Below are 55,697 nucleotides of genomic sequence, written 5' to 3'. Positions count from 1 at the left end.
ATTCTGCAGGCTATGGGGCAAAGCCATGTGCGGTATCGTTGGAATCGTCGGCCACTCGCAGGTTGCGCCGCTCATCGTCGACGCGCTGAAGCGGCTCGAATATCGCGGTTATGACTCGGCCGGCGTGGCCACCATCGAGAAGGGTGAGCTTGGCCGCCGGCGCGCCGAGGGCAAGCTGATCAACCTCGAACGCCGGCTCAAGGACGAGCCGCTCGAGGGCACGATCGGCATCGGCCACACGCGCTGGGCGACCCATGGCGTGCCCAACGAGACCAATGCGCATCCGCATTTTTCCGACGGTGTCGCCATCGTCCACAACGGCATCATCGAGAATTTCGCCGAGCTGCGCGATGAGTTGATCCGCGACGGCTATTCCTTCTCCTCGCAGACCGACACCGAGGTCGTCGCCCATCTGGTGGCGCGCGAACTGGCCAAGGGGCGCAAGCCCGTCGAGGCGGCGCACCAGGCGCTGAAGCGGCTCGAAGGCGCCTTTGCGCTGGCCATCATGTTCAAGGGCGACGAAGACCTGATCGTCGGCGCCCGCAACGGCCCGCCACTGGCCGTCGGCCATGGCGACGGCGAGATGTTCCTGGGCTCCGACGCCATTGCGCTGGCGCCCTTCACCAATTCCATCACCTATCTCGAGGACGGCGACTGGGCGGTGGTGCGCCGCGACAGCGTCGCCATCTTCGACATTGACGGCAGACAAGTCGAGCGCAAGCGCCAGCAGTCGCTGTCGACCTCCTTCATGGTCGACAAGGGCAACCGGCGCCATTTCATGGAGAAGGAGATCCATGAGCAGCCCGAGGTGATCTCGCACACGCTGGCGCATTATGTCGATTTCGTCTCCGGCGTCTCCAAACCGCTCGACCTGCCGTTCGACTTCGCCAAGATCGGCCGGCTGGCGATCTCGGCCTGCGGCACCGCCTATCTCGCCGGCCTGATCGGCAAATACTGGTTCGAGCGCTATGCGCGGCTGCCGGTCGACATCGATGTCGCCTCGGAGTTCCGCTACCGCGAGATGCCGCTGTCGGCCAACGATGCCGCCTTCTTCATCTCGCAGTCGGGCGAGACCGCCGACACGCTGGCCTCGCTGCGCTACTGCCGCAAGGCCGGCATGAAGATCGGCGCCGTCGTCAATGTTCGGGAATCGACCATGGCGCGCGAATCCGATGTCGTGCTGCCGACACTTGCCGGACCGGAGATCGGCGTCGCCTCGACCAAGGCCTTCACCTGCCAGCTCTCGGTGCTGGCATCGCTTGCGGTGCGGGCCGGCGTGGCACGCGGCACGATTTCGAAGGATGAGGAGAAAACCCTGGTGCGGGCGCTTTCGGAAGCGCCGCGCTATGCCAACCAGGTGCTCAAGCTCGAAGAGCAGATCGATCGCATCGCGCGGGACCTGTCACGCTACTCCGATGTGCTCTATCTCGGCCGCGACACCAATTTCCCGCTGGCCATGGAAGGCGCGCTGAAGCTCAAGGAAATCTCCTACATCCATGCCGAAGGCTATGCGGCGGGCGAGCTGAAGCACGGGCCGATCGCGCTGATCGACGAGAACATGCCGGTCATCGTGATCGCGCCGCATGACCGCATCTTCGAGAAGACCGTGTCCAACATGCAGGAAGTGGCGGCGCGCGGCGGCAAGATCATCCTGATCACGGACAGCAAGGGGGCGGCACAGGCGAGCGTGAAGACGATGGAGACGATCATCCTGCCGGATGTGCCCGAAATCATCTCGCCGATCATCTATGCGCTGCCGATCCAGATGCTGGCCTATTTCACCGCCGTCTTCATGGGCACCGACGTCGACCAGCCCCGCAACCTGGCGAAATCGGTCACGGTGGAGTGACGGCGATGTCGCGCTTTCCAAGGCAGGCCGCACCATCCGGCAGTTGCTGACCGATCCAGCACAACGCCCTGATTTCCCATCCTGGTGGCGGAGGTGGATTTCGCGGAGGTTTCCACGGCAGCGGGAGGCTGCCTCGGCGGTGACGGCAATAGTGGGGTTGCTTCCGATCGACGACGTGCGTCGTGATGGCGGTTGCAACTCCCGCTGCTTTCTGTGTGGGCCCGACGGCTGTTACTGTTACGTACTCCTTCGATGCAGCCTCAGATGCAAGCTTGGCGGCGACGCCAATCAGATCCGGGGCTCCGATGACCGTCGCGAAGCAATCCCTGCTCATCTTGGCTCCTCTGATGATTTCGACCGTCCACGTCACCGCGCAGGAGGAGCGCTGGCGCCGCTTGGCGGTAAGCGTTACTCTGTCCGTCGTGGATCCGAACACGCGACGCGACCTTCCGGGCCAGACAACAATCTGGCTGAAAGGTTGGAGGCACCTCCGGTGGCGATTGACGAACGAAACCAGCTGTCGATGAACTGCTCGCTCAGTGATTGGGTTGTCTTCGAAAGGATTCCAACCAAAATGAGCACGTGAAGAGGATCACTTGATGGCCGATTTGGTGAAACTGGCATGGAAAGTGGCGGTGGTTGCCTCGGCGCTTGTGCTCGGCGGCATTCCCTCGCACGCTGCCGACCTGGTTATTGCAATGCCGAACTGGTCGTCGGGCCAGGCGACGGCCAACATCCTGAAGGTGAGTCTCAAGAAGGAGTTCGGGCTCGATGCGGATGTGGTGGAGATGGGCACCATGATCGCTTTCGCTGGTCTTGACTCCGGCCAGGTCGACATCCATCCGGAGGTCTGGCTGCCGAACCTCGATACCTTGGTCAAGAAGTATGTCACCCAGGCTGGAACGGTCGCGATCAGCCCGATCGGCGTTCCGGCCTGGCAGGGGATTTGCGCCAACAAGACAGCGGCCGACAAATACGGCTTCAAGGACATTTCCGACCTCGGTGATCCGAAGAAGACCGAGGCGCTCGACACGGACGGAGACGGCAAGGGCGAGATGTGGATTGGCGCCCAGACATGGTCGTCGACCACCATCGAGCGCATCCGCGCCAACAGCTACGGCTATGCCAAGAACCTGACGCTGCTCGAAATGCCGGAAGATGTCGGCATGGCGGCTGTCGATGCGGCGGAGGCCTCGGACCGGCCGATGGTCTTCGCTTGCTATGCGCCGCATGTGGTCTTCAAATTGCACGACATCGTGCGCCTGACGGAGCCACCATACGATGCCGCCAAATGGAAGATCGTCCTGCCGACGGAAGACCCGCAATGGCTTTCGAAATCGCACGCCGCCGTTGGCTGGGACACGGCCCACTACCACATCGCCTACGCGACCTCGTTGCGCAAGAAACATCCGGAGGTGGTTCGCTTCCTGGAGCGCGTCGACTTCAAGCCGGAGGAGGCGATCGAGATGAGCTACGCGCTTCAGGTCGAGCGGCAGGCGCCCTCTGCCTACGCCGAGCAATGGGTGGCCAGGAACGAGGCGCGCGTCGAAGGATGGGCCAAGCAATGACCAGACGCACAAAGACGAGGTTCGGCACCGACGAGCGGGCGACGGGAACTGGCGGCAAGCATGCGGCGGGCCTGGCGGTTGTGCTGGCGCTGGGGCTGGCGTTTTCCACCTTGGCAGCGCTTGCCGCGGGAACGCAGGTCTACGATCCCAAGACGCGGCAGTGGACGGATTACAATCGCACCAAGGCCTACCAGTACTACAAGCTTCACAAGCAGGTGCCGGAATCCTTTCGCCCGCAGGTGGTCAAGTTCCGCACCGCCGAGCAGCCCGGCACCATCATCATCGACGGCAACCAGCACTTCCTCTATCTCGTCCAGCCCGGCCAGCAGGCGATCCGCTACGGCATCGGCGTGGGCAGGGAGGGCTTCGGATGGGCCGGCATCGTCAAGGTCGGGCGCATGGCGGAGTGGCCGACCTGGACACCGCCGGCCGAAATGGTTGCCCGGGATCCCAAAGCCCGGCCCTGGGCCAATGGCATGCCCGGTGGGCCCGACAATCCGCTCGGCGCGCGAGCGCTCTACCTCTATGAAGACGGCCACGACACCATCTACCGCATCCACGGCACGCCCGAACCGTGGACCATTGGCCTGGACGTGTCTTCCGGATGCATCCGCATGAACAATGGCGACATCATCGATCTGCATTCCCGCATCAAGGTCGGGGCGAAAGTGATCGTGCTGATGCAGGGCGCGGCGCTCTACAAGGGTGTGTGATCAACGACGGACGTATAGTTCGATAAACACAGGGGACAAGACCATGGTGACCGGCAGGCAGATCAGGATGAGGCACTGGGCCGTTCGCGGATCGGCCTCGATCGTCATCGCAACGGTTCTGGCGGCATGCCAAAGCGCGCCGACGCCCGACCAGATGTCGAGGACGACGGTCGAAACAGCACCGGCCGATCTCCAGCTTCTTTGTGCCGGCGCGGCGGCGAAAGCGGGCGGCGTCGATAGCGGCAAGGCGTTGCCGACCAGCTCGCGCAGGCTCGATTCCAAGAGCTTCCAGGTCGAACTGAACGTCGCGGGAAAGCCAACCAGTTGCATCGTCGATACCGACGGCAAAGTGGCGTCCGTCCAACCGGCCTGACTGTCAAGGGACGAAATGCGTCGAGGGGGGCGTCGATGATCGGGACGGATTGGACGGGCATGGTCGGCCGGGCTTGGGCCTTGACCGCCACCGTGTTTGATGCAACTTGAGCTTCGAAGGGGAAAAAATATAACAAAAACAAAAGCTTGATGTGTTTATGGACTCTGTTCAAAGACAACATCGGCTAATATCCCCTACGCTGCCGGTCAGCGCAGGCCTCTCACCTTGTTCAGAATATCATCCGAAAGCGCTGAGACGAGCGCCCTGTCGGCGCCCTTGCTCGGGATGAGGACGAATTCCACATCCTCCAACTGTGGCAGGCGGCCGATCTCCTTGAGGCCTGAAGGCGACATGCTTTGCGGTTGCACCAGAACCCCCATCCCGGCGCGTGCGGCGGCCGTCAGTCCGCTCAGGCTTCCGCATGTGCAGACAATGCGCCACGGCATGCGATGCCGCTCGAGCGCTTCCAGCGCGATGCTGCGCGTGACGCTCGGCGGGGGGAAGGCGATCAACGGCAAGGCCGCGAGCGACAGGACGTGTTCCGGATCGCGGGCGAGCCAGACAAGCGGCTCACGATAGACGAGCCGGCCACGGCTGTCGCCCAGCCGGCGCTTCGCCAGGACGAGATCGAGTTCGCCATTGTCCTGCATCTCGTAGAGCACGCCACTGAGAGCAACGGTCAGTTCGAGATCGACGGATGGGTGAGACCGGACGAAATCCTCCAGCACCAGTGGCAGACGGCTGGCAACCAGGTCCTCGGATACGCCGAGCCTCAATGTGCCGCGCAGCCTCTGCGCGGTGAACAGCGCCTGCACCTGCCCCTCTATGGACAACAGGGTCCGCGCATGGCCGAGCAGGGCTTCGCCGTCAGGCGTCAGCACCACCTTGTGCGTATCCCGGGCCAGCAACCGCCTGCCAATCGCGGCTTCCAGCTTGCTGATGTGCTGGCTGACGGTGGATTGCCCCAGTCCCAGCCTCTCGGCCGCGAAGGTAAAGCTTCCCATCTGCTGGACGGTGACGAAGCTGCGAAGTTGGACCAGATCGAGCATTGAAATCTCAAATCACGATAACTGTTATTTCTTGTATCCTATTTCACAATGCGCAAAAAGACGGCGCTGAGCCTATTCTGGAGCGAACATGTCATGCGCCGCTTTCTGCCGGACTCCTTTCTGATCCTGCTGTTGTGCACCGTCGCGCTTGCGTCTGTCGCGCCAGCAACCGGGACGTTCGCGGGATGGTTCGCGGTTGCGACCAATTTTGCCGTGGCGCTTCTGTTTTTCCTGCATGGTGCGCGGCTATCGCGCGATGTCGTGGTTGCCGGCCTGATGCATTGGCGCCTGCACCTCGTCATCCTTCTGACGACCTTTGGCCTGTTCCCGCTGCTGGGTCTGGCGCTCGGCTATCTCCCTGCCTCGATCCTGCCCAAGCCGCTCTACCTCGGCATTCTTTTTCTGTGTGTCCTGCCCTCGACGGTCCAGTCCTCGATCGCGTTCACCTCGATGGCTGGTGGAAATGTCCCCGCGGCCATCTGCTCGGCTTCCGCCTCCAACATCTTCGGCATGTTCCTCACGCCCCTGCTCGTCGGATTGCTCTTCTCCATCGGCGGTCACGGCGGATTTTCATGGAATGCAGTGAGCCAGATCCTGGTGCAACTGCTCCTGCCCTTTGCGCTCGGACAACTGCTGGAACCGCGGATCGGCAACTGGATACGTTCTCGCAAGACGCTGCTGATGCCTGTCGATCGCGGTTCGATCCTAATGGTCGTCTATCTGGCCTTCAGCACGGCCGTCGCCGAGGGGCTATGGCATATGTTCTCGCTGCGCGATATCGCCGTGGTCGTTGTCGCCGACATGGTGCTGCTCGGCCTCGTGCTTCTGTTCACGGCCTATGGCAGCCGACTTCTCGGCTTCGACAAGGCCGACCAGATCACGATCACCTTCTGCGGCTCGAAGAAGAGCCTGGCGAGCGGCGTCCCGATGGCCAACGTCATCTTTGCCGGCCAGGGCGTCGGCGCGATCGTTCTGCCGCTGATGCTCTTCCACCAGATACAGCTCATGGTCTGCGCCATGATCGCCCAGAAATATGCCAGTGCGGCGCACCGGTCCGCCGTGCGGCAAGCCAAGCCGGCTGCTTCGGTGGCTTAGTTGGGTTTGCGTGTATAGCAGGAGGATCTCGCGCTGCGGAGGGCTTCATCCCGCGCGAATTTGTCGGCCGGCGCCCAGCCTTCTATCGCGACACGGCCCGGTGGATCGCGTCCGGCCAGGTTCGTTACAGGGAAGATATCGTGGATGGCCTGGAGAATGCGCCGCATTGGGCGGGCAGGCGAGCATGGCAATGCGGCCTCATATCCGCAATCGAAGGCCCCTGGATTAATCGGCTTGACGATCCGCGGCAGGACGACGTCCGTCGATCCACAAGGCGAGCAATGTGCAAGCCGCGCCCGACAGCAGATAGGCGCCCGCGGCGATGAGGCCGAAATTGCCGGCGAGCAGCAGGGCCGCGAGCGGCGCGAAGCCGGCGCCGAACATCCACGCCAGATCCGAGGTTATTGCCGAGCCGGTGTAGCGATGTTGCCGGGAAAAACTCGAGGCGACGACGCCGGACGATTGCCCGAAACTCAGCCCCAGGAGGATGAAGCCCAGCACCATGAACAGAGCTTCGCCGACTGCGCCGCCATCCAGAAGCTGCGGGGCAAAGCCGCTGAACGTCGCGATGGCGATCGCCGAACCGCCAAGCAGCGCACGGCGTCCAACGCGATCGGCCAGTGGCCCAGACGCGACGATGGCCGCAATGCCGAACAGTGCGCTCACCGCTTCGATCGCCAGGAAACGCGCCGGCCCTTCGTTGGTGAATAGGAACACCCAGGAGAGCGGAAACACCGTCACCATGTGGAACAGGGCGAAGCTTGCCAGTGGCACGAAGGCGCCGACGACGACGTTGCGGCCTTCGGCCCGGATCGTGTCCCTGATGCGCGTCGGCTGCAGGTCCCCGCTCTCGTACAGTTTCGAGAATTCAGGGGTGACGACAATGCGCAGCCGGGCGAACAAGGCGACCACATTGATGGCAAAGGCGACGAAGAAGGGATAGCGCCAGCCCCAGGTGAAGAAGTCGTCGGCCGACAGGTTGGCGACGAAGAAGGCGAAGAGGGAGCTTGCCACGATGAGGCCGATCGGGGCGCCCAACTGCGGGATCATGGCATAGAAGCCGCGCCGGTTCCGCGGCGCGTTCAGCGCCAGCAGGGAGGGCAGTCCGTCCCATGTTCCGCCTAGCGCCAGCCCCTGTCCGATGCGGGCAAGCGCCAAAAGCCACACCGCGACCGCACCGATGTCACCATAGGCAGGCAGAAACGCGATGGCCACGGTCGACGTGCCGAGCAGGAACAGCGCGATCGTCAGTTTCGCGCCGCGGCCATAGGCACGATCGATGGCCATGAACAGCATGGAGCCGAACGGGCGCGCGACGAAGGCCAGTGCGAAGATGCAAAAGGAATAGAGCGTTCCGACAAGCGGATCGTGCGTGGGAAACACCAGCTTGGGAAACACGATGACGGACGCAATCGCATAGACGAAGAAGTCGAAGAATTCCGACGTCCTGCCGACAATCACGCCAACCGCGATATCGCCCGCGCTGACCTGGCCATGATGCGAGCCGATCAGCTCGCTGTTCGTTTCGGCAGTCGAAGTCTGAGCCATCTTATCCGTCGCCACCGCGTGGAATGAAGTGTCCGGGACCCAATTCTGGGGATTCCCCAAAGGTTCCATTGTGCACTGCACACTGGGCCAAAGCCATGCCTTCTGGGCATTGGACAAATTGTCCAATGTCACCGCACCGCGGCGAGCAGTAGCCCTTGATTGATACCGCACTGCAACATGAACCGTTGCCGCGGTCCATCGAGGGCAGCGTTTGATGAAACGATTTGGAGCCTTGCTTCTGTTCCCCCTGGCCGGGTTGTTGAGCGGCTGCGATCTGGTCGTGCTCGCGCCCGCCGGCGATGTCGCGGTCCAGCAGCGCGACCTGCTCGTGGTCTCGACCCTGCTGATGCTGGTCATCATCGTGCCGGTCATGGCGCTGACCGTTTTTTTTGCCTGGCGCTACCGGCAATCCAACGCCTCGGCGACCTACGCGCCGGACTGGGACCATTCGACGAAACTGGAATTGGTGATCTGGGCTGCGCCCCTGCTGATCATCATATGTCTCGGGGCGCTGACCTGGCTCGGCACGCACCTGCTCGACCCATACCGCCGGATCGACCGGATCGAGCCCGGCCAGCCGGTCACGCAGAACCACAAGCCGCTCAAGGTTGAGGTCGTGGCGCTCGACTGGAAATGGCTGTTCATCTATCCAGACTACGGCATCGCCTCCGTCAACGAACTGGCGGCGCCGGTCAACCAGCCTATCGACTTCCGCATCACCTCGTCGGCGGTGATGAACTCCTTCTACATTCCGGCATTGGCCGGGCAGATCTATGCCATGCCCGGCATGGAAACGAAGCTGCACGCCGTCATCAACCGACCGGGCACCTATAGCGGCTTCTCGGCCAATTACAGCGGCGCCGGCTTTTCGGGGATGCGCTTTGCCTTCCACGGCCTGTCCGACGAGGCTTTCGACCAGTGGGTGGCGCAGAGCAAGACAGCCTCGGCGGCGCTCAACCGCGAGAACTATCTCGAACTCGAAAAGCCGAGCGAGAACGAGCCGGTCCGCCACTATGCCTCCGTCGATCCCGACCTTTACGGCGCCATCCTCAACCTGTGTGTCGAGCGCGGCAAGATGTGCATGAACGAGATGATGTCGATCGATGCCAAGGGTGGCCTTGGTCTTGCCGGTGTCCGCAACACGCTGCCGCTGCAATACGACAAGCTCGCCCGGCGCGGCGCGGTGTTCGGGAACGATCCGTCCTATGTCGCCAGCATCTGCACGGCGGAGGAAGCGGCTGCCGCGGCACGCGCCGCCAGCGACGCCACGCAGACGGATTGGCCGGCGAAGGATCTTTCCCCGCTGCGCGGGGCGGGACTGCTCAGGCCCGGGACCGAGAGCCGTCGCGCCGAGGCGGATACGCCGTCGCTTGGCCTGTTGCGGCGGGAATTGTGAGAGATAGCCGATGCCCGATACGCTGACCAAGTTCATCTTCGGCCGTCTCACCTGGGACTCGCTGCCGCTGCACGAGCCGATCGTCGTGGCCACCTTCATCGCGGTGGCGCTTGGCGGCATCGCCCTTTTTGGCGCGATCACCTATTTCAAGCTGTGGACCTATCTGTGGCGCGAGTGGTTCACCAGCGTCGACCACAAGAAGATCGGCATCATGTACATGGTGCTCGGCCTCGTCATGCTGCTGCGCGGCTTCTCCGACGCCATCATGATGCGCCTGCAGCAGGCCATCGCCTTCAACGGTTCCGAGGGCTACCTCAATTCGCATCACTACGACCAGATTTTCACGGCGCACGGCGTGATCATGATCTTCTTCGTGGCGATGCCCTTCGTCACCGGGCTGATGAACTTCGTCGTGCCGCTGCAGATCGGCGCGCGCGACGTCTCCTTCCCCTTCCTCAACAACTTCAGCTTCTGGATGACGGTCGGCGGCGCGATCCTGGTCATGGCATCGCTGTTTGTCGGCGAATTCGCCCGCACAGGCTGGCTCGCCTATCCGCCGCTCTCCGGCATCGGCTACAGTCCCGACGTCGGCGTCGATTATTACATCTGGGCGCTGCAGGTGGCGGGCGTCGGTACGACGCTGTCGGGCATCAACCTCATCTGCACGATCATCAAGATGCGCGCGCCCGGCATGACGATGATGCGCATGCCTGTCTTCACCTGGACGTCGCTGTGCACCAACGTGCTCATCGTGGCGTCCTTTCCGGTGTTGACGGCGGTGCTCGCGCTGCTGTCGCTCGACCGCTATGTCGGTACCAACTTCTTCACCAACGACTTCGGCGGCAACCCGATGATGTATGTGAACCTCATCTGGATATGGGGTCACCCGGAAGTCTACATCCTCATCCTGCCGCTGTTCGGCGTCTTTTCCGAGGTCACCTCGACCTTCTCCGGCAAGCGCCTGTTCGGCTATACCTCGATGGTATACGCCACGGTGGTCATCACCATCCTGTCGTACCTTGTCTGGCTGCACCACTTCTTCACCATGGGCTCCGGCGCCAGCGTCAATTCCTTCTTCGGCATCACCACGATGATCATCTCGATCCCGACCGGGGCGAAGATCTTCAACTGGCTGTTCACCATGTATCGCGGCCGCATCCGCTTCGAACTGCCGATGATGTGGACGGTGGCCTTCATGCTCACCTTCACCGTTGGCGGCATGACCGGCGTGCTGCTTGCCGTGCCGCCGGCGGACTTCGTGCTGCACAACAGCCTGTTCCTGATCGCGCATTTCCACAACGTCATCATCGGCGGCGTGCTGTTCGGCCTGTTCGCCGGCATTGCCTACTGGTGGCCCAAGGCCTTCGGGTTCAAGCTCGATCCGTTCTGGGGCAAGGTGTCGTTCTGGTGCTGGGTAGTCGGCTTCTGGTTTGCCTTCATGCCGCTCTACATACTCGGCCTGATGGGGGTGACGCGCCGCATGCGTGTCTTCGACGACCCTTCGCTGCAGATCTGGTTCGTCATCGCCGCCTTCGGCGCGGTGCTGATCGCCGTCGGCATTGCCGCCTTCCTGATCCAGATCTTCGTCTCCATCCGCAGGCGCGAGGCGCTCGCCGATCCGACTGGCGATCCCTGGGATGGCCGCACGCTCGAATGGTCGACGTCCTCGCCGCCTCCCGCCTACAATTTCGCCTTCACGCCTGTCGTGCGCGACAATGACGCCTGGTGGGACATGAAGAAGGCTGGCTACACCAGGCCGCTCTCAGGCTTCAGGCCGATCCACATGCCCAGCAATACCGGCACCGGCATCATCCTGGCAGCCTTCAGCGTCGCGCTCGGTTTCGGCATGATCTGGTACATCTGGTGGCTGGCGGCACTGAGCTTCGTCTGCCTCATAGCCACCGCGATCGGCCACACCTTCAACTATCACCGCGACTTCCACATTCCGGCTGCCGAGGTCACGCAGACGGAGGAGGCGAGGACGACGCTCCTCGCCGCTCAGGGCTAGGGTTCGAGCATGGCTTCGATGGCAACCGCGACCGGAACCGAACCGGTCTTTCACCTGGAAGAAGAGCATGCGCACGCCGAAGGCGGCAGCACCATGCTCGGCTTCTGGCTCTATTTGATGAGCGACTGCCTGATCTTCGCGATGCTTTTCGCGGCCTATGGCGTGCTCGGCGCCAACTACGCCGCGGGTCCGGCGCCCAAGGACCTGTTCGACCTCAATCTGGTGGCGGTCAACACCGCCATGCTGCTCTTCTCCTCGATCACCTATGGCTTTGCCATGCTGACCATGGACAAGGGCCGGATCGCGGCGACCCAAGCCTGGCTTGCGGTGACCGGCCTGTTCGGCCTGGCCTTCTTGTCCATCGAGCTCTACGAATTCGCCCACATGATCCATGAAGGCGCAACACCGCAGCGCAGTGCCTTCCTGTCGTCCTTCTTCACCCTGGTCGGCACGCACGGGCTGCATGTCACCTTCGGCATTGTCTGGCTGGTGACGCTGATGACGCAAGTCGCCCGGTTCGGCCTCATCGAAGCCAACCGCCGCCGGCTGATGTGCCTCTCGATGTTCTGGCACTTCCTCGACGTCGTCTGGATCGGCGTCTTCACCTTTGTCTATCTGATGGGGATGTTGCGATGAGCGCCCATGATCATGCCGCCGATCACGGCCACGCCCATGGCGGAGCCGCGCATGGATCGCTCAAGGGCTATCTGACCGGCTTCGTCCTGTCGGTGATCCTGACCGCCATCCCGTTCTGGCTGGTCATGACCGGCGCCCTCGACAACAAGCAGGCCACGGCGATCGTCATCATGGTCTTCGCCGCGGTGCAGATCGTGGTCCACATGGTCTTCTTCCTGCATATGAACACCGCCTCGGAGGGCGGATGGTCAATGCTGGCCTTGATCTTCACGCTGATCCTGGTCGTCATCGTGCTGACCGGCTCGCTTTGGGTGATGTACCATCTCAACGCCAACATGATGCCGGGGCTTCACGACATGCGCGAGATGCCATGAGCCCGGCGCCGGGCGCGAGGAGGACCACTATCGAGATAGGGATCGGGCAGGCTGGCATCGGCTTGTCCGCCGCGCCGCGCAGGGACGCCGGCAGGTCGCCCGCATCGCGATTTTTCCTTGTGTTGCTCGGCCTCCTCGGCGTGCTGGTGTTTGTTGGGCTCGGCATATGGCAACTGGAAAGGCGGGTCTGGAAGCTCGACCTGATCGCTCGCGTCGACCAACGTATCCATGCTCCGCTTGTCGATGCGCCTGGCCCAGGCAACTGGGACGGAATGACCGCAGCCAGCAGCGAATACAGCCATGTGCGACTGGCCGGGCGCTTTCTGGGCGGCGCCAACACGCTGGTGCAGGCGGTGACGGAGCTTGGCGGTGGCTATTGGGTGCTGACGCCCATGCGAACCGACAGCGGCTTTGTCGTGCTGGTCAATCGCGGCTTTATTCCCCAGGAGCACAAGGCCGAATTTGAACGGGAGAGCGGCGGTTTTCCGTCGCCGACCGTCGTTGACGGGTTGTTGCGCATGAGCGAGCCCGGCGGCGGCTTCCTGCGCAGCAACGATGCCGCGGCCAATCGCTGGTATTCGCGCGACGTCGCCGCCATCGCAACCGCGCGCGGGCTGACGGATGTCGCCCCGTATTTCGTCGATGCGGGAGCATCCGGTGACTGGCCGCGCGGCGGCCTGACCGTCGTGACTTTCCGCAACAGCCATCTGGTCTATGCTTTGACCTGGTTCACGCTCGCTGCGATGCTTGCCGCGGCCCTGGCCACGCCGATGATCGGTCGCCGCCGGCGGCAAGGACCGGCGAGATGAGCGTTCCGACCCAAATGCTCCGCAACGACAAATCCTTCGCGGCGGCATCCCTTGCTGGCAAGGGCGGCGCGGTCGCCAATCCCGACGCGGCGAACAGGAAGAACCTGCTCCTGCTCATCCAGCTGCGTTGGCTGGCGGTGGCGGGTCAGGTCCTCACCATTCTGGTGACGGAATACTGGTTCGATATCCCGCTTCCGTTGCCGGAGATGGCGGGCGTGGTGCTTTTCCTCGTCGGGCTGAACATCTTCAGCCTGCTCGCCCTGCGCGGTCAGCGTCCGATCAGCAACGCGCAACTGTTCGTCGCGCTCATTTTCGACATGGCGGCGCTGACGACCCAGCTTTACCTCAGCGGCGGCGCCTCGAACCCGTTCGTGTCGCTCTATCTGCTGCAGATCACGCTTGGCGCCGCGCTGCTGACACCTTGGTCCACCTGGAGCCTGGTGGCCGCCGCTTCCGCCTGCTTTGTCTTCCTCACCTTCCAGTTCCAGCCGATCGCGATCCCGCATCACGGCGGCAGCGACCTGCTTGTCCTGCATATCAGGGGCATGTTCATCTGCTTCGTGCTGGCGGCTGGCCTGATCGTGATCTTCATGACGCGCATCAATCGCAATCTGCGCGAACGTGATGCCTATCTCGCCGATCTGCGCCAGCGATCGGCCGAGGAGGACCACATTGTGCGCATGGGCCTGCTGGCGTCGGGCGCCGCGCATGAACTGGGCACGCCGCTGTCGACCATCTCCGTCATCCTCTCCGACTGGCGCCAGATGCGCAGCGTCACGCGCAACCGCGAACTTGCGGGGGACATGGCCGAAATGCAGGCGCAGATCGAGCGCTGCAAAAGCATCGTATCGGGCATCCTGATGTCTTCGGGGCAGGCGCGGGGCGAAGGCACGATCCGCACCAGCATCTGCCATTTCCTCGACGATCTTGTCCAGGAATGGCGTGTCAGCCGCCAGCCGCTCAACCTGCAATACAGCAACGATTTCGAACCCGACGAGCAGATCGTTTCCGACACGGCGCTGAAGCAGGTCATCTTCAACGTCTTCGACAACGCCCAGGAAGCATCGCAGGATTGGGTCGACGTCACCGCCGAGCGGCAGGGCGAGAAACTGGTGATTTCCGTGCGTGATCGCGGGCCGGGTTTTGACCAGGGTATACTGGCAGCGCTCGGCCAGCCCTATATGTCGAGCAAGGGACGACCGGGCGGTGGCCTTGGTCTTTTCTTGGTCGTCAACGTGGTTCGAAAGCTCGGCGGCGACTTTTCTGCGCGCAACATGGAGCAGGGCGCCTGTGTTACCCTATCGCTGCCGCTGGCGGCGCTGACCGATGGAGATGATCATGCGGCCTGATCGATCCCTGTTTATCGTCGAGGACGACGCCACCTTCGCGAAAACGCTGAAGCGCTCTTTCGAAAAGCGCGACTATGACGTCATGGTCTGCCACGGCAGGGAAGATTTGGCTCGCGCCCTCGAAACAGCCGTTCCCGCTTACGCCGTCGTTGATCTCAAGCTTGGCGCCGGGGGCTCGGGGCTGGAGTGCGTCAAGCTGCTCAGCGCTCGCGATGCTTCGATGAGGATTGTCGTGCTAACTGGCTTTGCCAGCATCGCCACGGCGGTCGAGGCGATCAAGCTCGGCGCATGCCATTATCTGGCCAAACCCGCCAACACCGACGATATCGAAGCCGCCTTCGGCCGTGCCGAGGGCGATGTTTCTGTTTCGCTGAGCAGCCGTCCCACCTCGATCAAGAATCTCGAATGGGAACGCATCCATGAAACGCTCGTCGAGACCGGCTTCAACATCTCCGAAACCGCGCGTCGGCTCGGCCTGCACCGGCGCACCTTGGCCCGCAAGCTCGAAAAACGCGTGGTGAGATAGCTCTACCATCGTTCTTCAGTGTCGTGGTCCGGCAGATCTATTCCGCAGCAAACCCAGCTAAGCCGCTGGCTTGATCCATAATTGTAGTGGGGCTGCAGCGAGGCCGGATCGTCGAACGTGCCGACATGCAGCGCTACTTCGTTGGGCGATGCGTCATAGGTCAGGCTGAGCGGCGATCCACAGGCTGAACAGAATCCCCTTTGGGCAATCGGCGATGACCTGCGGCAGTTCGGCTCCGCGCCGGTCCAGGTCAGGCTCTGAGATGGCACCCACGCCAGAACCGCGAACGCGCTGCCTGTTGCTCGCCGGCACATATCGCAATGGCAGTAGTGCACCCTTGGTTCGCTTCGAACATTGAAGCGAACCCTACCGCAGAGACATCCGCCGCTCAGCGTCATCTTGGCGGCAACCCTGAAACAGTGCGGCCCCGCGGCCCCTCCGATGGTCTCATCCGAATGCCTCCGTTCACGCAACGGAAACGTTGACCGGTTGCGTTGGTTGCTGCGGGCACCCAGGAACGAGTCCCGGCTTGTGACGTTCCAGTGTCCTGGACGGCAATGGGAGAAGTCCATGAGAAAGCGCCACCGGTCGGAGATGCCTTGATGTCGGTGCCGGGCTTGGCATATGGGCCGTTGGGTCGCGGATGCATGCACGTCTGCGTGGATATGCAGCGGCTGTTTGCCGAACCGTCGCCGTGGGCGACACCCTGGATCAGGCGTATCCTGCCGCAGATTGAGAGACTGGTCGAGACACGGGCAAAACAGACGGTCTTCACGCGCTTCCTGCCTGCGCAAAAGCCGGGGCGGGGTGTTGGTACATGGAAGCGCTACTATGAGCGCTGGGCCTCGATGGCGATCGACAATATCGGTCCGGAAATGGTCGAGCTGTTGCCGTCATTGGCTGCTTGCTGTCCGCCGGCGGCGGTCATCGACAAACATATCTATTCGCCCTGGTTTGAAGGCCGTCTTCGAGCCTTTCTGATGGAACACGAGATCGATACGCTGGTCGTCACCGGAGGTGAAACCGACGTGTGCGTCCTGGCCACGGTGCTCGGCGCCATCGATTTCGGCTATCGTGTTGTGCTCGTCACGGACGCGCTGTGCAGTTCTTCCGATGCAACGCATGAAGCCTTGCTCACCGTCTATCACCAACGTTTTGCGCAGCAGGTCGAAACGGTCGAGATGGAGACGGTTCTTTCGAACTGGACTTGATGGCACCAGGCGTCGAGGAGGCAGAAGCCTCAGGTGCTTCTTCGCGCGAACTCGGATACCTATCTGTCGAGACAGGACAGACAGCGGAACAGGCAACAGACTTGGCGCAACGATCGGGCAGTGCTGATCTTCCACTTCACGGCGGGCGCGTGCCGAAATGGCTGGGCGACCGCATGACGCGTCTCGGCGCCGTCATGTGCGAGGCGATCATTCATCACTATGGTCGCAATGAGCTGCTAAGGCGGCTTGCGCATCCTTTCTGGTTCCAGTCCTTCGGCGCCGTGATGGGCATGGACTGGCATTCCTCCGGCATCACGACCAGCGTCGTCGGCGCCTTGAAACGCGGTCTGACGCCGCTGTCGGGCGAACTCGGCATTCATGTCTGCGGCGGCCGTGGCGCGCATTCGCGCAAGACCCCGCATGAACTCGCCGTCATCGGCGAGCGGATCGGCTTCGACGGAGCACGCCTGGCAACCGTCAGCCGGCTGGTCGCCAAGGTGGATAGTGCCGCTGTTCAGGATGGCTTCGACCTCTACCTGCACGGCTTCATCGTCACCGATGACGGCGACTGGGTGGTGGTGCAGCAAGGCATGAATGGCGACAGCAAGGTGGCGCGCCGCTACCATTGGCTGTCCGAGGGTCTGAAGAGTTTTGTCGATCAGCCGCACGCCGCGATCGAGGGCGCCAACCAGGGCGACATCGTCAATCTGACCGACCATCGCGCCGAGGCCTCGCGTCAGGGACAGCTGGATCTGCTCCACGACCTTGGGCCCGACCGCATTCTGCGCGAGTTCGCTGCCTTGGACCCCGGCACCGCATCCGCTCCCGAGCAGCCTCTGCTGCCGCATCTGGTCATGCCGGCCCACCATGATGTCCGCGAAAGCGATGTCGTGATGCGTCGTCTTCATGGGAACATGGCGGCCGCCGCCGAACGCGGCCCGGAGGATTTTTCCGAGCTTTTGCTGGTTCCCGGCGTCGGCGCGCGCACGGTGAGCGCGCTGGCCCTCGTCGCCGAAGTGGTGCATGGCGCGCCGTGCCGTTTTTCCGATCCCGGCCGGTTCTCGCTGGCACATGGCGGCAAGGACAGGCACCCGTTCCCAGTTCCGCTCAAGGTCTATGACGAAACAATCGGCGTGCTGAAGTCGGCCGTGCAAAAGGCCAAGCTTGGTCGTGAGGAAGAAGTCGGCGCGCTGAGGCGGCTCGACGATCAGTCGCGGCAGGTCGAGCGATACGTCACCGGCCCCAGCCTGAAGGAAATCATCGCCGGCGAATTCGACCAGTCGCATCTGCTTGGCGGCCGCAGTGTCTTTGGTTGGGAACCGGCGCCGGACAAGGCGCCGGCGGAACACAACAAGACGGCATGAGGCCAGGCTGCCCTCTGCTGTCCGAACTCGAAAATCACTCGTTCAGATCGATCAACGCCACGCCCAATTCCGGACGTCTGCCGCGGCGCAGGTGGCCGGGAGCCTCCACCAGGGTCATTTCGAGCGTCGGTTGCACGATGGCCTCGAGCAGGTGCCCGCCGCGGGTCGTGCCGTCGCTCAATCCCAGCACCGTATGGATGTGGAGGCTGGGCTTGCCGTCGTCGCCCGGCGCCACATCGCCGATAGCGCTCAGCACTTCGCATTGTTCATCGATCGGGATTTTGCGGCAGGTCTTCGCATTGGGGTCGAACCAGCCCACGATCGCTCTTTCAAAGGCGCCGATCGCTGTCAGGGAAGCACTGCCGACCCCTTGGTCGATCGCGAAGGAGGTCACCGCGCCGAACGCTTCCTCGCCGGGGTCGAGCACCACGACGAAAGTTCGCTGTCCGCTGGTCTCGTTGACGAGTCGCTATTTCATGCCCGTGCTCTCATCGTGGCGGCCTTTCAAGACAAGCCAAACGGGTGGTCGTCGAGATCAATGGGCGTGATGCTCGGCATTCCGCTTGCGCGTTGCCGCGGCTTTCCTCGCCGATTCCGACCGGCTTGTGGCGGAGCGTGAGGCCGATGCCTTGCCGCCGCTCGTGCCGCCCTTGTGTGCGGCCGGGTGACCGGTGTGCTTGCCGCGCCCGGAGCCGCCTTCCTTCTTGCCGCCGCCGTCATCCTTGTTGACGGTGGCCCAGGCACGGCGTTCGGCCTCTTTCTCCGAGACGCCGCGGTTCTCGTAGCCTTCCGCAATATGGTCGGCTTTGCGTTCCTGCTTGTCGGTGTACTTCGATTTGTCGCCTCGTGGCATGGCCGTGTCTCCTGTTGAACAGGGTCTGAACGTGAAGCCGACGGGTGAGTTCCAAGCGATGCCTGAAAAGCGCATGAACAGGCAGGGCAGACGCGTCGCGCGCTAGTCTTCCGGTGCCGTGGCGGGAGCCGTGTAGCGGCGGCGCACTGCATCCAGCACACGCTTGCGGCTCTCCTCGGCCGAGAGCTTTTTATCGTTCTCAGCCTCGGAGGTTTCCCGCGCCAGATCCTTGTCCCTGATCTGATTGCGGAACCATTTGGAATAGTCGCCGGCACGCAGGTGGAACTCCCAGGTTTTGTCGTCGATGCCCTCGGCGATCTGAGCGAAAATCATCAGATTGTGGGCTCTGAGATTCATCGCATTGTCGGGGCCGTGGAAATAGAAACTGCCCGCCTCATCGAGTTGCCCTTCGGCATATTTGCGGCTGTGTCGCTTGAGCGATTGACGCGGTTCGATAACCTTGACCTTGGCAATCTTCTTGCGCTTCTGCGGTCGCCAGAACAGCACGCGCTCGCCCTTGGGCGAGGCCACGTCCTTTGGCGGGTCGATGCCAGTCTCGTGGCAGAAGGCCTTGACGACATCCTTCGCCTTCGGGCCTAGAGCGATGATGGCGGTCACTAGGCGCAGCGCGTCGGTCGAGATCGCTTCGGGATGCACTGTGATCAGAACCGTGCCCGGCAATTCCAGGGACAGGACCGCGCGTGTATCGTCGCGCCGCTTGGGCAGAAGATGGTGCGCTTCGTCGATGACGAGCCAGTGCGGCCTTGCCGTTCGACGCCGAAAACTGCCGAGCCCGGGCAGCAGGTCGGCGAAGAAGTCCGGCCGTTCATTGACGCGCAGCGCCAGCCCGTTGACGACGACATTGCTGTCGGCTTTCTCGATGAGGTCCAGCACTTGTGCCTTGGTCGGCGCGCTCGAGCCGTCGCCCAGACGCACGGCGCCTTCGAGCCCGTCATAATCGCCCTCGGGATCGAAGATGCAGAATTGAAACCCGCTCTCGACGAAGCGTTCCGTGAGCGCGGTGGCCAGGGTGGATTTGCCGATGCCGGAACTGCCGGCGATGAGGACCGTGTCGGTTGGCGACAGATAGATATCGTCGCCGCCGGCGGAGCCGAGCACGATGCCGTCATGCCGCCTTGGCAGGATGTCATGATCGCGCTTGATCAGTCGGTCGACCAGTTCCTCCACGCCTTTCCCGCGTGCGCCCCGCGTGACCAGGTCCGCAGTGGCCTTGACCGCGGGAATTGCATTGTCGACGGCGACGCTGCAGCCGCAGGCCTTCAGGAAAGCATGGTCATTCTCGGCGTCGCCGACACCGACCACATTGTGTGGCGACAGCCGGAGATCCTGCAGTGCCGCGGCCAGCCCGGTGGCCTTGTTGATGCCGCTCGGCAGGATCATCACCGCGCCCTTGTTGAAGATGATTTCCAGTCCGAGCCCCATCTTCTTGATGATTTCGAGCACCGTTGCCTGATGCGGCTCCCAGGTGGCGACGATCGACCGGCCAACCGAAAGCGGCTTGACGCCCTGCTTCTTCAATCTGGCGACGAATTTAGGATCGGGCGATGGCGAGATCACCCGCTCTTCCTCACTTGCCGGCGTGTAGATCAGCGCTCCATTCTCGGCGACCACCTTGTCGAACAGGCCGATCTCGGGAAAGACGCGCTTGAGGTCGGGCAGTTCGCGCCCCGTGACGAGCACCAGCTTGCGGCCGCTTTTCTTGAACCGCTCCAAGGAGGACAGCGTCTTCCTGGAGACGATCCCGTCATGCGCCAGCGTGCCGTCGTAATCCGTCGCCAATGCGATGAAATACATCGCACGGGACCTCAATAGCCGCCGATCACGGGCAATATCTCGCCCGTGATGTAGCTCGAGCAATGCGGCGAGGCGAGAAACACATAGGCCGGTGCGAGTTCTTCCGGCTGCGCCGGCCGCTTCATCGGTGTGTCCGCGCCGAACTTCGAAACGTCGTCGGCCTCCTTGTCCGAAGGATTGAGCGGGGTCCATACCGGACCCGGTGCAACCGCGTTCACCCGTATGCCCTTGCCGAGTAGATTGCCGGAAAGGGCTCGCGTGAAGGCATGGATGCCGCCCTTGGTCATGGAGTAGTCGACCAGTGCTTTCGACCCGTCTATGCCGGTGACCGAGCCGGTGTTGATGATGGCCGAGCCCGGCTTCATATGCGGCACCGCTTCCTGCGCCATATGGAAATAACCGTAGAGGTTCGTCTTCAGCGTCGTATCGAAATGCTCTTCGGTTAATTCGCCGAACTCTTTCGAATGGATCTGGAAAGCCGCGTTGTTGACGAGCACGTCGATGCGGCCGAATGCCTTGACCGTTTGCGCCACCGCATTGCGGCATTGGTCGCGTTCGCTGACATCGGCTTTCACCAGGATGCAGCGCCGCCCTTCTGATTCGACGGCGGATTTTGTCGCCTTGGCATCCTTGTCCTCGGCCAGATAGACGATGGCGATGTCCGCACCCTCGCGAGCGAACAGAACCGCCACCGAGCGGCCGATGCCGGAATCGCCACCCGTGATGAGAGCGACTTTGTCTTCGAGCTTTTTCGACCCGAGGTAAAAGGGCGCATCGTAGAGCGGCGCCGGTTCGAGCGCCCATTCACGCCCCGGTTTGGATTGGTGCTGCTCGGGGAAGGGCGGCTCCGGGTATTGTCGGGCGCCGGCCTGCATGGCGTGCTCAGCCTTGCCGTGCTCCTTCGATCTGTCCTTGGCATCGATGCCGCGCTGGATCTGACGTTGCTTGGCGGCTTCGCTGGCTGTCTTGTTCTGCATGGCTGTCTCCTCGGCTTCGAGGAAGAACAACGCATGTCAGGCAAAAAGGTTTGCGCAAAAGATCATCATGCCCCCGCGCATGATGCCACGCGGCGGTAGCTGTAGTGATCGCGGATGAATTCATTGAAGAAACGGCCTTTCGAGGAAGCCCTCCTGAAAGCGGCATAGGTTGCCGGGGCAACGTCCGCGTAATCATAGCGATGGCCGCTCGGCACGAACCAGACGGAGAGAGTTCTGGTCGCGGGATCGTATTGTGTGTTCCGGATCGCGGTCGACGGCATCTTGGCACCTGACTGCTCAGCCGGATAACCCGCCAGCCATGGGTCCGGTTCCCTGCCGTTGCCCATCGCATCGCCCGTCCGCACGCGAGCAAGGGCTCCGTATTGCCTTGCGGTCCAGCCTTCACCATCTAGGCGGGATGTCGTCGCTCAAATCGAAAGCCACCGGCCGCACTCCGGTGCTCCAGCATGATCTCTTTGGTGCCGCGGAGGATCTGCCCGAAGGTTTTGCCTACCAGCCCGGATTGATCACGCCGCGGGAAGAGACGGAGCTTGCCCGGGATCTTGAGGGACTGCCGTTCCAGGCGTTCGATTTCCATGGCCATCTGGCAAACCGTCGGGTCGTCGGTTTCGGTCTGCGCTATGATTATGACCGTCGCGAAGTCGTCGAGGCGCCGCCGATCCCCGACTTCCTGCTGCCTTTGCGTGAGCAGGTCGCGGCCCTTGCGCGCCGGCCTGCCGAGGCCTTCGCGCAGGTGCTGATCAATGAATACCGGCCTGGCGCCGGTATAGGCTGGCATCGCGACAAGCCGCATTTCGAGGATGTCGCCGGCGTTTCCCTGCTGGCGCCCTGCAGCTTTCGGCTGCGGCGAAAGCATGGTGACAAATGGGAGCGTCGGACCATCGTCGTCGAGCCACGGTCGGCCTATCTCATGACCGGGTCTTCACGCACGGAGTGGGAGCACAGCATCCCGCCGGTTGCCGAGCATCGCTACTCGATCACCTTGCGGACGCTGCGGTCTCAAAACCCCTGAGCATCGCGCCGGCGGTGAAGGCAAGGCCGATCGTCCTCGTTCTACTTCACACCAATGCCGGCGGTCAGGCCGCCATCGATCTTGTAGTCCGCGCCGGTGCAGAAGCCGGCCTTGGACGAGCACAGGAAGGCGATCAGCTCCGCCACCTCCTCTGGCTCGCCGATGCGGCCAAGCGGATGGGCCGCGCCGAAGCGCCTGTAGGCCTCTTCGACGTCGGCATCGCTGCCATGGTCGCCGCGCGCGGCCTTTTCGAGGATCGGCGTGCGGATCGAGCCCGGGCTGACCGAATTCACCCTTATGCCTGATGCAGCGTAGTCGAGCGCCAGCGAGCGGGTCAGCGTATGGATGGCTCCCTTGGTCGTGGCATAGGCGGCGACGTTCTGCTGGCAGGCGAAGCCTTGCACCGAAGCGACGTTGACGATGGCGCCGCCGCCGCGCTTGATCATTTCCGGAATGCCGAAATGGGCAGTGAGATAGATCGAGCCGACATTGACGGTCATCGCCCGGTTCCAGGTTTCCCAGTCGGTCGTCGTCGCGGTTCCATAGGGATGCACCGCGGCGGAATTGACGATGACGTCGATGCCGCCGAATTTCGCGACGCCTGTCGCGACCGCGTCGCGGACCTGATCGGAAACGGAGACGTCGACCGTTTGCACCAGCGCGTCGGTTCCGGCCTTGGCAAGGCTTTCCTGCATGGCTGCATTGGCGACCCGGTCGATGCCGCAGGCGATGATCGCCGCACCCCCCTGCGCCAGCCGTCTTGCGGTGGCGAGCGCGATGCCGGTCGTCCCCGTCACCAATGCCACCTTGCCGTCGAAATCCTTCATCGCGGAAGCTCCTTCATGCGCTATCAAAACCCGGTTCTGAGTTTGACACTCATCGGAGTCAAACAATAGGTTGCCGGTCTCTCGCAAAAAGGAAAGTTGCAATGGAACAGTGTTGGCGCTGGTATGGTCCGGATGATCCGGTGACGCTTGAGCATGTCAGGCAGGCTGGCGCTACCGGCGTGGTTTCGGCGCTTCACCACATCTATGATGGCAGGGCCTGGCCTGAAGCCGATGTGCTCGAGCGCAAGCGCATCATCGAAGCCGCCGGGCTGACATGGTCTGTCGTCGAGAGCATCCCGGTCCACAATTCCTTCAAGATCGGCGCGCCCGAACGCGAGCGCTACGTCGGCTACTACCGCGACAGCATCCGCACGCTTGCCAAGGCCGGCATCAAAACGATCTGCTATAATTTCATGCCGGTGGTGGACTGGACGCGCACCGACCTCATGTATCGCCTGCCGACAACCGGCTATGCCTTGCGTTTCGATGCCATCGATTTTGCCGCCTATGACCTTTTCGTTCTGCAGCGCAAGGACGGCGCGGCCAGCTATACGCCGGCGCGTATCGCCGAGGCCGAGAAGCGCCTGAAGGCGCTGACATCGGAGCAGGTCGACCAGATCGAGCGCAACCTCATCGCCGGCCTGCCGGCAACCGAGCGCAAGTATGATCGCGACAGTTTCCGCGCGGCCTTGGCCGAGTATGACGGGATCGGGCCGAAGGAGTTGCGCGATAACCTCGCCTGGTTCCTGCGCGAGATCATTCCGGTGGCGGAAGAGGAAGGAGTACGCATGTGCATCCATCCCGACGACCCGCCCTTCTCGCTCTACGGCTTGCCGCGCGTCGTCTCCACCGCGCAGGATGCGCGTTTCATCCTCGACGCCGTCGACAGCCCGGCCAATGGCCTGACCTTCTGCACCGGCTCCTATGGCACGCGCGCCGATAACGACATTGTCGCCATGATCAAGGAATTCGCCGGCCGCATCCATTTCGTCCATCTGCGCAACATCACCATCGAGGAAGACGGCTCGTTCTACGAAGCCGAGCATCTCGAGGGTGGCACCGACATGGCGCAGGTCATCCTCGCTCTGATGCAGGAGGAGGCACGCCGCCGCAAGGAAGGGCGCGCCGACTGGCGCATCCCGATGCGGCCGGACCATGGCCACCTGCTGGCCGACGATATCGGCAAGAAGAAGATCAATCCCGGCTACTCGCTGATCGGCCGGCTGAAAGGCCTCGCCGAACTGCGCGGCATCATGCGCGCCGTGGAGACGTTCGGGTTGGCTTGACGAGCACGAAGCCTAGTGCGGCTGCCTGTGCTTGTCGGATTGCGCACGACATGGATCGCCGAGATCTTTCCGTCCTCGATGTTGGCGCAGCCATCGATCCGCCAAGCGCGCAGTCTCGCCAGTTCGATGAGGCTGCGCTCGAGGCTGGCGGCGGCCCACCATCAGGCTCAAAGCCTGCATAAACTTGCGCGACATCTAATATGGGAGCAGAATTGAAGGCGTTTGAAGGAGAACGGCTCATAAGCAAATCGGGAGGAAACCATGAACAGCATGAGCCTCACCACGCTTGATCGCGGCAAGACGACAGTCGACGCCGCAGCCATCGAAGTGCTTTCCGCACAATTGCGCGGCACACTGCTTCAGCAGGGAGACGCCGCCTACGACGAAGCCCGCACCATCTGGAATGCCACGGTCGACCGACGGCCTGGGCTGATTGTGTGTTGTGTCGGCGCCTCCGACGTCATCCGTGCCGTGAATTTCGCCAGGGAAAACAGGCTTCTTGTCTCCGTGCGTGGCGGCGGCCATAACATTGCCGGCAGCGCCGTCTGCGACGGCGGTCTGATGATCGATCTGTCGCCGATGAAGTCGGTGCGGGTCGATCCCGCCGCACAGCGGGCATGGGTCGGACCTGGCGCTACGCTTGCCGATGTCGACCGCGAAACGCAGGCCTTTGGGCTGGTGGTGCCGACAGGTATCAATTCGACCACCGGCATATCAGGCCTGACCCTGGGCGGTGGCTTTGGCTGGATCACTCGCAAATTCGGCCTGACCATCGACAATCTTGTCTCCGCCGATGTGGTCACCGCCGACGGCAAGTTGCTGCGCGCCAGCGAGACGGAAAATCCGGACCTGTTCTGGGCGTTGCGTGGCGGCGGCGGCAATTTCGGCATTGTCACGGCATTCGAGTTTCAGCTTCACCAGATGGGTCCGCAGGTTCTGTCGGGACTTGTCGTCCATCCTTTCGCCGATGCCGAGAAGGTGCTGGAGGAGTACCGCGACGCGCTCGAAACGGCGCCCGACGAACTGACCTGCTGGGTGGTCATGCGGCAGGCGCCGCCGCTGCCCTTCCTGCCGACCGAGTGGCATGGCAAGGATGTTCTGGTGCTGGCCATGTGCTATTGCGGCGATCTCCAGGCAGGTGAAAAGGCGACGAAGAGGCTTCGCGCCATCGGCTCGCCGATTGCCGATGTCGTCGGCCCCAATCCGTTCACCGGCTGGCAGCAGGCATTCGACCCATTGCTCACCCCCGGCGCCCGCAACTATTGGAAGAGCCATGACTTCACCGAGCTTTCCGACAGGGCAGCCGAGATCGTCACCGAAGCTATACGTGAGCTTCCTGGCCCGGAATGCGAGATATTCATCGGTCATGTCGGCGGTGCGGCGGGCCGTGTGGCGCAGAACGCAACGGCGTTTCCGCAACGCAGTTCCCACTTCGTCATGAATGTCCATGCCCGCTGGCGCGAACCGGCGATGGACAGGGCCTGCATCGGTTGGGCGCGCAGCCTCTATGAGGCGGCCAAACCGTATGCTGCGGGCACGGCTTATGTGAACTTCATGCCTGAGGACGAGGTCGACCGGGTCGAAGCGGCCTATGGCGGCAATTACCAGCGGCTTCTGGAAATCAAGCAGCGCTATGACCCGCTGAACATGTTCCGCATGAACCAGAACTTGCGGCCGAAGCAAAGCCAGCGCGCCGCCTGAGCCCGCGTCGCGGTGACAAAAAGCCCGCGCCTCCGCCAGAGGCGCGGGCTTTCGCAGAGCCATAGGTCACCGCTCTTCCGTTCATGCTTCAAGAGACAGGACCGATCCGCCGGCGCAAATTGATGGAGCGCGCGTTTCTCCCTCACCACATCATGAAGGACGCGACATCCGCATCCGAGACCTTGCCGGCGTTCACGTCGGCGATCGCCTGGTCGACAATCGCCACACCCTCGGCCACTTCGTCCTCGGTCAATGTCAGGGGCGGCATGAATTCGAGCACATTGGCCTTCAGCCCGACATAGGTGAAGGCCGCGCCCAGCTCATAGCCGCGATAAATGATCTTGGCCGTGGTCGTGGCAGGTACCGGCTCGCGGGTCACGCGGTCCTTGACCAGGTCGACGCCGATGGCGAGGCCGCGGCCGCGCACATCACCGATGATCTCGTGCTTTGCACCAAGCGCCCCCAGCGCGTCGGAGAACAGCGTGCCGATCCGCGCCGAGCGTTCGACCAGGCCTTCGCTCTCGATCGTCTTCAGCACCGCATTGCCTGCCGATGTCGCCACCGGATTGCCGGCGGTGTTCTGCAAGGCGAAGGCCGGCGCATGGTCCATGATCTCCTTTGGCCCGACCACGGCCGAGAGCGGCAGCCCACCGCCGATGCCCTTTCCGAACACGACAAGGTCCGGCGTCAGTCCTTCGTGCTGGAAGCAGTGCATCATGCCGCTGCGGGCGAGCCCGACCTTGACCTCGTCGACAACGATCCTGATGCCGTGTTTGCGGCAGCGCTCCTGCAACGCCTTCAGGAACCCCGGTGGCGGCACGATCAGCCCGCCATCCGACATCAGAGGTTCGATGAACACGGCCGCGACCTGGTGCGGTGGGCAGGTGGTCTCGAACTGGTAGTCGAGCAGGGCAAGCACCTCCTCGCCGCTGAAGTTCGGCCGGAACGGATCGGGGTAGGGCAGCAGCACCACGCCCGGCCGTGGCAGCGTGTGTGTCATGGCGGTGTGGCCGCTGATGCCCATCGAGCCGGAGAGGTTGCCGTGATAGGAGCCGATGAAGGAGATGAAGCGCGAACGGCCGGTGGCCGCCTGCAGCACGCGCACCGCGCAGTCATTGGCGTCCGACCCGGAATGGCCGAACCAGACGCGCCGCTCTCCTTCTCCCGGTGTGATCGCGAGCAACCGCTCAGCCAGCGAGACGGCGGGCTCGTTCGGATAGAGCAGCAGGCTGGCGCCCGCCATGTTCCGGACCGAGGTCTCGACCGCTTCGACGACAGCCGGATGGCCATAGCCGAGCACCGCCGGGCCGGCCGATCCCGACAGGTCGAGCAGCGAGCGGCCGCCGTCCTCGATCAGCCTGTTACCCTGACCTCCGACGACGCTGAGCGGCGAGAAGCGCAGCTTGCCGATCTGCGCGATGGTCGCGGCGTCGCGTTCGCGCAGGCTGAGATTGCTCACGAAACCGTCTCCGTCTCGTGTGCCGGCAGTGCCGCCGCAAGGCGGTCCGCCCACTCCTCGATGCCGGCGCTGTTTGCCAGCAGATCCTGCCGGATTTCGATAAGGACGGCGGGGATGCCGCGATCGTCGCCGTGAATTGGCACGGCGTAATCGGCGTCACGGCTGATCACATAGGGCACATTGGCCGCGACATTGAGTGCCGCGTCGGTGCGCAGGCCCGAAAGGATCGCTTCGGCGAGCCCGGCGGCATGCTCATGCAGCACACCCGCATGCCATGGCCTGGCGACTCCCAGGAAGACCGGCGTGAAGGAGTGGATCGTCACGATCCGCGTCGGCCGCCCTTCGGCCACCCGTCGATCGAGATGCGCGGCCACCCGGTCATGGAACGGCGAAAACATGATCTTGGCACGTCGGTCCCGTTCCGCCGCATCGATGCCGACATTGCCGGGAATGCCGGTATCTTCCGACAGCACCGGGATGCTGCCCGGCGTGCCCAATGGCCGGTTGAGGTCGATCAGCAGCCGCGAATAGCCGCTGAGGAAGGCGGGCGCATCGAGCCGTGCCGACAAGAGGCGTGTCACCTCCGCGGCGCCGATATCCCAGGCGATGTGCCGCTGCAGATGGCTGGCATCGAGCCCGAGCTGCCGATACTCAGCTGGCATATGGTTGGATGCATGCTCGCACAGCAGGACAATATCCGAGTGGCCGTGCTCGTTGAGAACCTCGACGGCGTCGGGCCAATCTTTTTCAGTCTGCGCAGTCATCAATAAAGCGTCCGGTAGAGATCGCAGATGGCGGCCGGGTCGAGGCCGGCCAGACGCTCGGCCTCATGGCGCTTCAGTCCCACAAAGGTCTCTATGAAGACCGGCGCGAACCATCCCGTGACGGTCTTGTCGGCGAGAAGCGCGTCCAGCGCCGCCGGCAAGGTTTCCGGCAGCCGCACCAGGCCGAGCTTTGCCCGCTCCGCCTCGCTCATCAGCGTCGGGTCACCGGTGACCAGCGGCGGCGACGGCAGGTCCGCCTTCAGCCCCTCCAGCCCGGCGCGGATGATCGCCGCCAGCGACAAATAGGGGTTGCCGGTGGCGTCGGCCGCCCGGTATTCGACATTGTATTGCCGCGCGGGATCACGTCCGCCGATCGTCACCGTCGGACAGATGCGCAGCGACGCTTCGCGGTCGCGGTCGGCGAGCCAGGTGTAGGACGAACTCCAGCTATGCGGCTTCAACCGGTAGAAGGACGACACGCTCGACGCCGTCATGGCGGTGATCGCCGGGAGGTGACGCAGCACGCCGGCACAGAAGGCACCAGCCTTGGCGGACAGGCCGCCAGGTTGCGCCGCGTCGTAGGTCACCGGCTTGCCGGCCTCGTCGATGAAACTGAAGTGGATGTGCACACCGTTGCCGACGGCATTTGGCGCTGTCTTGGGCGCGAAGCTCGCGCGCCAGCCGGCATTGCGCGCCACTTCGCGCGTGACCTCGCGGATGGCGACAGCGCGGTCGGCCGCCGTCAGCGCATCGGCGGGCTCGTGCGTCACTTCGAACTGTTCGTCGCCGAATTCGGCGATGACCACCTCGGGGCCGACGCCCGCCTCCTCCAGTGCGGCCATCAGATTGGGGGCGAACGGATCGGTGCGGCGCAGCGCGGCGAAGGACATCGAATGCGCCGGTGCGAAGCTGCCGCCGGCAATGTGGAACTCATGCTCGAAGGCGGCGATGACGGAAAGGCCGGTCGCTGCCTTCAGCTCCGCCAGCGCATCCCTGAGCATGGTTCGCGTGCAGCCGAGCCACGGTCTGCCGTCGAGCTCTACGATGTCGCCGGCCACCATGTCGAAGGGCGTCGCCGATCCGGTCCGTTCGGTGCGGAAGCGCGCCTTGAGATCGGGGATCAGCCGCAGATCGCCGGACGACCCCCAGGGATTGGGATCGACGATGGAATTGAAAGGCGTCATCGACAGATTGGCCTGCAGCCAGCCGACACCGGTTGTTGCGGTCTTCTGCAGTCTGCTTTCGACAACGAAGCGGCCCCGCGTGACGGCGCAGAGATCCGTGGTGACGACGGCAACGAGGGGCTCGACGGTCGATGTCATGCCTTTTTTCCCAGGGCGTTGAAACGATCGACGACGGTGTCGGTGTCGGTGACCCAGCAATAGCCGCCGAAAGCCTTGAGCGCGATGTCGTGGCGCTCCTGGGTGATCGTGGCGCAGGCGTCCGACACGCAGGTGACGAGATAACCGCGGTCGGCGCCATCGCGCACGGTCATGTCGACGCATTGGTCGGTGAGCACGCCGACCACGACGAGGTAGCGGATGCCCAGGTTCTTCAGGAGATAGTCGACATTGGTCGAGTTGAAGATGCCTGACGAGGTCTTCGGCAGCATGATCTCGTCGCCGACCGGCGCCAGCGATGCAACCGGCAGGCCCTCAGGAAGGCTCGGCGCGACGTGGATCGGCGTCAGCTTGTGGTCGAGCGAGCGATCGCGGCCGTCTTCGGTCAGGCTCTGGATGATGGTGTGCAGCACTTCGACGCCATTGGCGCGCGCCGCCGCCAGCAGTCGCTCCTGGTTGGGGATCGTCTGCGAGGATGTCTTGCGGTAGAAATAATGGTCGGGGCCGCGCTCCGGATGCGAGGGATCGGCGCCCGGTTCCAGCCAGATGCGCTGCATGTCGACGAGCAGCAGCGCCGTCTCGCCGGCACGGAAGGCTTCGTCTCGCTTGGGTAGGGCTTGGGTCATGCTTTGTCGTCCTGCTTTGGTGATTTGGGTCCGGGTGTCTTGCGTGGTCCGGTTGCCTGGCGTGCGCCGTTCTCTTGCGGGTCGCTGTCGAGCGTCACCGCATTGGCGTGCCGCACTTTCTCGATCCTCTCGATGCGAGCCCGGGCGTCGTCGCCCAGCGTCGAAACGATGTGGGCGGTGAGCGCTTCCATCTGTGCGATTGCCGGCGCCAGCGTGTCGTAGGGCGAGGCGACTTCGAGCGGGCTGACGATCGTGACTTCGGCGAGATCCGATATCGGCGACAGCCATTGGTCGGTGAAAAGCAGGATGCGTACATCGAGCGCCGCTGCCTGGCTTGCATAGGCCATCACGTCGAGCTGGTAGCGGCGATAGTCGAAGACGACGAGCACGTCACGGCGGCCAAGGTCGGCCAGCGTGTCGAATGCCTGGGGGGAGAGCACCCCGAGATCGCGGACACCGGTGCGGAACTGCACGAGGTATCCGGCCAGCATGCCGGCGATGTGGCGGCTGAACCGGCCGCCGACCAGCACGATCTCACCCTTGGCCTCCATCAAAAGGCGGGCAGCCCGCTCATAGGTCTGCACCGGCGTCGCGGCGGTGGCCTTCTGCAGGGCCGCTGTGACGGAATCGAGATAGGCGAGCACGGCGCTGTCGCTGGAGCCGCTCTGCCGCTTTGCCTCCATCATCAACAGCGGTGAATGCAACCTGGCCTCGACTTCGGCCAGAAGCTTTGCCTGGAAGTCCGGAAAGCCTTCATAGCCGAGCTTGACCACCAGCCTGACCACGGTCGGGTCGCTGACGCCGGCACGTCGGGCGAGCGACGAGGCGGTGCCAAGGCCGGAGGTCGGATAGTCCGTCAACAGCAGCCGGACGATCTTCTCCTCCGATGGCGTTAGCGCCAGATCCCCGCGCATCAGAACATCGCGTATCGCCATTGGCCTCCCCGAAATAGGTGTTGGGCTCTTAGCCTCGTTATGTTGAGTTTATTACAGGGATTTTAATTCAGGTCAACAATGAAGAGATGTTGACATAGTCGGAAGAGTAGCCTTACCTTGTCGGAAAGCAGCCAAGAGACTGTGGGGAACAGCCATGCGAAACGGAAGCGACGTCATCGTCGTTGGTGCTGGAATTGTTGGATCGAGCACCGCCTATCATCTGGCCAAGGCCGGTGCGAATGTCGTGCTGGTCGAGCAGACCCATCCCGCCGGCGGTCCGTCAGGCAAGTCTTCGGCGCTGCTGCATGCCTTCTACCTGATGCCGGAATTGTCGCAGCTCTCCATCCGTGGCCGCGAGATCCTGGTGTCGCTGCCCGAGATCGCGGGCGAGGGGTCCTTCGTCACCGAGATCGGCATGATGTGGGTCTGCGGCAAGGACAATGCGGCGGGCTGGAAGGCGGCGGCCGAACGCATCCGCGGCGAGGGCGCGCGGATCGAGACTCTGTCGCCGCAGGCCTTTGCCGATGCAGCACCTGGTTTCGCGCTGGACAATGTCGCGCTGGCGCTGTGGGAACCCGAATATGGCTACGCCGATGCCTTCGGCGCCACCAACGCCATCGCCCGCGCCGCCCGTGCCAACGGCGCGAAGATCCTGCAGAACACGCTTGTCGAAAACCTTCGGCGGCAGGGAGACCGCATCACCGGCGTCACGTTGACCGATGGCACGGTGCTGGAGGCCGATACGGTCGTGCTGGCCGCCGGCCCATGGACGCGCCGCCTGCTGGCGACGGCGAGCCTCGATCTGCCGCTGCATGTCGAACGCCATCCGATGGCCGTGCTCGACGCCGCCGGCCAGGCCCGCAAGGTGATGCCGTTCGCCTGGTGCGATGACATTTCCTGCAACTACGCACGGCCCGACAATGACGGCGTCATCCTGGCCGGCACCTGGGCCGGCGGCGGCACCGGCCTGCGTCACGAGCACGCCGGCCGTCCGCGTTTCGTCGAGAATCCCGACACCTACATGGAAGGCGTCGAAGAGTCTGAATCGGTCGAGATCCTGGAGACCTTTGCTACCCGTGTGCCCGCAATGGCCGAGCTTGGCATCCGCCCCGGTTATGCCGGGCTCTACGATATGAGCCCCGACGACCTGCCGGTCATCGGCGCCATGCCCGGTGTCGAAGGTCTGGTCGTTTCGGCAGGGTCCTCCGGCCACGGTTTCAAGACCGGGCCAGCCGTCGGCGAGGCAATCGCCAAACTGGTCACCGAGGGCGCTCAGCCGATCCTGGCGCCGTTTTCGCCCAGCCGTTTCAAGGCCGCGTGATGGCGGCGGTGATGATGAGCGAGAGCAAGCCGCGCGGCTTCATGCCGACCGCGTTCCGCAACGCCACGGCCGATGCCTTGTGCATGGTGGCGGTGCTGCTCTTGGTAGCGCTTGCCGCCTTCATCTTCGGCGGCGCCGCCATGCAGCGCGTCGTCACCTATGCCGCGATCATGCTGACGGCCGTGCTTGGGCTGCAGATTTTCTCCGGCAATAGCGGCATCGTCTCTTTCGGTCAGGCCGCCTTTGTCGGCCTTGGCGCCTACGCCGCTGGCATTCTCACCATGCCGAGCGCGCTGCAGCGCACGGCGCTGCGCGATCTGCCGGAATTCCTTGCCGGGTACCAACTTTCCTTCTTCGCGGCGCTGGCCGTCGTCCTGGTTCTGGCTGTCGTCATCGGCCTGCTGACCGGCACGCCCTTGCTTCGATTGACCGGATCGAGTGCCTCGATCGCCACGCTCGCCATGCTGATCATCGTCTACACGCTGCTGGTCGCCGGGCGCGAGATCACCCGAGGCAGCCAGCCTTTCTACGGTGTGCCGCGAGAGGTCGGGCTGTGGACCGCCGCGGCGATCGCCTCGGTGGCGCTGATCGCGGCGAGGCTGTTTCGCGAGACCTCGTTCGGTCTTGCCGCCCGCGCCGCCGCCAATGACGAGCGCGGCGCCGCCGCTGTCGGCGTCGACCAGCGCACGGCGCGGCTCGCCGCCTGGGTGGTGGGCGTGGTCGCCGCCATGGCCGCGGGCGCCATGATGGCCCAATTCCTGGGCGCGTTTTCGCCACGCGACTTCTATTTCGACCTCGGCTTCACCATGCTCGCCATGCTGATCGTCGGCGGCATGACCTCCTCGCTCGGCGCCTTCGCCGGCGTCATCGTCACCATCGTGGTGATCGAGGTGGTGCGCCGCTTCGAGGGCGGCGGCGAGGTGCTCGGCCTGCATCTGCCTGTTCTCTTCGGCTTGACCCAGGGCGTGTTGGCCATCGCCATGATCCTGGTCATCTGGCGCCGGCCTACCGGCCTTTTCGGCGAGCGGGAGCTCAACCTTCTGCGCCGGTCTGGGCGCCAGGCGGACATGGCTTCGGCCGCGGTGCCACAACAGGTTGGTGCCGACCGGCTGGTGGCCGACCATCTGTCGCGCCGCTATGCCGGCGTCGTCGCTGTCGATGACGTCAGCTTGAGCTTCGAGACCGACAGCATCACCGCCATCATCGGACCCAACGGCGCTGGAAAGACGACGCTGCTCAACATGCTGGCCGGCGATGTGCAACCCAGTGCGGGAACTGTGTCCGTCGGTGGCGTGGTGCGGCAGGCCTCGGCGTTTCGGTTTGCCCGATCGGGCATCGCCCGCACCTTCCAAAACATCCGCGTCTTCCCGCACATGACCGTGCTGGAAAACGTCGTTGTCGCGGCCCGCCAGGTCGAACCTGATCTCGGCCGCGCCGAGACCGCCGCAATGCGCGAACTGTCCCGCATGGGCCTGGAGAAGTCAGCCGACCAGCCGGCGGCCCGGCTCGCCTATGGCCAGCGCCGTCGGCTGGAAGTGGCGCGCGCCCTGGCGCTGAAGCCGCGCTTCCTGCTGCTCGACGAACCTGCCGCCGGCATGAACGCCGTCGAGACCGCCGAACTCGTTTCCATTCTGTCGGCGGTTCGCGCCGAGCGCCGCATCGGCGTCGTGCTGATCGAGCACGACATGCGGCTGGTGATGAATCTGTGCGAGCGCATCGTCGTCATCGACCACGGTCGCGTCATCGCCGACGGCACGCCGGCCGATGTCCAGAACAACCCCGCCGTCATCGCCGCCTATCTCGGCAGCCGCACGGCGCGCGCCAACACCGCAACACCTGAAAACCAGCCCGCATAGACCGCAACGACGACAGCCAACGATAACAAATCCAGAAGGAGAACCGACATGCCAAGCCTCTATCGCCTCCACCGCGCTGCTTTGTGCGCGGCGGTGTCCGGCATCGCCGCCATTTCGACGGCGAGCGCCGAGGAGATCATCATCGGTGCGGCGACCGCGCAGACCGGCGGCCTTGCCCCCTACGACCAGCCGGCCCTTGCCGGCTTGCGCATGTCGCTTGACGAGCTCAACGCCAAGGGCGGGCTCGGCGGCAAATACACCGTCAAGCTGCTGATCAAGGACACGCGCTCCGACACCGCGCAGACCGCCACCGTCGCCCAGGAATTGATCGACGCCGGCGCCAAGATCATGATCACGCCCTGCGATGCCGATCCCTCGATCTCCGCCGGCCAGCTCACCCAGCCGCTCGGCATTCCGACCCTGACCTTGTGCGGCTCCGCCCCCGTGCTCACAGGTGCGGTCGGCGACGTCATGTTCGGCACCTACCCGGCCGACAATGTGCAGGCGACGGCGGTAGCCGATTTCGCCGTCTCCGAAGGCAAGAAGAAGGTGTTCCTGCTGACCTCGCCGGACTCCACCTATACCGCCAACCTGCCTGAATATTTCGGCAAGGTGTTCGAGAAGAAGGGCGGTGCCGTCGTCGGCCGCGGCACCTTTACAATGGGCCAGCCGGACTTCTCCGCCGAGATCACCAACATCAAAGGCCTGGCCGACAAGCCGGACCTGATCATGACGGCGGCCTATGAACCGGATTTCCCGGCCTTCATCCAGCAATTGCGTGGCGCCGGCGTCACCATCCCGGTCTATGGCGCCGATGCCATCGGTACGCCGACCATCAAGGCTCTGGGCAAACTGGTCGACGGCGTCGTCTATACCGCGGCCGGCTATGCCGAGCCGGGCAGCAAGCTCGAGGCCTTCAACGCCGCCTTCACCAAATATGCCGGCCACGCGCCGGAATCGACCTATGAGGTCAATGGTTACGAGATCGGGCTGATCCTCGACCAGGCGGTCAAGACCGCCGGCTCCGACGATCCCAAGGCCATCCGCGACGCCATCGCCAACCTCAAGGATTTCGAAGGCATCACCGGGAAGATCACCTATGCCGGCACCGACCGCATGCCGCTCAGGCCCGTGGCGCTGATGCGCTACGACGGCGGCGAGGGCAAGCATGTCGAAACCCTGATCCCCGCCGCCGCCGACGTTCCCGCGCCGTGATGCCATGCTGAGCGTCGAAGCCCTGAAAATCCGGTACGGCGAAGTCGAGGCGGTGCGCCGTGTCGACCTCACCGTCGACAGCGGCGAGATCATCGCGCTGGTCGGCGCCAATGGCGCCGGCAAGAGCTCGACGCTTGGTGCCGTCGCCGGGCTGGTGCCGGCTGCGTCCGGCAAGGTGGTGTTCGACGGGGCCGACATCACCGGCTTGGCTCCGGAGGCCATCGCCCGCAAGGGGGTCGCGCTGGTTCCCGAAGGCCGTCGCATCTTCGCCAGCCTGACGGTGGCCGACAATCTGCGTCTCGGCGGCGCGGTGCATCAGCCGGCGGCCGAGGCGCGGGTGCGCGAGGAGGAGATGCTGGAGCTGTTCCCGATCCTGCGTCGCTACCACCGCGTCAAGGGCGGCAACCTGTCCGGCGGCGAGCAGCAGATGCTGGCCATCGCCCGCGCCTTGATGGGCAAACCGCGCATGATCCTGCTCGACGAGCCGTCGCTCGGCCTTGCCCCGCAACTGATCGACACCGTCTTCGACCTGATCGCCGAACTGCGCCGCAAGGGCCTGACCATCCTTCTGGTCGAGCAGAATGTGGCGCTGGCGCTGGAAATCGCCGATCGTGCCGTCGTGCTTGCCAATGGCGAGGTGGTGTTGTCGGGCACGGCAAAAGAACTCGCCTCTTCGGACCTCGTCCGCCAAGCCTATCTGGGAGCTTAAGAAGCATGGTCGCGCAGCAGATCATCAATGCGGTCAGCCTTGGCGGCGTCTATGCGCTGCTGGCGCTCGGCCTGGCGATCGTGTTCTCCATCGTTGGCCTCATCAATTTCGCCCATGGCGAGCTGATGACGCTGTCGGGCTATGCGCTTCTGGCTTCGCTGGTGCTCGGCCTTCCCTTTCCGGTAGCCGTGCTTGTCGCCGTGTCCTGCGGTGCACTCGCCGCTGTCGCCATGGAGCGCATCGCCTTCAGGCCTATGCGTGGCGCCAGCGTCACCAGTCTTCTGCTGACCAGTTTCGCCGTGTCCAGCCTTTTGAAAGTTGTCTTCCAGAACGGTATTTCGGCCCGGCCGCAGGCTGTCGCCATGCCCGGCTGGATGACCGGCGCCTTCTCCTTTGGTGATTTCACCATCGGCGTCGGTCCAAGCATCTCGATCGTCGTCTCGGCGCTGGCGCTGATTGCGCTGGAGGTCTTCCTGCGCCGCTCGGTGACCGGCACGGCGATGCGCGCAGCGGCGGAGGATTTCGACGTCGTGCGCCTGATGGGCATTCCGGCCAGCCGCATCATCGCCACCGCCTTCCTGCTCTCCGGCTTGCTGGCGGGGTTGGCGGCCATGCTGTGGGTGGCGCAACGCGCCTCGGTCGATCCGCTGATGGGCTTCACGCCGGTGCTGAAAGCCTTCATCGCCGCCGTCGTCGGTGGCCTCGGCAGCCTGCCGGGTGCGGTCGCAGGCGGTTTCCTGCTCGGCATCATCGAGGTGCTGCTGCAGGCGACGCTGCCGGGGGCGATCGCGCCCTATCGCGACGCCATCGTGCTGTCGGGTGTCATCGCCGTGCTGCTGTTGCGGCCGCAAGGCCTCATCCCGGCGGTCCGGGTCCAGCGTAGCTGATCTCATGTACAGCAAGCCGGAATTCGCGCCGCTGTCGCGCGACGCCGTGTTCGGCCTGATCGAGGCGGCCGCTTTCGCAACGGTGGTGACATCAGGGCCGCAAGGGCTCGTCGTCTCGCATCTGCCGTTCGTGCTCGATCGCACGCGGGGCGCAAACGGAACGCTGGTCTCGCATCTCGCCAGGGCCAATCCGCACAGCGAGCTGATTGCGCAGGGCAGGGAGACGGTTGCCGTCTTCCAGGGGCCGCATGGCTACATCTCGTCCTCCTGGTATCCGTGCAACCCGGTCCGCGACAGCGCGCCGACCTGGAACTTTGCCGTGGTGCATTGCCATGGCAATCCGGTGCCGCTCGATAAGCGCGCCACTGCCCGGCATTTGCTGCAATTGGTCGATTTGCTGGAAAAGGATCGTGATGACCGCTGGCGCATGCGCGAACTCGGTCCGGGCGGCATGGAACGGCGCATACCTCACATCATCGGCTTCGACCTGCCGATCGAGCGGCTCGAAGCCAAGTTCAAGATGGGGCAGGATGAACGCCTCCATGATACCGGCGGAGCCATCAGCGCGCTGGAGGAGAAAGACCCGGCGCTTGCCGCGATGATGAAGACGCACAACGCGCATCGCAAGGACTGACCGGAACGCCGGCAAGGAAGCAAAATGATCCCCAATCTCAACATCGTGCCGTTCGTCAGCGTCGACCACATGATGAAGCTGGTGCTGAAGATCGGCGTTGAACGCTTCCTCGTCGAGCTTGCCGCCTATATCGAGGATGATTTCCGCCGCTGGGACCTCTTCGACAAGACGCCGCGTGTCGCCTCGCACAGCGCCGAGGGCGTCATCGAACTGATGCCGACCAGTGACGGCGAGGTCTATGGCTTCAAATACGTCAACGGCCATCCCAAGAACATGCGCGAGGGCCGCCAGACGGTCACCGCCTTCGGCATGCTGGCCGATGTCCACAACGGCTATCCGGTACTCTTGTCGGAAATGACCATCCTGACCGCGCTGCGCACGGCGGCGATGTCGGCTCTCGCGGCAAAGCATCTGGCGCCAGCCGGCTCCCGCAGCATGGCGCTGATCGGCAATGGCGCCCAGGCCGAATTCCAGGCGCTGGCCTTCAAGGCGCTGCTCGGCGTCGACAAGCTCCGCCTTTACGACATCGACCGTTCGGCGACGCAAAAATGTATCCGTAACCTCGACGGCCTCGGCTTTGACATGACCGCCTGCACGACCGCGCAGGAAGCGGTCGAGGGCGCCGACATCATCACCACGGTCACCGCCGACAAGCAGTATGCCACCATTCTCACCGACAACATGGTCGGCTCCGGCGTCCACATCAACGCGGTCGGCGGCGACTGCCCGGGCAAGACCGAACTGCACCGCGATATCCTGCTGCGCTCCGACATCTTCGTCGAATATCCCCCGCAGACCCGCATCGAAGGCGAGATCCAGCAACTCGCACCGGATCATGAGGTTACTGAACTTTGGCAGGTCATATCAGGCGCCGTGCAAGGGAGGCGCGATGCCAGCCAGATCACGTTGTTCGATTCCGTCGGCTTCGCCATCGAGGACTTTTCGGCGCTGCGCTATGTCAGGGACCAGTTGAAGTCGACCGGCCTCTACCAGGAACTCGACATGCTGGCCGACCCCGATGAGCCGCGCGACCTGTTCGGCATGCTGTTGAGGGCGGCCCAGCAGGGTTGAGGACGATTGGGCGCGCCCATCGCCTTTCTGTCATGGCATGATCGCGATCATCATCAGCTTGCCCGTCCGAATGGAAAAATTGTTCGTCGCGGCTGCGACGAAGGGCCGATCGTTTCTTTCCCGGCAATTCGAAGTCGATGAGACTTGCGCGCGTTGATGGCGGCTATGGTCGCGCAAAAGCGCCTGCATGTCCAATCGGCTGGGTTTTCCGAAGTGGTGAATTGAAACAACGGCCGGAAAGCGCCAGGAAAGGAGCCTGATATGCCCAGAATAGTGCCTGTGCTTGATTTGAGCCGTCGTGAGCAGGGCGCGTCGGAGCGCCGGACATTTCTGGCGGACTTGCGCTCCGCTTCGCGCGACATCGGCTTTTTCTACCTGGCCGGACATGGCATCTCCTGGGCGGAGATCAGCGAGGTCCTCACCGCATCGCGTCACTTCTTTGCCCTGCCGGAAGCCGACAAGCTGGCAATCGAGATGGTCAGATCCTCGCAGTTTCGCGGCTATACGCGCGCAGGCGGCGAACTGACCAAGGGCAAGGAGGACTGGCGCGAGCAACTCGACATTGGCGTCGAACGCCATGCAATCGCGCAAGGGCCGGGAATTCCAGCCTGGACGCGGCTGCAGGGACCGAACCAGTGGCCCGCGGCGCTGCCGGATCTCAAGCCGGCGCTGCTTGCCTGGCAGAGCAAGGTGACGGCCGTGGCGATCCGGTTGCTGAAAGCCTTCGCTCTGTCGCTCGATCAGCCCGAGGACGCCTTCGACCCGATCTATGGCGGGGAACCCAACCATCGCATGAAGATCGTGCGCTACCCCGGCCGTGATGCAACCGGCGGCGACCAGGGCGTGGGCGCGCACAAGGATGGCGGTTTCCTGACGCTGCTGCTCCAGGATGACAACAAGGGACTCCAAGTCGACTATGACGGCAGCTGGGTCGATGTCGATCCCATTCCCGGCACGCTCGTCGTCAACATTGGCGAATTACTCGAACTGGCCTCCAACGGCTATTTGCGAGCGACCGTGCATCGGGTCGTGACGCCCCCCGCCGGCGTCGAACGTATTTCGGTGCCGTTCTTCTTCAGCGCCAGGCTTGATGCGACGATACCGCTGCTTGGCCTTTCCGAGGAATTGGCGGCGCAGGCGCGCGGACCGGCCAGCGATCCGGACAATCCGCTGTTTCGCGATGTCGGAACCAATGTGCTGAAAAGCCGGCTGCGCTCGCATCCCGACGTCGCGCGGCGCCATTATGCGGATCTGCTCGAAGGGGAAAGCCGGGTTGGTTGAGCTTCCTGGCGAAGAAGGAACAGAATTTTCGCAATTCTGACCAATCTTTAGAAAATCATCCGTCGTATCTGTCCGAGAATCGGTTCAAAAGAGAAAAATCCGTTCGGTGTTTTCCTCCCATTTCACTGAGCGGTGTTCCCCTCTGAAGGTTATGACCTTCTTTTTGGCCGGGCCGTTTCGCGCCCGGCCATTTTTCTGGAGCAATTCCAGGTGCCTCGGCGTTGCCGCCGCCGCGCTGATCCGGCAAGCTTCAACACAGTTCATTCGCCAGCCATCGACCGCAATCCGTGCAAGGAAGGAGAGGTCTCATGACATCCAATGTCGCCGTCATCGCCGGTGCGGGCTCCGGCTTGAGCGCCTCGCTGGCGCGTCTCCTTGCCAAGGAAGGGTTCAGCGTCGTTCTGGCCGCTCGAAACATTGAGAAACTCGGTGCATTGCAGGCTGAGACAGGCGCGCAGGCCGTGGCAACGGATGTCTCCGATCCCGCTTCGGTGGAGCATCTGTTCGATGTCGCCGACAAGGCCGGCCCGCTCTCGCTGGTGGTTTTCAACGCCAGCGGACGCGCTCGCGGGCCGATAGTCGAGCTCGATCCCGAGGCGGTCCGGCAGGCTTTGCTGGTTGGGGCCTATGGCGGGTTCCTGGTCGGCCAGCTAGCGGCGCGCCGGCTCCTTGCTCAAGGGGCTGGCTCGATCTTCTTCACTGGTGCGACAGCAAGCGTGAAGGGCTTCGCCGGCTCCGCCGGTTTTGCGATGCCCAAATTCGGCTTGCGCGGGTTGGCCCAGTCCATGGCCCGTGAACTGGCGCCGAAGAACATCCACGTCGCCCATTTCATCATCGATGGCGCCATCGCCTCGGCTGCGTCCGGACAGGAGCCCGGACCGCCGGATCGCCGGCTGTCTCCGGACGCCATCGCCGAGGCCTATCTCTCCATCCATCGCCAGCACCGCAGCGCCTGGACCTGGGAAATGGAGTTGAGGCCCTGGGTCGAGACCTTCTGATGGCGCGCGGGAGTGCGACCTTGGTGCAGCCTGCGGGCACGATTGGGAGGAGTCGACATTGCAGGAGGATATCACTATATAGCGGCGGCTTCGTTGGCTCGCGCCTCGAGGCGCAACGTCAAAAAGGCGGCTTTAGCGACAGCCGTTGAGATACGAAACGGACTGAAAGCCGTAAAAGGTAGAAGCAATTGCTCGGCGCGGGTCATATCCCGCCAACGGTACAGTCCTTCAGAATCAGAAAATGTTCTTCACCCCTCGATTTCCTTCGGCTCTGTGGACCCTGGACGGCATTGACTTGCCGGCTGGCCGCGACTCGGCTGGAATGGGAACATGCATCCTTTGTGGGGTGCCGACGTTTATGATTACCAACCGGCTTTGCCGCAGGGAACAGCAGTATGAGTGAACACGCCATCGAGTTCTTGCGGGGATGGATCGGCGAAAAGGTCCATTGCCAGTCCCAGGCCAGGATCGACAAGCAGGCCGAGACATTGGCCAGGGAATGCGCCGCCAAGGCGGCCGAGGTCGGCATCCCGCTAGAGGATATCCAGGAAGAAGTCGGCGATATCCAGGAACTCATTGCTTCCCGGCTCGAGGAAGCGGCCGAGGCCGACGAGCACCAGCAGGCGCCCAGCAAGGCTGCGGAATAGATCCTAACGGCCGCTCTGTCTGAATGCGCGGGCTTTTCGGCCCGCGTTTCGTCTCAGTCGAGCTTTTCTTTCAGCCCGAACTTTTCTTTCAACCATGTCTTCGGCAGTGCCGGCACGAAATTGCCGTCGCGTCCGGTCATGTCGTCGTTGGCGGCCAATGCGTTGAGGATCGATTCTTCCACCGTCTGGATTACGGCATCGAAAAACGGATCGATGTCCGTATCGGGAATGAAATCGGCATTGGCGATCCGGCCTGACGGCGCCAGTGCGGCGGCAGGATTGGCGGTCGAGAAGGCGAGAAAGATGTCGCCCGAACTGTGGTAGCCGAAGCCGCCGGTCATGGCGACGCCGAGCGGCACGCGGCGCGCCAGCCGCTTCATCTGGTGCGGCAGGAATGGTGCATCGGTGGCGATGACGGCGATGATCGAGCCTTTTTCCGCATGCCGTACGTCGTCTCGGATCGCCGATTCGGCGAGCACTGGCTCGACGCGCTGGCCGCGAAGCGTGAAATTGCGCAGCTTGCCGAAATTCGACTGCACGAAGGCGCCCACCGTGTAGGAATTTCCCTGCCACCCGACGACGCGCGAAGCCGTGCCCGAACCGGCCTTGAAGCCGAAGGTGATCATGCCAGTGCCGCCGCCGACGCTGCCTTCTTCGATCGGGCCGCCGGCGGCACCGTCTAGTGCCTGGGCCACGTGCTCAAAGGTCAAATGGTGGCCGTTTATGTCGTTGAGGAAGCCGTCATAGGTCTCCGCCGCCACCGGCAGGCCCCAGCCGCTGTCGAGCGCGGCCGGCTGCACTTGGTGCATCCAGCGCAGCGTGCCGTCACGCGAAACACCGCAGGAATGCGTGTTGGTAATGGTGATCGGAAAGTTGAAAGCACCGGTTTCTTCGACGATGTGCGAGCCGGTCAACTCGCCATTGCCGTTCTGGCTGAAAATACCGGCGAACACCGGCGTGGCCAGCTCAGCAAGTGGCCTGGGCAGGATCGCCGTGACTCCGGTGCGCACCGGCCCCTTGCCGACGACCAGCGCCCCATCGCCTGATATCAGCGTCGCATAGCCGACCGCGACGCCGGGCACGTCGGTGATCGCGTTGAACGGCCCGGGCGTCCCGTCGAAGCCGATGCCGAAGCTTCGCGCGCGCGGCTTGCCGCCGGGCGTGGCCAGATGGTGTGGATTGTCGGTCATGCTCAGAACAGCGATCCCTGATTGCCGGGTTCCTTGACCTTTGCTGATGGCTTGGCAACCGGCTTCGGTCGCGCTGCACCGCTGGTTGCCACCGCATCGGCCGTGCCATCAGCGAACTCCAGCGAGAGCGCCATCCCCGATGCCACGTCGGCCGCCTGTTTGATGACGGCGCCATCGGCATCCTTGACGAGCGCGAAGCCGCGCGCCAGGACGGCCTTGTGCGACAGCGTGGTCAGCAGGCGCTCTGCCTGGCTCAATTGGCCGCGCAGCCGCTCGAGCCGCAGCGAGATAACCCGATCCTGCCGCCTTGCGAGCGCCGCCAGTGCGTCGGCCTGCTGCTTCTGCCTTCGCGCGATCGGTGCCGGCGACAGCCGCGTCGCGGTGCGCGCAAAGCGAGCGCGCCGTTCGCGCACGATGGCAAAGAACGCCGCCTGCGCGCGGGCGAGGTCACGGCCGGTCAGCGTGCGCGCCTCGTTGATGCGCCGCGACAGCGTGGCCGGCGTCAGCCTTTGGCCCTGGAGTCGCGCCCGCTTGCGATCGACGCTGACGGACAGGCCGCGACTGAGCCTCGACGTCGCCTCGTCGAGGCGCCGGCGCGGCAGCGCCAGCAATTGATCGGGCGAGGGCAGCGCGCGCGCCGCCGCACGGGCGGCCTGCCGCTTGCGTTCGAAATTGCGTGAGATGGCCGCCTTGAGCCGCGCGCCAAGGCTGGCAAGCGTCGCTTCGAGGTCGGCCTTCACCGGCACGGCGATTTCGGCCGCGCCCGTTGGTGTCGGCGCCCGTACATCCGCGACGAGGTCGATCAGTGTCCAGTCGGTTTCGTGGCCGACCGCCGAGATCACCGGAATTCCGGAGGCGGCAACGGCGCGGGCGAGCGCCTCGTCGTTGAACCCCCACAGATCCTCCAGGCTGCCGCCGCCGCGCGCGACGATCAAGAGATCGGGCCGCTGGATGGAACCATCCCAGGCCAGTGCATTGAAGCCGGTGACGGCATTGGTCACTTCCACCCCTGATGTCTCGCCCTGCACGCGCACCGGCCAGACCAGCACATGCAGCGGAAAGCGGTCCTTGATGCGATGGATGATGTCGCGGATGACGGACCCGGTCGGCGAGGTGACGACGCCGATGACGCGCGGCATGAACGGCAGCCGGCGCTTGCGTGCGGCATCGAAAAGCCCTTCGGCCTGCAGCCGGCGCTTGCGTTCCTCCAGCAGCGCCATCAGCGCCCCGGCGCCAGCCGGCTCCAGATTGTCGATGACGATCTGGTAGTTGGACTTGCCGGGATAGGTGGTGAGCTTGCCGGTGGCGATCACCTCCATCCCTTCCTCGGGGCGGAATTTCAGCCGGCTCATCGTGCCTTTCCACACCACGGCGTCGAGCCGGGCGCGGTCGTCCTTCAGCGCGAAATAGGCATGGCCGGAGGAGTGCGGGCCCCGATAGCCGGAGATTTCGCCGCGCACCCGCACATTGCCGAAGACGTCCTCCACCGTACGCTTCAGCGCGCCGGAGATCTCGCTCACCGTGTATTCGGTGGCGTTGGTGCGTGATTCGGATGCTGCTTCGCTCATCGGCCGATTGGGGGCTGGTTGGCGCCCCACGTCAAGGCGCCCGTATCCGGCTACGCGCTCAAGGCGCCCCGATTCTTCCCTACCAGCCGGGCAGAAGCTGGTTCGGTCTCGTCCGCTTCATCTTGGCAAAGGCGAGTGCGGCGAAGTCGAATGTTCCCGTCTCCTCGCCAAGCGGCACCGAGATGTTGTCCAGGCTCTCCGAGATGTGGCGGGCAAGCGCATCGACGATCTCCGGCCGCGAGGTCTGGCCGCGCATGATGCCGATGCGGCAATCGGGGAGGGCGCCGAAACCGTCGGCCTCGCCCAGCACCCGCATGCCGGGCCTGAGTGCGCATTCCGGCAGCACCGAGATCGCCAGGCCCGAAAGCACGGCGGCGGTGATGACGGTCGCCGAGAAACTGGTGAACAGGATGCGATAGTCGCGGTTCTGCTGGTCCAGCACATCGACGGCGGCGCGCCGCCAGATGCAGTTCGGCCGGCCAAAGGCCATCGGCAGCGTTACCTGTTCATGTGTCGCATGGTTGGCCGAGGTGACCCAAAGCAGCGGTTCGCGCCGCACCACTTCCGACTGGCCGCGCACATCATTGTGCGTCACCAGCGCCAGGTCGAGATTGCCGCGCTTGATATGCTCGACCAGCCCCGGCGTCGGCTCGCAGATGACGGTCAGTTCGACGCGCGGATTGGAGCGGGTGAAGCGTGCCATGATCTCCGGCAGGAAACGGTCGGCATAATCGTCCGGCGTGCCGATACGGATCGTGCCTTCCAGCCGCTGGTCGTCGAAGGCGGCGAGCGTTTCGCGGTTGAGGTAGAGCAGCCGCCTTGCATACGAGAGCAGCTTGTCGCCTTCCTCCGTCAGCCTGTTGCTGCGCCCCTCCTTCTCGAACAGCGGCTTGCCGATCCGCTCCTCCAGCCGGCGCATCTGCATCGACACCGCCGACTGGGTCCGGTGCACCTCCTCGGCTGCCCGCGTGAAGCTGCCGGTATCGGCGATCGAGATGAAGGTTTGCAACTGATCGAGATCGAGCGGCGCTTTCATCGGTTCAATCCATCATTGATGTTGATGCTAAAGATTAGAAACATTCGTTGGATTAATCAATCGGCTGATGGCAAATTGGCATTGTCCACATGAAGCCAATGCATGTCGCCCAAAAGTGGACACCGGTTTTGGGAAAACGACATGCACCTTTGAAAATGAATCGAAGCCGGAACGGCTGCTGTCGCCAGCGCCGATCGCTTGGCTTTGTCCGCTCGACTCCGAGGGAGACTGCTATGACCACGATCGATTTCGCCACCGAGACCTCGCGCATCACCTCGCGTCCGGCCGTTGCGATGCGCGTGGCCAATACCGTCTTCAATTTCTACCGCGCCTGGAAAAATCGCCGCGCCTTCTATCGCCTTGGCGAGATGTCGGATGCCGAGCTCGCCGATATCGGCCTGACGCGCGCCGACCTGCATGTCGCCATCGACGTGCCGTTCGGCCGAGACCCGACGGTGATGCTGCGTGAAATCGCCAGCGATCGCGTGGAGACGATCGAGGATCTTGCCCGCAAGGTGGCCTGATCGGTTGAGTTTCGGTCGCGTTGAACCTTTCAGGGCTCAGCGCGACCAAAGGTTCTGCAGGCTTCCCACTCCCTGCCGGTTCCCCGCCGGCCTGCCTGCACGTTGCCCGGTCCTCCCAAGGACCGGGCTTTTCTTTTCTGGCGTGTTCAGAAATGGTGGCTGCCTTGGCGCCTACCTGCGGTCCATGTCGCGCTTGAACTGATCGAAGATCGTTTCCACGCCCTTTTGATAGTCGTCGCGCTGCTGGGCGCCGGTCTCGAACATCTTGCCGAACAAATCATCGAACGGGTTCCTCGGCCTGCCGCTCGGTTGGTCTGCGGTTGCGGCGCGGCGCTGGCGGTGCCGAGCTGAGAGCGCCGGCTGCCCGCCGCCCAATCCTCCCTGCCGCAGCATTTCAGATCTTTCCCAGCGGATTGTCACCATAGTCTGCGTCTGCTGTGGCTGCGGTCGGGCTTGCGGCTGCGGCGCGCCGCCACCAAACATGTCCTGCAGCACCTTGCCTAGCGGATTGTCACCATAAGGGTTGGGCGCTTGCTGCGGCTGGCTCTGCGGTTGCGGCGTGCCGCCGCCGAACATGTCCTGCAAGACCTTGCCAAGCGGGTTGTCCATCGGGTTCGGGGGCGGCGGGGCCTGACGCTGTTGTGGTGCCGGGGCCTGCATGCCGCCTTGCCGCATCATCTGTTCGATGATCTCGCCGAGCGGATTGTTCCCACCACCGCCGAAGTCTCCCGCGGACTGCATCTGATTTGTCGTCTGCTTGAACAGGCCGCCCATCACCATCGAGGCGATCGCGGGCAGCATCTGCTGCAGGACCTGCTGGCTGACGCCGCTCGCTTGCGCCGCCTGGCTGGCCACGGCGCGTGACAGGTCCTTGGACCCGAACAGATGTCCGAGAATGCCGTTGCCTTCATCGACGCCTTGCGGCGAAAACGCCCGGGTCGCGTCCTCGAAATATTTGGCGTGCTGGCCGCTTGCCATCGCCGTCATGAAGGCGCCGAGCCCGTAGGGATCGGCGGTGTTGCGTTGCAACCCCTGCGAAAAGGCCGGCAGCAGTGCTGCGACCGCCGCCTGTGTCTGTTGCATCGAAAGCCCATATTGTTGGGCAAGCGCCTGCATGCCGTTGCCGTTCTGGGCCTGGGTCAGCATATCGAACAAGGTAGGCATCGGCTTCTCCTCCTGAATTCCTCGGAAGAGAGCCTAATTCGTTTCAACACTCGATTGAAGCGGCTTTTGCCGCTCCTTAACGTGCGCGGTTAATAGGCGTATTCCATGAACACCGGCTCGATCGAGCCGCCCCAGCGCGTGTGGTAGGCCGAAAGCATCTCCTCGGCGCTGGTCGTGCCGCGCGCGACCACTTCGTCCAAAGTGTTGAGGAACGAGGTTTCGTCGTAGCCGTCACGGTTCTTCTTGCCGCGGTTCTTCAGCCCCGTGCGCGAGATGGCCAGCACATCGCGTGCCATCTCGCGCAGCGTGGCGTTGCGGAAGGGCGCGGAAATGCCCAGCTCCGGCACCGCGTTGCGCATGGCCAGCACTTCCTTGTAGGTCCAGCTCGAGGTCAACGCCTCGGCCGCGTCGAGCGCCGCCTCGTCATAGAGCAGGCCGACCCAGAAGGCCGGCAGCGCGCAGATGCGCCGCCACGGGCCGCCATCGGCGCCGCGCATTTCGAGGAAACGTTTCAGCCTGACGTCGGGGAACAGCGTCGACAGGTGGTTCGCCCAGTCGCCCATCGTCGGCAGCCCGTCCGGCACTTCGTTGCGCGCGGCGCCGGCCATGAACTGGCGGAAGGTGATGTGCGTCATGTCGTGATAGTGGCCGTCGCGGATGACGAAATACATCGGCACGTCGAGCGCCCATTCGACGTAGTCGGCGAAACCGAACTCCGGCGAGAAGCAGAATTCGAGCAGGCCGGAGCGCTGGTTGTCGGTGTCGCGCCAGATGTCGCCGCGCCAGCTCTGCAGGCCGTTCGGCCGGCTCTCGGTGAAAGGCGAGTTCGCGAACAGCGCCGTCGACAGCGGCTGCAGCTTCAGCGAGACCTGCATCTTGCGGCGCATGTCGGCTTCGCTCTCGAAGTCGAGGTTAACCTGGATCGTGCAGGTGCGGTACATCATGTCGAGGCCCTTGGTGCCGACCTTGGGCATGTAGCGCGTCATGATCTCATAGCGCGATTTCGGCATTTTCGGCGTCTCGGCCAGCGACCATTTCGGGCTGCCGCCGAGGCCGAGGAAGCGGATGCCCATCGGTTCGGCGATCTCGCGCACCTGCGCCAGATGCGCATTGCCCTCGCGGCAGGTCTGATGGATGGTCTCCAGCGGCGCGCCGGAAAGCTCGAACTGGCCGCCGGGCTCGAGGGAGATCGCGCCCTGGCCCGTCGGCTCGACCAGGCCGATGATGCGGCCGTCATCGATGATCGGGTCCCAGCCCAGCTTTTCCTGCATGCCTTCCAGGATGGCGCGGATGCCGCGCTCGCCGCCATAGGGCACGGGCGCGTTGCCATCGACATAGAAGGGGAATTTCTCGTGCTCGGTGCCGATGCGCCATTTGTCGCGCGGCTTGTTGCCTTCGGCCAGGTGCTCGACGAGTTCGTCGACACCTTCGATCGGCCGGAAATCGGTTGTGTCGCGCGCCATGATCAAGCCCTCAAAAGCGGCCAGTGGAGCCGCCGGCGGTAAATGGACGAAATGTCAGTAGCCGATCAAGCGAAAAATCCTGAGCCACAGGTCAAGAGGAATTGAAGGCCACGATCCGCGCTGCCTCTTGCAAGACATGACGTCCTACCAGTCTCCGACAGTTGCCTGCATCACCGCAAGTGCCGCCACGGCCGCCGTGTCGGCGCGCAGGATGCGTGGGCCGAGCGGAATGGCGGTCACGAAGGGCAGGGCGCGCAGCATCTTGCGCTCCTCATCGGAAAAGCCGCCCTCGGGCCCGACCAGCAGCGCCAGCTTCTTCTCCTTCACCTGCTGCAGCGCAGGCAGCGGATTGTTGGTCGAGGCGTCCTCGTCGCAGAAAACCAGCCGCCTTTCCTTGTCCCAGCCGGTCAGCAGGCGTTCGAACTTTTCCGCCTCGCGAACCTCCGGCACCGCCAGGATGCCGCATTGTTCGGCGGCCTCGACGACATTGGCGCGCAGCCGATCGATGGACGGCTTGGCGACTTGCGTGTGCTGGGTGATGACGGGTTGCAGCACGCCAGCGCCCATCTCGACCGCCTTCTGCACGAGATAGTCGAGCCGGCCCTGTTTCAGCGGCGCGAAACAGTAGATGAGGTCGGGCAGTGGCGGCTGCGGCCGCTGCAATGCCAGCACCCTCAGTTTGACCGCTTTCTTCGACTTCGCCGCGATGGCCGCCGACCACTCACCATCTCGGCCATTGAAGACCAGGATCTCGGCGCCTTCGCCAAGGCGCAGCACATGCATCAGATAATGGCTCTGCTGCTGGCCGGCGTCGAACTCGATCTCCGGGCCGAGATCGTCAGGCACGAACAGGCGTTGCATCTTGTAATTGGCGCGCATCGCCGAGGAATGAGCGAGCCGGCCGCTGGCGTCAAGTCTCGGCGGATGGATGCCACACCGGACGAAAGCCATGCCGCAGGACGTTGAGTGTTGTCGCTGGAGAGAGCAGCAAAAGCGTCTTTTCGCCGAGTGAGCCAAAGTCAACGGGTGGGCCATAGCCGGCGAACGACCAGCGCAGTGCCTTGCCGCCGCGCAGGGCATAGGCTGAACCGCCGTCAGCAACCATGGCGCCGTCCGGCAGGCTGTCAAGGTCTTCAACGGCAACCACAGGCGGCCTGCCCCCCGAAGCCAGCCGCTCCTTGTGCAGCAGCTTGTCGACCTGTGGGGCGCGTGGCTCGGCGATGCCGAAGGTTTCGCCGAAGCGCTGGACAAACTCCTTGGCCCGCCCGCGCTGGCAGAAGAAGCAGGGGCGGTGTCCCGCCGCCAGGGCCGTAACCTCGTCGAGGAAGAAAAGCTCGGTCCAGCCGGCCTTGCCGCCGGGCCTGTTGCGGCCCATCGGCTCGCGCCGCACATTGCGGAACTGGCACACGCAGATGATCCAGGCCTGAAGCGCCCAGCGTTTCTTCAACAAAGTCTTGGTTTCGGGATCATGGATGATGCCGCGATTGCCGGTGAACAGGCCGCGCTCGGGCACGGCGTGGATGGCGCCGAACGGATCGACCCGGTTCTGCAGTGGCATAGTTCTCTCCTGGGATACGCATCTTGGCTGCTATGCGGGCGGCATGATATCGCTCGTCGCATCATTTTCATGTCAGCAGGGTTTTGCGATGCGGGTGCTGGTGGTCCAGAACTACGACAATACCGGCCTCGGCCAGGTTGGTGCCGCACTCGCGGAAGCGGGTGCCGATCTCGATGTGCGCCTCCCTTACAAGGGCGATCCGCTGCCGCAGGATGCGGCTGGGCACGATGCCATGGTGGTGCTCGGCGGCGGCCAGAACGCATTGGCCGACGATGAGTATCCCTATTTCCCGGCGTTGCTCGAACTGACCCGCGATTTTGCCGGCAAGGACCGCGCCGTGCTCGGCATCTGCCTTGGCAGCCAGCTCGTCGCCCGCGCCTTCGGCGGTGAGAACCGCATCGGCGCCGCCAACGAATTCGGCTGGCGCGGCGTGTCGCTGACGCGGGATGCCAAGGCCGATCCGGTGCTGGCTGAACTGCCGGAAAAATTCCCGATCTTCCAGTGGCACGACGACACGTTCGAACTGCCGCAAAACGCCGTACGTCTCGCCGGCAATGATATCGCCGAAAACCAGGCGTTTCGTGTCGGCCGCGCCGTCTATGGCTTCCAGTTCCATTTCGAGGCCGATCGGCCGATGGTGAAGGACTGGAGCACCTCCTTCGCCCCGACCATTGCCGCGCGCCATCCCGACTGGGCCGGCAAGCTCGATGGCGAAATGGCCCGCAACGGACCCGACGCCGATGCCGCAGGGCTGGCCATTGCTCGCGCCTGGGTGGCAACCATCTGAGACACTCACTCGCCAGAGCGAATTTCGAAACAGTCTCTCAGCGTCCATTCCCGCGCGTGACATAATTGGCACGCGGCCGTGAAACCGGTTGGGGAAAACCCCTTTCATTCTTGGCTTGTGTCCGCCCGCCATTCTAGAAGGCGCGCGCTCTGCATCATAAGTGCAACCGCGATGAACCTTTTGTGTGACCCGTGCGACACACCGTCGATACAGAACGCGCCTAGAAGCGCGAAATCGTCGAAACTTTGAAGCGAATTCTCCGTTTCAACGCATTGGTAACCGCCTGGTGCACAGATGCAGAAAGCTCAACAAGAGATGACCTCCGTGAAAGCAGCGCTTCTGTCCTTTGCCATGTTGTCCGCCATCGTGCTTTGCGGTCTCGGCATCTATGCCGCCGATGCCGCCAACAACCACAACGCCGTAGACGGCTACGGCGTTACCGCCTCGCTTCGCTAAAGCCGGCTCGCTGGCGACGCATCCTGCGGCGCGGCTCAAGCTTCCTTTATTGTCATTTCCAGGATGCGTTTGTCCGCTCCGTCGACGACGAGCGCGGTAAGCATGCCTGACTGCCAGGCAAGCGTGTCGACATTGACGCGGTTGGCCATCACTTCGGCCTCGGGGACCGGGGTGTGGCCGTGCACCACGATCTTCGGGAACAGGCCGATGTGATCATGGAAAATGTCGCGGATCCAGATCAGGTCCTGCGGGCTCTGCTTGTCCAGCGCAATGCCCGGCCTGATGCCGGCATGGCAGAAAAAGAAGTCGCCTGATGTCACCGAGAACGGCAGCGACCGCAGGAAATCGACATGGCTTTGCGGCATAGCTTCGAGCAAGGCTTGATGTCCGCGTCTCATCGTCTCCGTCTTGCCGAACCAACTGGCGTCCGCGGTGAGGGAGACCCCATAGGACAGCGCCGTCTGGACGCCGCCATAGCGCATGAAGAGCCCTTCCGGTTCAGGGTTTCCCAGAAAATCGAGAAAGCCGATGTCGTGGTTGCCGGCCAGCATCAGGTTGCGCGGGTCGCGTTTTCGGGCTTCGATCAGAAAATCGATGACGCCCTTGGAATCTGGCCCGCGGTCGACATAATCGCCGAGATGGATTACCCGCCAGTCGCGAACCGGTTTCCACTCCAGTTCGCTCTCGATCCGCTGGTGCATGGCGGCCAGCAGGTCAAGCCGGCCATGCACGTCGCCGATCGCGTAAAGGCGCACATCGTCCGGCCCATGCGCGTCGAGAAAATGGATGCCGGGTTCCGCCAAAGCCTCGTGGTCTCCGTGGTCAGGCTGTCACCGGACCCTAGCGCCGGAGCTGGTCCTTGCCCATGTCGGTGACCAGACGCTTTCCGCACAGCGCCAGCGTGATGTCCATCTCCTTGCGGATGATTTCCAACGCTTTGGTAACCCCTTCCTTGCCGAGCGCGCCCAGGCCGTAAAGAAATGGCCGGCCGATATAGGTGCCCTTGGCGCCGAGGCAGAGCGCCTTCAACACGTCCTGGCCGGAGCGGATACCGCCGTCCATGTGCACTTCTATTTTGTCGCCGACCGCGTCCGCGATCTCTTCCAGCGCCATGATCGACGACGACGCGCCGTCGAGCTGGCGCCCGCCATGGTTGGAAACCACGATCGCGTCGGCGCCGGTCTTGGCCGCCATCAGCGCATCTTCCTTGTCGAGGATACCTTTCAGGATCAGCTTGCCACCCCAGCGTTCCTTGATCCAGGCGACATCCTTCCACGACAGTTGCGGATCGAACTGCTCCGTCGTCCAGGATGACAGCGAAGAGACGTCACCGACACCTTTGGCGTGGCCGACGATGTTGCGGAAGGTGCGGCGCTTGGTGCCGGCTATGCCCAGGCACCAGCGCGGCTTGCTGGCCAGGTCGATGATGTTGGCCAGCGTCATCTTGGGCGGCGCCGAAAGCCCGTTGCGGACATCCTTGTGGCGCTGGCCGAGGATCTGCAGGTCGAGCGTCAGCACCAGGGCCGAGCACTTTGCCGCCTTCGCCCGGTCGATCAGGTCGAGCACGAAATCCTTGTCGCGCAGCACATAGAGCTGGAACCAGAACGGTTTCTTCGTCACCGAGGCGACATCCTCGATCGAGCAGATGCTCATCGTCGACAGGGTAAAGGGCACGCCGAATTCCTCGGCCGCCCGTGCCGCCAGCATCTCGCCGTCGGCGTGCTGCATGCCGGTCATGCCGGTCGGCGCCAGCGCCACGGGCATCGACACTTTTTCGCCGATCATGGTCGATTCCAGTGAGCGGTTGCTCATGTCGACCAGGACGCGCTGGCGGAACTTGATCTTCTGGAAGTCTTCTTCGTTGGCTCGATAGGTGCTCTCGGTCCAGGCGCCGGAATCGGCATAGTCGAAGAACATCTTGGGCACGCGCCGGCGGGCGAGATCCTTGAGGTCTGCGATGGTGAGAATGTCGCTCATGATGGTCCCCGCTTAATCGAAATGACTAGGAGCGTCTGCGTGCTGGTTCGCTATCGCCGGCTTCCGAACGCTGCCGCAGCCTCAGCCGCGACACCCGTTGCCAGTCGCCGCTGCGCTCGGCTTCGGCCATGGATCGCTCGACATAAATCATGTGGTCCATCGCCGCCTGTCGGGCAGCTGTGGGATCGCCGGCCTTCACCGCGGTATGGATTGCCTTGTGCTGCGCAAGCAGCGCCTCGCGCGCGCCGGGCACGCTAAACACCAGCAGCCGGTTCTGGAACACGCCTTCCGACAGCAGCCGATAGCAGGAGCGCAGCGTGTGCAGCAGCAGGATGTTGTGCGCGCATTCGCAGATCGCGTGATGAAACTCGACGTCGATTTCAGCCTCGTCGTCGAAATCGCCGGTGCGGTGCGCCTCGTCCATGCGCTCCATGATGCGGTCGAGCAGCGCAAGGTCCTCCGGGGTGGCGCGCCGCGCCGCATATTCGGCGGCGATGCCTTCGATCTCGCGGCGGTATTCCAGATAATCGGTCACCGCCTTGCGATGCATCGAGATCAGGTCGGCCACCGGCTTGGTGAACAGCTGGCCGATAATGTCGGCGACATGCGTGCCGCCGCCGGCCTTGGTCGTCAGCAGCCCACGCCCTTCGAGGGCCTTCAGAGCATCGCGCAGGATCGGCCGCGACACGTCGAACTGGCGTGCCAACTCGCGCTCGCCGGGCAAGCGATCGCCCGTGCGCAGCACGCCTTCGAGGATGAGGCTCTCGATCTGCTGCACCACCTCGTCGGCGGTGCGCGAATGCTCGATCCTGGAAAAAATGTCGCTCAACAGAATGCCTGGAAGGTGAACCGGTGTCGCACAGGATAAAGCCTGCGTCGCCAACTGGTCAAATTATTTATCCAATTGGTCGAAGCGCGTCGGTTTCACCGCCCGGCGTTCTGTGATCTTCGGCTAAACTTTGCTGTTTGCGTCGTCAGGCGATTGGCCCTAGAGGGACGCGAACGCAAGAGGGTTCAGAGAAACCCGGGGGACAAGCCGTGTCAGACGACCCGTCCAATCTCGAGTTCCAGCCACGCGCCAAGGGCAGCGTCATGGGTTTTCCCGCGCATGAGGGTCGGCCCGGCGCACTCGGCGAGGTCCACGCCCGGCCGCATCCGCTCATTGAAAAGCCGCGCGTTCTCGTGCAACTCGCCTTCATGACGGAGGGCGGCTCCGGCGTCGACCACGCCGTGCTTTCCGAACTGTCGCGGCGCCTCGGCATTGCGGCGCCCGATCGTCAGGCCCGCCACCATGCGATGAAATGAGGCAAGGGCTCGCTGCGCTGGGAGCGGCATACGGAATTCTCGACCTATCTGTGGGAAGGGCCGCTTTCTGAAAATGGCAGGACTCAGGAGGATTCGCCCTTCGGCAACGGCTTTTCGCCGCCGGGAACCGTCATCTCGGGCATCCGGCTCGAAATCCGCAAATGGACGCAAGTCAGCGAGCGGCTGATCGCGGCTTTCGACCCGACCAGCCTATGCTACTCGCTGGTCGAGCGCGGCAACGCGGCAATCGTCACCGATTTTCGCCAGGATGGCGACGGCATGACCCGTATATTGGTGCTTGATCGCGGGCTGACACCCGCTCGTACCGGGGCACTGTCGCAGCGGCTGATCGACATCGAGACCTACCGCACGCTGGCCATGCTCGGCCTGCCGCTGGCCCTGACCCTATCGGGCCGCGCCCGCCGCATCGAGGACAGGCTGGCTCAGACCACGCTGGAAATGAAGGTCGCCGAGACCCGCGACAGCCAGACGTTGCTTGCGGACCTGACCGAACTCGCCGCCGAACTGGAGGCGGACGCCGCGTCGAGCCTCTACCGTTTCGGCGC

General features: G+C 63.6%; 54 protein-coding genes and 2 pseudogenes (1 of these 56 running past the window's edge). 32 read left to right on the top strand and 24 right to left on the bottom strand.

Going from position 1 to position 55,697, the window contains the following annotated elements:
- Positions 1-25: 25 nt before the first annotated feature.
- From glmS to EB231_RS30180, 4 genes are all read left to right on the top strand, one after another.
- Complete coding sequence (glmS, locus tag EB231_RS30195; protein ID WP_172352064.1) at positions 26-1,849, top strand: glutamine--fructose-6-phosphate transaminase (isomerizing); 1,824 nt, start codon at positions 26-28, stop codon at positions 1,847-1,849.
- Positions 1,850-2,448: 599 nt separating this feature from the next.
- Positions 2,449-3,417, top strand: a complete 969-nt coding sequence (locus tag EB231_RS30190) for an ABC transporter substrate-binding protein (protein WP_172349148.1) — start codon at positions 2,449-2,451, stop codon at positions 3,415-3,417.
- A complete protein-coding gene (locus tag EB231_RS30185) occupies positions 3,414-4,130 on the top strand; it encodes a L,D-transpeptidase (protein WP_246740770.1) in 717 nt (238 codons plus the stop codon). The genes EB231_RS30190 and EB231_RS30185 overlap by 4 nt, the downstream gene beginning before the upstream one ends.
- Positions 4,131-4,173: 43 nt before the next feature.
- Positions 4,174-4,503: a hypothetical protein gene (locus EB231_RS30180; RefSeq protein WP_246740769.1), complete on the top strand. Its 330-nt coding sequence runs from the start codon at positions 4,174-4,176 to the stop codon at positions 4,501-4,503.
- A gap of 206 nt (positions 4,504-4,709) precedes the next feature.
- Here EB231_RS30180 and EB231_RS30175 read toward each other — a convergent pair whose 3' ends face one another.
- Positions 4,710-5,552, bottom strand: coding sequence for a LysR substrate-binding domain-containing protein (locus EB231_RS30175; protein WP_172352063.1), 843 nt, complete (start codon positions 5,550-5,552; stop codon positions 4,710-4,712).
- Positions 5,553-5,645: 93 nt separating this feature from the next.
- Between EB231_RS30175 and EB231_RS30170 the strand changes: the two genes are divergently transcribed.
- Together EB231_RS30170 and EB231_RS35295 are read left to right on the top strand one after the other, a co-directional pair.
- Entirely contained in the window at positions 5,646-6,647 is a 1,002-nt protein-coding gene (locus tag EB231_RS30170) for a bile acid:sodium symporter family protein (protein WP_172352062.1), read from the top strand.
- A gap of 26 nt (positions 6,648-6,673) precedes the next feature.
- Positions 6,674-6,811 (top strand): annotated as a pseudogene (locus EB231_RS35295) (NADP-dependent oxidoreductase); the annotation flags it as partial.
- A 61-nt stretch (positions 6,812-6,872) separates the two neighbouring features.
- Here EB231_RS35295 and EB231_RS30165 read toward each other — a convergent pair.
- Positions 6,873-8,195, bottom strand: coding sequence for an MFS transporter (locus EB231_RS30165; RefSeq protein ID WP_172352061.1), 1,323 nt, complete (start codon positions 8,193-8,195; stop codon positions 6,873-6,875).
- A gap of 214 nt (positions 8,196-8,409) precedes the next feature.
- Between EB231_RS30165 and cyoA the strand changes: the two genes are divergently transcribed.
- From cyoA to EB231_RS30130, 7 genes are read left to right on the top strand one after another with little or no spacing between them, the layout of a single operon-like run.
- Entirely contained in the window at positions 8,410-9,591 is a 1,182-nt protein-coding gene (cyoA, locus tag EB231_RS30160) for a ubiquinol oxidase subunit II (RefSeq protein WP_172352060.1), read from the top strand.
- Positions 9,592-9,601: 10 nt separating this feature from the next.
- Entirely contained in the window at positions 9,602-11,599 is a 1,998-nt protein-coding gene (cyoB, locus tag EB231_RS30155) for a cytochrome o ubiquinol oxidase subunit I (RefSeq protein WP_172352059.1), read from the top strand.
- Positions 11,600-11,617: 18 nt separating this feature from the next.
- Entirely contained in the window at positions 11,618-12,235 is a 618-nt protein-coding gene (gene cyoC / locus EB231_RS30150) for a cytochrome o ubiquinol oxidase subunit III (RefSeq protein WP_445299333.1), read from the top strand.
- The gene (gene cyoD / locus EB231_RS30145) at positions 12,232-12,609 is read left to right on the top strand and encodes a cytochrome o ubiquinol oxidase subunit IV (RefSeq protein ID WP_172352057.1); all 378 of its coding nucleotides are present in this window, start codon (positions 12,232-12,234) and stop codon (positions 12,607-12,609) included. The genes cyoC and cyoD overlap by 4 nt, the downstream gene beginning before the upstream one ends.
- Positions 12,606-13,418: an SURF1 family protein gene (locus EB231_RS30140; RefSeq protein ID WP_172352056.1), complete on the top strand. Its 813-nt coding sequence runs from the start codon at positions 12,606-12,608 to the stop codon at positions 13,416-13,418. The genes cyoD and EB231_RS30140 overlap by 4 nt, the downstream gene beginning before the upstream one ends.
- Positions 13,415-14,767: an ATP-binding protein gene (locus EB231_RS30135; protein ID WP_172352055.1), complete on the top strand. Its 1,353-nt coding sequence runs from the start codon at positions 13,415-13,417 to the stop codon at positions 14,765-14,767. Before EB231_RS30140 ends, EB231_RS30135 begins: the two co-directional genes overlap by 4 nt.
- Entirely contained in the window at positions 14,757-15,293 is a 537-nt protein-coding gene (locus EB231_RS30130) for a response regulator transcription factor (RefSeq protein ID WP_056570570.1), read from the top strand. The genes EB231_RS30135 and EB231_RS30130 overlap by 11 nt, the downstream gene beginning before the upstream one ends.
- Before the next feature lie 2 nt (positions 15,294-15,295).
- Here the strand turns inward: EB231_RS30130 and EB231_RS35755 are convergent, their stop codons facing one another.
- Entirely contained in the window at positions 15,296-15,691 is a 396-nt protein-coding gene (locus tag EB231_RS35755; RefSeq protein ID WP_172352054.1) for a GFA family protein, read from the bottom strand.
- 204 nt (positions 15,692-15,895) lie between these two features.
- Here EB231_RS35755 and EB231_RS30120 point away from each other — a divergent pair, with 204 nt between their 5' ends.
- Positions 15,896-16,504, top strand: coding sequence for a cysteine hydrolase family protein (locus tag EB231_RS30120; protein WP_172352053.1), 609 nt, complete (start codon positions 15,896-15,898; stop codon positions 16,502-16,504).
- 101 nt (positions 16,505-16,605) lie between these two features.
- Positions 16,606-17,868 (top strand): DUF763 domain-containing protein, encoded by a 1,263-nt coding sequence (locus EB231_RS30115; RefSeq protein WP_172352052.1) that lies wholly within the window; start codon positions 16,606-16,608, stop codon positions 17,866-17,868.
- A gap of 34 nt (positions 17,869-17,902) precedes the next feature.
- Here EB231_RS30115 and EB231_RS30110 read toward each other — a convergent pair whose 3' ends face one another.
- The 5 genes from EB231_RS30110 to EB231_RS30090 form a co-directional block, all read right to left on the bottom strand.
- Positions 17,903-18,298 carry a PPC domain-containing DNA-binding protein gene (locus EB231_RS30110; protein WP_246740768.1) on the bottom strand — a complete coding sequence of 132 codons (396 nt, stop codon included), beginning with the start codon at positions 18,296-18,298 and terminating at the stop codon, positions 17,903-17,905.
- 105 nt (positions 18,299-18,403) lie between these two features.
- Positions 18,404-18,721: a plasmid stabilization protein gene (locus EB231_RS30105; RefSeq protein WP_172352051.1), complete on the bottom strand. Its 318-nt coding sequence runs from the start codon at positions 18,719-18,721 to the stop codon at positions 18,404-18,406.
- Positions 18,722-18,823: 102 nt separating this feature from the next.
- Positions 18,824-20,536 carry an HAD family hydrolase gene (locus EB231_RS30100; protein WP_172352050.1) on the bottom strand — a complete coding sequence of 571 codons (1,713 nt, stop codon included), beginning with the start codon at positions 20,534-20,536 and terminating at the stop codon, positions 18,824-18,826.
- 11 nt (positions 20,537-20,547) lie between these two features.
- Positions 20,548-21,513 (bottom strand): SDR family oxidoreductase, encoded by a 966-nt coding sequence (locus EB231_RS30095; protein ID WP_172352049.1) that lies wholly within the window; start codon positions 21,511-21,513, stop codon positions 20,548-20,550.
- Between the two features lie 65 nt (positions 21,514-21,578).
- Positions 21,579-21,860 carry a KTSC domain-containing protein gene (locus EB231_RS30090; RefSeq protein WP_246740767.1) on the bottom strand — a complete coding sequence of 94 codons (282 nt, stop codon included), beginning with the start codon at positions 21,858-21,860 and terminating at the stop codon, positions 21,579-21,581.
- A gap of 71 nt (positions 21,861-21,931) precedes the next feature.
- Here EB231_RS30090 and EB231_RS30085 point away from each other — a divergent pair, with 71 nt between their 5' ends.
- Positions 21,932-22,546, top strand: coding sequence for an alpha-ketoglutarate-dependent dioxygenase AlkB (locus EB231_RS30085; protein WP_172352048.1), 615 nt, complete (start codon positions 21,932-21,934; stop codon positions 22,544-22,546).
- Positions 22,547-22,587: 41 nt separating this feature from the next.
- On the opposite strand, the gene EB231_RS30080 is transcribed toward EB231_RS30085, so the two are convergent.
- Complete coding sequence (locus EB231_RS30080) at positions 22,588-23,373, bottom strand: SDR family NAD(P)-dependent oxidoreductase (protein WP_172352047.1); 786 nt, start codon at positions 23,371-23,373, stop codon at positions 22,588-22,590.
- A gap of 101 nt (positions 23,374-23,474) precedes the next feature.
- On the opposite strand from EB231_RS30080, the gene uxuA reads away from it, so the two are divergent.
- Both uxuA and EB231_RS30070 read left to right on the top strand, forming a co-directional pair.
- Positions 23,475-24,659, top strand: a complete 1,185-nt coding sequence (gene uxuA, locus EB231_RS30075; RefSeq protein WP_172352046.1) for a mannonate dehydratase — start codon at positions 23,475-23,477, stop codon at positions 24,657-24,659.
- Positions 24,660-24,920: 261 nt separating this feature from the next.
- Positions 24,921-26,360, top strand: a complete 1,440-nt coding sequence (locus EB231_RS30070; protein WP_172352045.1) for an FAD-binding oxidoreductase — start codon at positions 24,921-24,923, stop codon at positions 26,358-26,360.
- A 142-nt stretch (positions 26,361-26,502) separates the two neighbouring features.
- Here EB231_RS30070 and EB231_RS30065 read toward each other — a convergent pair whose 3' ends face one another.
- Genes EB231_RS30065 through EB231_RS30045 form a run of 5 tightly spaced genes read right to left on the bottom strand, consistent with a single transcriptional unit; the run spans position 26,503 to position 31,484 of the window.
- Positions 26,503-27,819, bottom strand: a complete 1,317-nt coding sequence (locus EB231_RS30065) for an aspartate aminotransferase family protein (RefSeq protein ID WP_172352044.1) — start codon at positions 27,817-27,819, stop codon at positions 26,503-26,505.
- Positions 27,816-28,583, bottom strand: a complete 768-nt coding sequence (locus tag EB231_RS30060; RefSeq protein ID WP_172352043.1) for an N-formylglutamate amidohydrolase — start codon at positions 28,581-28,583, stop codon at positions 27,816-27,818. The genes EB231_RS30065 and EB231_RS30060 overlap by 4 nt, the downstream gene beginning before the upstream one ends.
- Positions 28,583-29,905, bottom strand: coding sequence for a glutamine synthetase family protein (locus EB231_RS30055; protein WP_172352042.1), 1,323 nt, complete (start codon positions 29,903-29,905; stop codon positions 28,583-28,585). The genes EB231_RS30060 and EB231_RS30055 overlap by 1 nt, the downstream gene beginning before the upstream one ends.
- A complete protein-coding gene (locus EB231_RS30050; protein ID WP_172352041.1) occupies positions 29,902-30,549 on the bottom strand; it encodes a cysteine hydrolase family protein in 648 nt (215 codons plus the stop codon). The genes EB231_RS30055 and EB231_RS30050 overlap by 4 nt, the downstream gene beginning before the upstream one ends.
- On the bottom strand, positions 30,546-31,484 hold the full coding sequence (locus EB231_RS30045; RefSeq protein ID WP_172352040.1) for a MurR/RpiR family transcriptional regulator: 939 nt from the start codon (positions 31,482-31,484) through the stop codon (positions 30,546-30,548). The genes EB231_RS30050 and EB231_RS30045 overlap by 4 nt, the downstream gene beginning before the upstream one ends.
- 154 nt (positions 31,485-31,638) lie before the next feature.
- Between EB231_RS30045 and EB231_RS30040 the strand changes: the two genes are divergently transcribed.
- From EB231_RS30040 to EB231_RS29995, 10 genes are all read left to right on the top strand, one after another.
- Positions 31,639-32,805, top strand: coding sequence for an NAD(P)/FAD-dependent oxidoreductase (locus tag EB231_RS30040; protein WP_172352039.1), 1,167 nt, complete (start codon positions 31,639-31,641; stop codon positions 32,803-32,805).
- A gap of 14 nt (positions 32,806-32,819) precedes the next feature.
- Positions 32,820-34,661 (top strand): branched-chain amino acid ABC transporter ATP-binding protein/permease, encoded by a 1,842-nt coding sequence (locus EB231_RS30035; RefSeq protein ID WP_246740766.1) that lies wholly within the window; start codon positions 32,820-32,822, stop codon positions 34,659-34,661.
- A 48-nt stretch (positions 34,662-34,709) separates the two neighbouring features.
- Positions 34,710-35,876, top strand: coding sequence for an ABC transporter substrate-binding protein (locus EB231_RS30030; protein ID WP_140774911.1), 1,167 nt, complete (start codon positions 34,710-34,712; stop codon positions 35,874-35,876).
- Positions 35,877-35,880: 4 nt separating this feature from the next.
- Positions 35,881-36,585 (top strand): ABC transporter ATP-binding protein, encoded by a 705-nt coding sequence (locus tag EB231_RS30025; protein WP_056565325.1) that lies wholly within the window; start codon positions 35,881-35,883, stop codon positions 36,583-36,585.
- Positions 36,586-36,590: 5 nt separating this feature from the next.
- A complete protein-coding gene (locus tag EB231_RS30020) occupies positions 36,591-37,472 on the top strand; it encodes a branched-chain amino acid ABC transporter permease (RefSeq protein ID WP_172352037.1) in 882 nt (293 codons plus the stop codon).
- A gap of 4 nt (positions 37,473-37,476) precedes the next feature.
- The gene (locus EB231_RS30015; RefSeq protein ID WP_172352036.1) at positions 37,477-38,106 is read left to right on the top strand and encodes an FMN-binding negative transcriptional regulator; all 630 of its coding nucleotides are present in this window, start codon (positions 37,477-37,479) and stop codon (positions 38,104-38,106) included.
- 24 nt (positions 38,107-38,130) lie between these two features.
- A complete protein-coding gene (locus tag EB231_RS30010) occupies positions 38,131-39,177 on the top strand; it encodes an ornithine cyclodeaminase (RefSeq protein WP_172352035.1) in 1,047 nt (348 codons plus the stop codon).
- Positions 39,178-39,438: 261 nt separating this feature from the next.
- Entirely contained in the window at positions 39,439-40,458 is a 1,020-nt protein-coding gene (locus tag EB231_RS30005; protein ID WP_172352034.1) for an isopenicillin N synthase family dioxygenase, read from the top strand.
- Positions 40,459-40,766: 308 nt separating this feature from the next.
- Positions 40,767-41,456: an SDR family NAD(P)-dependent oxidoreductase gene (locus EB231_RS30000; protein ID WP_172352033.1), complete on the top strand. Its 690-nt coding sequence runs from the start codon at positions 40,767-40,769 to the stop codon at positions 41,454-41,456.
- Positions 41,457-41,851: 395 nt separating this feature from the next.
- Complete coding sequence (locus EB231_RS29995) at positions 41,852-42,103, top strand: DUF768 domain-containing protein (protein WP_172352032.1); 252 nt, start codon at positions 41,852-41,854, stop codon at positions 42,101-42,103.
- A 53-nt stretch (positions 42,104-42,156) separates the two neighbouring features.
- Here EB231_RS29995 and EB231_RS29990 read toward each other — a convergent pair whose 3' ends face one another.
- The 3 genes from EB231_RS29990 to EB231_RS29980 form a co-directional block, all read right to left on the bottom strand.
- Positions 42,157-43,293, bottom strand: coding sequence for a DmpA family aminopeptidase (locus EB231_RS29990; protein ID WP_172352031.1), 1,137 nt, complete (start codon positions 43,291-43,293; stop codon positions 42,157-42,159).
- 2 nt (positions 43,294-43,295) lie between these two features.
- Positions 43,296-44,861 carry an exodeoxyribonuclease VII large subunit gene (gene xseA, locus EB231_RS29985; RefSeq protein ID WP_172352030.1) on the bottom strand — a complete coding sequence of 522 codons (1,566 nt, stop codon included), beginning with the start codon at positions 44,859-44,861 and terminating at the stop codon, positions 43,296-43,298.
- Positions 44,862-44,940: 79 nt separating this feature from the next.
- Positions 44,941-45,897, bottom strand: a complete 957-nt coding sequence (locus EB231_RS29980) for a LysR substrate-binding domain-containing protein (RefSeq protein WP_172352029.1) — start codon at positions 45,895-45,897, stop codon at positions 44,941-44,943.
- A 233-nt stretch (positions 45,898-46,130) separates the two neighbouring features.
- Here EB231_RS29980 and EB231_RS29975 point away from each other — a divergent pair, with 233 nt between their 5' ends.
- The gene (locus tag EB231_RS29975; protein ID WP_172352028.1) at positions 46,131-46,421 is read left to right on the top strand and encodes a DUF1127 domain-containing protein; all 291 of its coding nucleotides are present in this window, start codon (positions 46,131-46,133) and stop codon (positions 46,419-46,421) included.
- A gap of 171 nt (positions 46,422-46,592) precedes the next feature.
- Here EB231_RS29975 and EB231_RS29970 read toward each other — a convergent pair whose 3' ends face one another.
- The 4 genes from EB231_RS29970 to EB231_RS29955 all read right to left on the bottom strand — a co-directional run bounded on the left by EB231_RS29970 (position 46,593) and on the right by EB231_RS29955 (position 50,606).
- Positions 46,593-47,585 carry a DUF937 domain-containing protein gene (locus EB231_RS29970; protein WP_172352027.1) on the bottom strand — a complete coding sequence of 331 codons (993 nt, stop codon included), beginning with the start codon at positions 47,583-47,585 and terminating at the stop codon, positions 46,593-46,595.
- An 89-nt stretch (positions 47,586-47,674) separates the two neighbouring features.
- Entirely contained in the window at positions 47,675-49,048 is a 1,374-nt protein-coding gene (locus tag EB231_RS29965) for a glutamate--cysteine ligase (RefSeq protein WP_172352026.1), read from the bottom strand.
- Positions 49,049-49,192: 144 nt separating this feature from the next.
- Positions 49,193-49,927, bottom strand: coding sequence for a 16S rRNA (uracil(1498)-N(3))-methyltransferase (locus EB231_RS29960; protein WP_172353088.1), 735 nt, complete (start codon positions 49,925-49,927; stop codon positions 49,193-49,195).
- Positions 49,928-49,958: 31 nt separating this feature from the next.
- Positions 49,959-50,606: a hypothetical protein gene (locus EB231_RS29955; RefSeq protein WP_172352025.1), complete on the bottom strand. Its 648-nt coding sequence runs from the start codon at positions 50,604-50,606 to the stop codon at positions 49,959-49,961.
- A gap of 88 nt (positions 50,607-50,694) precedes the next feature.
- Between EB231_RS29955 and EB231_RS29950 the strand changes: the two genes are divergently transcribed.
- Entirely contained in the window at positions 50,695-51,393 is a 699-nt protein-coding gene (locus EB231_RS29950) for a type 1 glutamine amidotransferase (RefSeq protein ID WP_172352024.1), read from the top strand.
- Positions 51,394-51,717: 324 nt separating this feature from the next.
- Entirely contained in the window at positions 51,718-51,849 is a 132-nt protein-coding gene (locus EB231_RS35570; RefSeq protein ID WP_013893872.1) for a hypothetical protein, read from the top strand.
- A 35-nt stretch (positions 51,850-51,884) separates the two neighbouring features.
- Here EB231_RS35570 and EB231_RS29945 read toward each other — a convergent pair whose 3' ends face one another.
- The 3 genes from EB231_RS29945 to EB231_RS29935 are packed head-to-tail and all read right to left on the bottom strand — an operon-like array spanning position 51,885 to position 54,655.
- Positions 51,885-52,652 (bottom strand): metallophosphoesterase family protein, encoded by a 768-nt coding sequence (locus EB231_RS29945; RefSeq protein ID WP_172352023.1) that lies wholly within the window; start codon positions 52,650-52,652, stop codon positions 51,885-51,887.
- Between the two features lie 37 nt (positions 52,653-52,689).
- On the bottom strand, positions 52,690-53,826 hold the full coding sequence (locus EB231_RS29940; RefSeq protein ID WP_140774924.1) for an alpha-hydroxy acid oxidase: 1,137 nt from the start codon (positions 53,824-53,826) through the stop codon (positions 52,690-52,692).
- Between the two features lie 25 nt (positions 53,827-53,851).
- Positions 53,852-54,655 (bottom strand): FadR/GntR family transcriptional regulator, encoded by an 804-nt coding sequence (locus EB231_RS29935; protein ID WP_172352022.1) that lies wholly within the window; start codon positions 54,653-54,655, stop codon positions 53,852-53,854.
- Between the two features lie 209 nt (positions 54,656-54,864).
- Between EB231_RS29935 and EB231_RS29930 the strand changes: the two are divergent.
- Positions 54,865-55,697, top strand: a pseudogene (locus tag EB231_RS29930) (DUF3422 family protein); it runs 490 nt beyond the window's last position.

This window comes from Mesorhizobium sp. NZP2298 (genome assembly GCF_013170825.1).
Taxonomy (GTDB): Bacteria; Pseudomonadota; Alphaproteobacteria; order Rhizobiales; family Rhizobiaceae; genus Mesorhizobium.
This window is presented reverse-complemented; position numbering and strand designations above follow the sequence as displayed.

What these genes read in the sequence shown, in the direction of transcription:
- EB231_RS29980 (WP_172352029.1), bottom strand. Translation starts at nt 45,897, where the DNA reads ATGAAAGCGCCGCTCGATCTCGATCAGTTGCAAACCTTCATCTCGATC.
- EB231_RS29970 (WP_172352027.1), bottom strand. Translation starts at nt 47,585, where the DNA reads ATGCCTACCTTGTTCGATATGCTGACCCAGGCCCAGAACGGCAACGGC.
- EB231_RS30015 (WP_172352036.1), top strand. Translation starts at nt 37,477, where the DNA reads ATGTACAGCAAGCCGGAATTCGCGCCGCTGTCGCGCGACGCCGTGTTC.
- EB231_RS30005 (WP_172352034.1), top strand. Translation starts at nt 39,439, where the DNA reads ATGCCCAGAATAGTGCCTGTGCTTGATTTGAGCCGTCGTGAGCAGGGC.
- cyoA (WP_172352060.1), top strand. Translation starts at nt 8,410, where the DNA reads ATGAAACGATTTGGAGCCTTGCTTCTGTTCCCCCTGGCCGGGTTGTTG.
- EB231_RS30105 (WP_172352051.1), bottom strand. Translation starts at nt 18,721, where the DNA reads ATGCCACGAGGCGACAAATCGAAGTACACCGACAAGCAGGAACGCAAA.
- EB231_RS29960 (WP_172353088.1), bottom strand. Translation starts at nt 49,927, where the DNA reads ATGCGCGCCAATTACAAGATGCAACGCCTGTTCGTGCCTGACGATCTC.
- EB231_RS29995 (WP_172352032.1), top strand. Translation starts at nt 41,852, where the DNA reads ATGAGTGAACACGCCATCGAGTTCTTGCGGGGATGGATCGGCGAAAAG.
- EB231_RS30010 (WP_172352035.1), top strand. Translation starts at nt 38,131, where the DNA reads ATGATCCCCAATCTCAACATCGTGCCGTTCGTCAGCGTCGACCACATG.
- EB231_RS30085 (WP_172352048.1), top strand. Translation starts at nt 21,932, where the DNA reads ATGTCGTCGCTCAAATCGAAAGCCACCGGCCGCACTCCGGTGCTCCAG.
- EB231_RS29965 (WP_172352026.1), bottom strand. Translation starts at nt 49,048, where the DNA reads ATGGCGCGCGACACAACCGATTTCCGGCCGATCGAAGGTGTCGACGAA.
- EB231_RS30165 (WP_172352061.1), bottom strand. Translation starts at nt 8,195, where the DNA reads ATGGCTCAGACTTCGACTGCCGAAACGAACAGCGAGCTGATCGGCTCG.
- EB231_RS30000 (WP_172352033.1), top strand. Translation starts at nt 40,767, where the DNA reads ATGACATCCAATGTCGCCGTCATCGCCGGTGCGGGCTCCGGCTTGAGC.
- cyoD (WP_172352057.1), top strand. Translation starts at nt 12,232, where the DNA reads ATGAGCGCCCATGATCATGCCGCCGATCACGGCCACGCCCATGGCGGA.
- EB231_RS30020 (WP_172352037.1), top strand. Translation starts at nt 36,591, where the DNA reads ATGGTCGCGCAGCAGATCATCAATGCGGTCAGCCTTGGCGGCGTCTAT.
- EB231_RS35755 (WP_172352054.1), bottom strand. Translation starts at nt 15,691, where the DNA reads ATGACGCTGAGCGGCGGATGTCTCTGCGGTAGGGTTCGCTTCAATGTT.
- EB231_RS30095 (WP_172352049.1), bottom strand. Translation starts at nt 21,513, where the DNA reads ATGCAGAACAAGACAGCCAGCGAAGCCGCCAAGCAACGTCAGATCCAG.
- EB231_RS30130 (WP_056570570.1), top strand. Translation starts at nt 14,757, where the DNA reads ATGCGGCCTGATCGATCCCTGTTTATCGTCGAGGACGACGCCACCTTC.
- EB231_RS30035 (WP_246740766.1), top strand. Translation starts at nt 32,820, where the DNA reads ATGAGCGAGAGCAAGCCGCGCGGCTTCATGCCGACCGCGTTCCGCAAC.
- EB231_RS30120 (WP_172352053.1), top strand. Translation starts at nt 15,896, where the DNA reads ATGTCGGTGCCGGGCTTGGCATATGGGCCGTTGGGTCGCGGATGCATG.
- EB231_RS30040 (WP_172352039.1), top strand. Translation starts at nt 31,639, where the DNA reads ATGCGAAACGGAAGCGACGTCATCGTCGTTGGTGCTGGAATTGTTGGA.
- EB231_RS30060 (WP_172352043.1), bottom strand. Translation starts at nt 28,583, where the DNA reads ATGACTGCGCAGACTGAAAAAGATTGGCCCGACGCCGTCGAGGTTCTC.
- EB231_RS30190 (WP_172349148.1), top strand. Translation starts at nt 2,449, where the DNA reads ATGGCCGATTTGGTGAAACTGGCATGGAAAGTGGCGGTGGTTGCCTCG.
- EB231_RS30140 (WP_172352056.1), top strand. Translation starts at nt 12,606, where the DNA reads ATGAGCCCGGCGCCGGGCGCGAGGAGGACCACTATCGAGATAGGGATC.
- EB231_RS30090 (WP_246740767.1), bottom strand. Translation starts at nt 21,860, where the DNA reads ATGGGCAACGGCAGGGAACCGGACCCATGGCTGGCGGGTTATCCGGCT.
- glmS (WP_172352064.1), top strand. Translation starts at nt 26, where the DNA reads ATGTGCGGTATCGTTGGAATCGTCGGCCACTCGCAGGTTGCGCCGCTC.
- EB231_RS30185 (WP_246740770.1), top strand. Translation starts at nt 3,414, where the DNA reads ATGACCAGACGCACAAAGACGAGGTTCGGCACCGACGAGCGGGCGACG.
- EB231_RS30100 (WP_172352050.1), bottom strand. Translation starts at nt 20,536, where the DNA reads ATGTATTTCATCGCATTGGCGACGGATTACGACGGCACGCTGGCGCAT.
- EB231_RS29990 (WP_172352031.1), bottom strand. Translation starts at nt 43,293, where the DNA reads ATGACCGACAATCCACACCATCTGGCCACGCCCGGCGGCAAGCCGCGC.
- uxuA (WP_172352046.1), top strand. Translation starts at nt 23,475, where the DNA reads ATGGAACAGTGTTGGCGCTGGTATGGTCCGGATGATCCGGTGACGCTT.
- EB231_RS30070 (WP_172352045.1), top strand. Translation starts at nt 24,921, where the DNA reads ATGAACAGCATGAGCCTCACCACGCTTGATCGCGGCAAGACGACAGTC.
- EB231_RS29955 (WP_172352025.1), bottom strand. Translation starts at nt 50,606, where the DNA reads ATGCCACTGCAGAACCGGGTCGATCCGTTCGGCGCCATCCACGCCGTG.
- EB231_RS29940 (WP_140774924.1), bottom strand. Translation starts at nt 53,826, where the DNA reads ATGAGCGACATTCTCACCATCGCAGACCTCAAGGATCTCGCCCGCCGG.
- EB231_RS30025 (WP_056565325.1), top strand. Translation starts at nt 35,881, where the DNA reads ATGCTGAGCGTCGAAGCCCTGAAAATCCGGTACGGCGAAGTCGAGGCG.
- xseA (WP_172352030.1), bottom strand. Translation starts at nt 44,861, where the DNA reads ATGAGCGAAGCAGCATCCGAATCACGCACCAACGCCACCGAATACACG.
- EB231_RS30055 (WP_172352042.1), bottom strand. Translation starts at nt 29,905, where the DNA reads ATGACATCGACCGTCGAGCCCCTCGTTGCCGTCGTCACCACGGATCTC.
- EB231_RS30135 (WP_172352055.1), top strand. Translation starts at nt 13,415, where the DNA reads ATGAGCGTTCCGACCCAAATGCTCCGCAACGACAAATCCTTCGCGGCG.
- EB231_RS30080 (WP_172352047.1), bottom strand. Translation starts at nt 23,373, where the DNA reads ATGAAGGATTTCGACGGCAAGGTGGCATTGGTGACGGGGACGACCGGC.
- EB231_RS30050 (WP_172352041.1), bottom strand. Translation starts at nt 30,549, where the DNA reads ATGACCCAAGCCCTACCCAAGCGAGACGAAGCCTTCCGTGCCGGCGAG.
- cyoC (WP_445299333.1), top strand. Translation starts at nt 11,618, where the DNA reads ATGGCAACCGCGACCGGAACCGAACCGGTCTTTCACCTGGAAGAAGAG.
- EB231_RS30180 (WP_246740769.1), top strand. Translation starts at nt 4,174, where the DNA reads ATGGTGACCGGCAGGCAGATCAGGATGAGGCACTGGGCCGTTCGCGGA.
- EB231_RS30175 (WP_172352063.1), bottom strand. Translation starts at nt 5,552, where the DNA reads ATGCTCGATCTGGTCCAACTTCGCAGCTTCGTCACCGTCCAGCAGATG.
- EB231_RS29975 (WP_172352028.1), top strand. Translation starts at nt 46,131, where the DNA reads ATGACCACGATCGATTTCGCCACCGAGACCTCGCGCATCACCTCGCGT.
- EB231_RS30045 (WP_172352040.1), bottom strand. Translation starts at nt 31,484, where the DNA reads ATGGCGATACGCGATGTTCTGATGCGCGGGGATCTGGCGCTAACGCCA.
- cyoB (WP_172352059.1), top strand. Translation starts at nt 9,602, where the DNA reads ATGCCCGATACGCTGACCAAGTTCATCTTCGGCCGTCTCACCTGGGAC.
- EB231_RS29950 (WP_172352024.1), top strand. Translation starts at nt 50,695, where the DNA reads ATGCGGGTGCTGGTGGTCCAGAACTACGACAATACCGGCCTCGGCCAG.
- EB231_RS30030 (WP_140774911.1), top strand. Translation starts at nt 34,710, where the DNA reads ATGCCAAGCCTCTATCGCCTCCACCGCGCTGCTTTGTGCGCGGCGGTG.
- EB231_RS30170 (WP_172352062.1), top strand. Translation starts at nt 5,646, where the DNA reads ATGCGCCGCTTTCTGCCGGACTCCTTTCTGATCCTGCTGTTGTGCACC.